Below are 57,671 nucleotides of genomic sequence, written 5' to 3'. Positions count from 1 at the left end.
GAGCATGGCTAGGGGATACCTGGTTGCAATTGGACCTATTGAATGAATATTTTGGAGAAGCCAAAACTCTAGAAGAACTAGTAGCTAATGGCCAGTGGCTTCAATGCGAGGGGTACAAAGCTATTTATGAAGAAGCCCGAAGGCAAAAGCCATACTGCTCTATGGCTATCAATTGGTGCTTTAATGAGCCATGGCCTACAGCTGCCAATAATAGCATCATAAGTTACCCCAATATTCCAAAACCTTCTTTTTATGCTGTAGCTAATTCATGTCGAACGGTCATGGCCAGTGCAAAAATTTCGAAATTTGGTTGGGTCGAAGGAGAAATATTCGAAGCAGAACTTTGGGTACTTAATGATTTTTATAAAGAAATTCCAGATGGACAGATTCAGGCAATTTTAGAAATAGGTTCTACTTATATTGAATTGTTGACATGGAACTATTCAGACATAAAAGTTAATCAAAATTTGAAAGGTCCAACGGCAAGAGTATTATTGCCAAAATCCAACGAAAACAAGCTTACATTTCATTTAAAAGTTGTCGATAAAGAGGAAATGAATTCCTCTTATACCTTAAAATATGATCAAAAACTCGAAAGGAAAAAGGATGACAATATACTAGCTTAAGTTTTATATCGATTTAGCTATACTTGTCATGTATTTTGATTCTTCTACTCAAAATTCGTCTATAGTAGTGTTTCGATCTAAGAAAGAAATGTAACGAATCCTTCGAAGGCTTGTGATAACATAGGATTTAGGATCCTAAAAACTATTTTGAACATCTTTCTATCATAGGTAGACAGGCAATTTTCTCTATGTTATCTCAGAGTCTAGAGCTCGTTACATCAAATTATACGAATTGATGCTTTTTTTATAGTTCCTTCGTAGGATATAAGGTGTTTGAAGTCTACACGAGGTGGTTTGAGAAAATAGCAATTTTGAATCTGTACAGGTATCTCTTATAATAACGAGTTAAAGCTTATAATATTTGGATTTGTTCTCCCGAGGCCAGGTGTATTTCATTCAAAAAGATAGCCGTTTTCATAGTAGGGTTTTTAACACTATCTGTCCATTTTAGTTTAATTTCTTTTCCTTTGTTATCAATTACTTTAGAACTAACTTCTTTGGGCAATAGGCTCGTAGGCAATGATATCGATTTGATGATAAGCTCTCCTTGGTTTGCTACAATTTTTATCGTATTACTTTTATTTTTGATAAAGCTCCCAGTACCAGTATTTGCACTAAAAAAATAAGAAAATTGTTGATCACTAGTTTTGGGAGCAAAGGTATAGTGATCCTTTACGATAGTAAAACCACTTAGAGCGTCAATGATAGACCATGCAGACATAGGTCGGTAATAATGACCGCCAAACTCCTGATGATCCCAGTATAATCCTGCCCTTCGATATCTTTTATCTACAGCTTCAATAATTTTTTCTCCTTCTGCAACCATGTCTTCACGAATCAAAAACGCTGCAAAAGCTAATTCAACCCCAGTCCATGGTGTGTTTGCCTGATCTATCCATAAGTTGGTGTCATGCATGGGGTAAAATAATGGATACTCTGGCCAGGTACAATTACGCAAATAAGTATTTTCAATAAAGGAGTAGTCTAAAATAGTAGAAAGTGCAGATTTAATCTTCTTTTGACTAAATAATCTTCCTAATCCAGCTTGGTGAGCGACCCACTGCCCAAAGAGTTGATCGGTTAAGCAACCCTTATCTTTTCCTTTGCTTCCTAAATAATCATTTGATAAAAGAAAATATGTTCCATTCCATAACTTTTTATCCATTAAAGAAATACCTTTATTTGCAATACGTTCATAGTTTTTAGATAGATCATCTTCATTCATGTCTTTGGCAGCAATACTTGCCATCTTAAGTCCGGCAATCCACTGTGATACTATATAAGACGATAAACCATACATGGGGAAATTGTCATAACTACACATAATACCATGCATGTCAGGCATTTCATCTCCATCTTTATCCAATTCTTTCAATATGTAATCTATTGCCAGTTTTACCGAAGGCCACATCTCTTTGAGATATTGTTTGTCATTTGTGAATAGATAATCTCTAAGGACAAGTTGTATATAATTAGGAGCCAAATCTACACGCTCATACACGCCAAAGGTTCCATTTTTGTTTTTGCCAAGGTCAAAACTCAAACCATGGTTAATTTCTCCTTTATCGGTTTGAAGTGTTTTATGAGCTTTCATCATTGATTTCTGCAATTCTGGAAACAACGACACTAGCATCACTGATCCATATAATGAAACATCGGTAGTTGCAAATGGACCCCAAGCCTGATTTGAAGTCATCCCTTCTTGAATGGCAAACCTGCCTGCCTTATCAAATTGACTCGATGTGATCAAGGTGTTGAATTGCGAGTTTACCTGATCTAGGATGCCCACGTTGATAGAACTGTTGTAAAAATCTGTTGCAAACTTTTCAGTTTGATGTACTAATTTTTTTCTGTTGTCGATAATGTAGGTATTAACCTCGTCGATCGTTTTAAAGTTATTTTCATAGTATTTCCCGACTTTTTCAGTCTTTTTCAAGAGGATTTCATAACCTTGTTCGTTAGTTAATAATGTATTATTTTTTTTATTTGCTTTTCTTTGTATTGCTCCATAAGCGTTTGGGAAATACCATGTCATAAAAAAGTTTGCTTTTACAGACTCTCCGGCAGGTATAGTCTTTGTTATTGCGACCGAACTTTTCAAAACCTGGTTATTGTCTTTACCCGTGTAGGCGATTAGCGACCCATCTGGAGCGGTTTTGTTTCGATTTTTGGTGTCATCAATATTTTCTAGTGTAGACGATACGAGAAGTTTTTCCATAAACGGGTGTCTATGTGCCCATCCCGAGTAATACGAAACATCTTGGTTACCAAGCGCTCCCAACCCCATTTGACCATAGGTGTCATGTGATTGATTCACTCCTCCTACATCGTGTTTGATAAACGTATAATCTGTATCTTTTTGTATTGCGGTTTTAAAAAATTTCTTTCCAAGATCAAAAGCAATTAGATTTCTTTGTGTTGCTATGATTTCAACCTCTATGGGAGTCTCTATTTTTGAATCGATTGTAAAATCAAAATAAATAGCGGGAATGCTAGAGTCGTCTGGGTTATGGGGTACAAAGGGTGAAAAAGCCTTTAAAGAAACAGTAAATGGCATTTCACTATCTGTAAATTTCATAGTGACAAAAGGGAATCTCGCGCTGTATTCAATTTTTTCAATAGCCGTTAACCATGGAAAATAATAGATCGGACTTTCGTCTTGTAATCCACCCTGATCAATCCCGTTGGTAAGCTGCAGCAGTTTAATTTTGGGTTGTTTTCCTTCTTCTTTGTATCTCACAAGGAAAAACAAAAACGCATTTTGGTCATTCGAGAAAGGCTTAACGGGTAAATCCAAAATAGAACCAGAACCAGAGGGATAATTATTAAAGATAGCCCAGTTGTAGAAGTTTCCATCCTTTCTCAATTCAATACTTCCGGTGCCTAATCCTCCTAGAGCAACTCCACTTCTAACTCTGTAGTCCCGCTTATAAACATCAGGTTTTAATACTAGATTTTCCTGTGCAAAGGATAAATTAAGAAAAGATAAAAAAAATAATAAAGTAAAAGCTTTCTGTTGTAGATGTAGATAATATTTCATATTCGGAATACTAAAAAGGAAACCGAAATGTACAGCTTCAGAAAGTTATTTGATGATATATTTTAATCAATATATGATACGATTTCGATATACCGGATCCCTTTATTGTAAATTTTCACCTCTGCCTAATTCTTTCATAAAAGGGGAAAAAAAATAGGGAACCCTTAGGTTTTACCTCTAGATAATTATGTAGATAATAGATAACACAAAATATGAAGATATTACCCATGTTTTTAAAAGTCAATCATTATCAGATTATGGTATTACCATAATTGACATGAGTTTATTGAAGATATTTAAATTTTATTCAAGAATCGTTGACAATTTTGTACATGTTAATGTAAAAATCCTACTTGTATGAATAACGAAATACTATCAATTTTGTAATTCATTAACCAAAATAACTACATTTATGAAACACACACAAATCATTACCCCGATAAAAAATGGGTGGAGTGCATTCATTATTTTAGTTGTTACTTTTTTAAGTTTCAATAAAAGTAAAGCACAGGATCTCATTGAAGTTTCACCAATAACAGATAAAATTTTATTACTGTATATTGAAGAAGGTCATATGGATACATATGGAGTCGGACAAAGGCCAGAGGATATAATCCCTTACGGGCAGCCTTTGAATGTTGCCAAAGCAATGAATCTTTCGAGCTATCAAATTAAAAGTACAGACGATTCGTTCTACAGTACAAGTCAATCACCTGTAAACATAGGTAGAAAGTCAAAAGGTATAGATTATAATAATGAAGATGCAAATGATAACGAAGAAGATATTTTTCTTGGTCATTGGATTTACATTGAGCTTCCTAAGTCAATGACACCTGGAGGTACCTATACGATTTCAAATAACGATGTTTTTGAAAATATAAAAGATTTTACATTTACCTTTAATGTTGATCAGATACGCTCAGAAACTATTCATGTAAATCAAATGGGTTTTCCTACGAATTCGCCGAAGTATGCGTATTTGTCTCAGTGGATGGGCGATTTTAATACGAATACACACAGTGAAGGAGGACTTGAGTTAGATGATTATGCCGGAACCGAGTTTCGAGTTGTAAATTTTTCTACAGGCAATACCATCTATACCGGAACAATCGAAAAAAGATTAGATAAGACTGTAAAAGAATCAACACATCCTGATTTTGGAAGTACTGGTAATTATACCAAAGCAGATGTATGGCAATGTGATTTTAGCTCGGTTACTGCCCCAGGAGAATATAAAATTGTAGTAGATAGAATGGGTAGGTCTTTTGCATTTAACATTGGCAATGAAAGTACTAAAGAACCTTTTTATTACACAATGAAGGGTTTGTTCTGGCAACGACAAGGTGTTTTTAAAGAACAGTATGATGGTAAGGTAATTCCTGCAGATTATCACGGAACTAATTGGAAATGGGATAATCTTTGGAATCCGGGAGATGGTCACGGTCTCAAAGAGGGGGATGATAAATTAATCTTTCCTTTTGATATCAATAGGACTGTAGATGTGAGCGGAATATATGGTTATTATTTTGATGCTGGTGATTTTGATGGTTATAATAACCATAGCAGAGTGCCCATGTTATTGTTTATGTTATACGATCTAGCACCTGATCAATTTAGAGATGGTGAGATAGGGAATCGGTATAAAAGATTCGAAAGTGATTCATGGATTGATGAAGGGAATAATGGTATTCCTGATCTCCTAGATGAAGCAAGTTGGTTGGTAAAATACGGTAAAAGATCAAGAGAAATCCTTAAATCTGCTGGAGGTAGCGGTGGAGTACCATTGTATGTTGGTCGTGACGGAGTAACCGATGGAAATGGAACCCCTGCCTGGGAGGACGACAGAACTTGGTATGTAGCTAGAGAGGATCCGAGAATGACATTTTATCACGCTGGAAATTCTGCCTATTACGCTGCATGTTTAAACGAGTTTTATCAATTAACAAATTCTGGTAATCATCCAGAGGCTGCGTCTTGGATTGTAGAGGCAAAGGACGCTTTTGAATGGTCTGAGAAGAATATAGGTTTGGTAACAGATACCTATAAAAGCGCAGTGAGAAGAATTCGAGCATTTGCAGCATCAGCTTTATATAAAGCCACTGGTGAAGCTAAATATCAAACAATTTTTAAAGAAGAATTTACATGGGATCCTGATAAAGGAGATGGTGAATGGGCAAATCCAAACGATATAGATGTTGCTGCCGGGATTTATGCTTTGTTACCTAATGGCCATCCTAATCTTGATTTGTCCTTTAAAAATACGATTAGAGATTACGTGATTAATTCAGTAGAAACGAATAAAGTTCGCGAAATACAGGATAACGCATTCAGACAACCAATAGAAGATCCTCAATTTATACAGTTGGGAGGGCCTAATACTTCTAGAATGACTTTAGTACCTATCGCTTATGAATTGACTAATGATAAGAAATATTTAGACTTAATGCATAACTCTTATAACTATATCTTGGGAGGAAATCAAATGAGTATGGTTTTTATATCTGGATTAGGAGAGAGATATGATGATTGGATATTTACACCTAATTCATACCTTACAAGTGATTATAATAGTATGGTCTATTCTTCAGAAAGTTTTATAGGACATACATCCTATTTCTCAGCAACTTTTAATACAGGATACTGGTTTTTTAATAGTATTTTTTCTGAATTCTATTCTCAAGCAGAATCATATCCAGATCTAAGAACAATAGGAGCTTGGCCAGGAACAGAAAGAAAAACCTACAATCGTTTTAGTATACAAGGTGGGGAGTTCACAGTACAACAACAAAATAACCATATGGCTTATACCACAGGGTTTGTTAAAGCAAAGGCTAAACCAAATGCAACAAGTTATAGATTAAACGAGAGACCAACGCTATCTTTAAATTTAACTAACGAACAAGAATTGCCTGAAGGAACAGCGACTTTAACTTCAAACGCTTCATCAGATACTCGTTATGTAGATTATTATTATGATTGGCATTTTATAGGAAGAAGTTCTGATAAAGGCAATAGTTTCAGACTAGAATGGGATCCACAAGTAAGTCCTCAAACAAGAGTTTTAATTACAGCGGTTGCATATGATGATAAAGGTAGAAGAAGTATACCAACTGCAGGTGCTGATAAAGAAGTGATCATTGGAGGAGAATTTATACCCGTAACCAGTGTTGAAGTCACACCATCGTCTTTGACTATGCCTATAGCAAGAACAAAACAATTAACGGCAATTGTAAAACCAGAAAATGCATCTAACGATAAAGTAAATTGGTCCTCTAACAATACCGCAGTAGCCACTGTTGATGAAAATGGAAAAGTTACTGCAGTTAGCATTGGTAGTGCACAGATAAAAGCTACTACCGAGGATAGAAACAAAACCTTTAATGTTAATGTAACCGTGGTGGATCTTACATGTTCTTCATTGTTAAGAAATCATAGCTTTGAGTCTGGTCTTTCCAATTGGACTACAAATTCTGGAAATCCAACGACCACTACCGACGCTATCGAAGGGAGCAATGCTCTACAATTAACAGGAGAATCAGGAATAGAACAAAAGTTTTCTCAACCTTTGTCGATCGGAACGAATGTTGTAGTTCGTTTTAGTGCCAAAGTAAACGCTACCGCGGGCTGGTCTGGTTCTGGATTTGATTTTAAAGATGCTGCCGGTGAAACGATTGCTTCAATAAATACGCGTATAGCAAGTACCGACTGGCAAGAGTATTACGTGCAATTAGATGCTCCTGCAGGAACAGCAAGTATAAATGTTTGGGCATATACTTCTTCAGACGTTTTATTGGTAGATAATTATTGTATAGATATAGAAGATTCTAGCTCTCCTGGCGAAGATACACAAGCACCTACGGTGCCTAATGGATTAGTGTCTTCTTCAATTACAGAAACCAGTTTTGTTCTAGATTGGAATGTATCGACAGATAATGTTGGTGTGGATCATTATAGCATCTATATCGATGGTGTTTATAATAAAAGATCGACCGATAATAATACTACCGTAAGCGGTTTGTCTTCAAATACTACATATGCAATTACAGTATCGGCCAGAGATGCCGCAGGTAACGAGTCTTCAAGAAGTTCTGCTTTGTCTGTGTCAACATCTGGTGATGGGGGCAGCCCAGGAGATGCTATTGATATAGAAGCCGAAGAGTTTACGACACAATCAGGAACTTCAACACAGTCTGTAGGTACGTGGTTTACAGGAACTGGCTATGTAGATTACGGTGGGAATAATTCTTATGCCGAATGGACAACAAATCTTTCAGGATCATCGGCAAACCTAGAATTTAGATACACAAACGGAAGTGGTCAAAACAGGATTTGTGATTTATTCATTAACGGAATTTTAGTGGGAACCTTAGATTTTCCTTCGTCTGATGGATGGGGTGCTCCTGCTACTACCTCGTTCACCGGAGCTGCAATTACTGAAGGCGCAAATACGATTCGCTTGGTTGCCAATAATACATTTAATGGAGGGCCTAACCTCGATAGATTACGTATTACTACTTCTGGTGGTGGTTCTGAGGCAGATTTTACGCAGGATGATAGCGGACTTGTTTCTATGGAAGCAGAAGAAGCTACTTCTCAATCCAATGGTACAGGATCATTTGCTTCGATGTCATGGCAACAACAAAATGATGCATCTGCTAGTAATAGCAATTTTATGATAGTGCCAGATAATGGTAATATCAATTCTGCAGGAACTTTAAATGGTCCAAGACTTGATTTTGTCATAGATTTTGTACAAACAGGAACACATTATATTTGGATACGACAAAAATCACCTAATGGTGCAGACAATTCAATAATACCAGCATTTGATGACGTCTTGATAGCCGATTGGAATATGCCAGATGCACTTACTGAATGGACATGGTCAAAGGCTGGATTTACATTTAATGTTACTAGCACAGGAATACATACTTTCAGTATTTATATGAGAGAAGATGGAACTCCTATAGATAAAATTGAATTGGCTACAAATCCTAGTTATACGCCATCAAATATCATAAATTCAAATAAGGAGTCAATACGTCTTAAATCTGTATCTATTCACCCCAATCCAGTAGAGGATGTATTGCATGTAAAATTTGATACAATGAATGAATCAATTAAAAAGGTTGACCTGTATTCGTTTAATGGAATTCTGGTACACTCTAAAAAGGCGAGTAAAGAGGAAAATGAAATTATAGTAGAGACCTATGATTTAACTTCTGGAATATACATTGTTAGATTAACAGAAGGAGACAAAATTTCAGAATATAAAATTATTAAAAAGTAATTATTTCAAATATTTTAATTATTCAAAAAGGCATTCGGCATTTGGTCGAATGCTTTTTTGATTGGGTAGTATCCAAGATTCGGTCTAAAAGCTATTCCTGGTATTTTGTTTTCAGGCCAGTGCGAGAAAACACTCTGAACTGATGCTTCTTTTGAAGTATTTTTGAATGCACCCTAGGATTATAACACTCTTTTAATCCCTGAAAAATCTCTCTTAAAATCTGATGGGGTAGAACCTTTACTTCTTTTAAATAAACGATTAAAATTAGCTATACTGTTAAATCCACACAAGTAAGCTACTTCAGAAACTCTTAAATCTTTTTCAATCAACCATCTCGATGCATAACCGAGACGAATATCGTTAACATATTCCACAAAAGTTTTACCTGTTCTCTTTTTTATAAAGCGGTTAAAAGAAACACTACTCATATTAACGAGGCTACAAATTTCCTGTAGTGTAATTTTATTCATGTAATTTTCGTGTATATAATCGTAAATAATTTTGATTTTATCGTTGTTGTCAAAATCTTTGCTAAACCCGGTGTGTGTAGAGAGTAATCGTTGATCTCTGGAGTTTGACATGTCATAAAGAATTGATAATAGTGATATGAAATAATCAATACCATCAAGTTTTGATATTTGTTCAATTTTAGTTGACAAATCCGACGCTATTTTATTTGAAAATAGTATACCATGCGCAGATCTTTCAAATAACCCTTTAATAGGCTTCATGATCCTTTTAGATAATAGTGAAGAGAAGAGCGCCTGATCAAACTGAATGGTTATTTCATGAATATCTTTACTACTACATTTATGCTGTTCCCAAGTGTGATATAAATTAGGACCGATCAACACCAACTCAATATCATCAATTTCTTCGATAGAATCACCTACTACTCTACGTACTCCTTTTGCATTTCTAATGTAATTGATCTCAAATTCTGGATGAAAGTGTAAAGGAAAATCAAATTCATCTTTTGTTCGGTCAAATACAACAAAACTATCTTGCTTAGATAATGGAGTTATCTCTCTGTGTATTTTATTATAAGTCTCCATTTGAGTTAATTAAAATTAATATTTAAGTAGTTGTGATAAAATAATATCAATACAATATAAATAAAAAATATGTAGTATGTTTTAGTGATTATGGCTTTGGTTTAAAATGCATACATGATTAAAGCACAGCAAAATCATCATAAATAATAGTAAAATCAAATTTTACAAGAAGTCTAAAGTACTATTAATCCTATAAAATTTAATGATTAGCCAAAATTAGAGTTACTAGGGGTTTCATGTAAATATCATCATTAATTTAAAAACTAAATTTTGTGATTTAAGTATAATAACCGTAAAAGTTTATTTGTTTTAGTACTTTCAGGGTGTATAGTTAAAAATAGTATAAATGAATGACAAAATAGTACTATAGTAAAAAGCGCAATCCTGTTAATTTAGTGTTAAGCTTACTTGAAACGTATTACACTTATAAATATTGTCAAAAATTATTGGAATTATCGTAAAAAACCTACTTGATTATTTAGAATATAATAATATGGTAATAAAAACGATTTATAACTTAACAATCAAATTATGAATACACAAATCGAAGATTATTCTTGTTTTTTGAAGCGCTTAATCTTCAAGACAAGAGTAATAAGGGGAAAATTATTTTTCGTTTTGTTGTTTTTTCAGTTCTTTTTCATTCAAACTGAAATTTACGCGATACATAAAACTCATGACGAGAGTTTTGATAAATTCTCAATTCAAACTTTAATTAGTGGAATTGTAACAGACAATAACGGGAGTCCGCTCCCTGGGGCTTCTGTTTTAGTCAAAGGGACATCAATAGGGGCATCAACAGATTTTGATGGAAACTATACAATACAGGCCAATGCTAACGATATTTTGATTTTTAGTTATATTGGTTTTGTACCTCAGGAAGTACCTGTTAATGCCAAAAGTACTATTAATGTAACGCTCAAAGAAAATGCGAGCGAATTAGATGAGATTATTGTTGTGGGATACGGAACCAGAGCCAAAAAAGATTTAACCGGGGCTGTCTCTTCATTATCGGCAGATGAATTATCTCCTCAAATTAATGCGAGCCCAGAGTTTGCCATTCAGGGTAGACTTCCCGGAGTATTCATTTCAAATCCTGGTTCTAATCCTAATAGTCGACCAGATGTTCGGATACGAGGGGTTTCTACACTAGGATTTAATGATCCATTATATGTTATAGATGGTGTTCCTGTTATAGAGGGTGGGGCGGCTTCAACTGATCCAGGAATTCAAGATGATAGAGGTTCAGTAAACGTACTTAACCTCATTAATCCTAGTGATATTAAATCTGTTACAGTGCTTAAAGATGCGTCTGCCACAGCTATTTATGGAGTTCGAGCTTCAAATGGGGTTATTCTAATAGAAACAAAGAGAGGGCGTAAGGGGAGAACTAATATTAGTTTCTCAAAACAATTTGGATTTCAGTATCTACCTGATCAATATGACGTTTTGAATACTCAAGAATATACCGAGATATCAAATAGAGCTTGGGCAAATAATCCTAATATTTCTAGAGATACAGACCCGTTTGGAGTACTATATAATCCAGATTCAAACGAATTTCTTGGCAATAGTCCTACTTATGATTGGGTAGACGATGCTTTACGCAATACATCAATAAGACAAGACTACAATCTTTCGGTTTCAGGAGGATCAGAAAAAAGTAATTTTGCTTTAGGTATGGGATATGCCAAACAAGAAGATTTGTTTTTTGACACCCAATTCGAAAGATATTCTTTCAGTATCAATTCAGATCATAAAGTTACTGATTGGTTAGAAGTGGGAGAATCATATCGTATAGCAATAACAAATACTCCAGATGAGCAAGTTTTTAATGGAAATTTATTACGACAATATACCTTTGCACCACCTTGGCAACCCATACGGGACGCAGCTAATGGGGTCAATGGATTTGCTACGACAGGTAGAGAAGTTAATGGTACGTTTAGTGGTAACGGATACGGTGCAGGAACGGTAACAAACTTTAGAGGTTATGGTACCCTCTGGGAGCAAAGGTCTCTCTTAATTCGTAATCTTGGATCAATATATGCAGAATTAAAACCTTTACCTGGTCTAAGAATAAGAGGTACACTAAGTATAGATTACTACACGAATAGAAGAGATCAATTCAAATTAGCAGATGCAGATCTTTTTAGATCTACCGAAGGTGTGCCTGACGAAGATGGAGCTCAATTTTCTAGACGATTAACAACAAATTATAATCTAACTACTGAATTTTTGATTGGCTATAGAAAAAATTTCGGTAAACATAACTTTGACCTCACTTTGAATGCAATGGATCAAAAAGTTGAATGGGATGTTTCCTTAATCGAGGGAAGAAATACGAATTTAATAAATTTCAATGATCGTTTTATCGACGAATCATTAATTACAGATAATAGGCCTGGTTTTTTAAATAGAACAAGATCTGGATTGTTAGGATATTTGGGAAGATTAAGTTATAATTTTGATAGTAAATATTATATAGATGGTACCATAAGAAGAGATGGTTCATCAAAATTCGCAGAAGACTACAAATGGGGAACCTTTCCCGCAGTAGGAGTCGCTTGGCGTTTATCTTCAGAATCATTTATGGAAAATTTAAATTGGCTAAACGATTTGAAATTAAGAGCGGGTTGGGGACAGACAGGTAATCAGGAAACTAGAGATTTTGCTTACTTATCCCTTGTTAATCAAAATCCGTCCTATCCAACATCTGGAGGATCGAATCCAGGAGCTTTTTCAGGAGATTTTCCTATAGTGGATACTACTTGGGAAACTGTTACCAGCACAAATATAGGTGTTGATGCCCAATTTTTGGACAACAGTTTCAATTTAACCTTCGAATACTATTTTAGAGAAACCGAAGATATTTTACAAGCGATAGATACACCGTTGGTTTTAGGGATTAATTCTGACCCTGTTGTTAATCTCGCTACGGTAGAAAATAAAGGGATTGAGATAAATTTAGGATATAATAAGCAATTTGGTAAGTTGGGATTTAGTGCAAATTTCAATTTCACTACTGTTGACAATGTGGTAACCAAAATGTATAATGATAGATTCCAAGGACCAAATACCGCAAGAATAGAAGTGGGTTACCCAATAGGTTATCTTTTTGGTTACCAGACAGATGGAATTTTGCAAAGTCAAGAGGAGGTTAATGAATACATTTCTCAATTTAATGATCCTAGTGTTTTTGCTGAAGTAGCTCCTGGTGATTTAAGGTTTAGGGATTTGTTTGGACCTCCGGATCCTAATTCAAATGAAGAGGGGTTTGTGTATAGAAGTAATGGTGCAGATGGTGAACTCAATACTCTAGACCAAACCTATTTGGGTAAAACCATTCCGGGATATTACTATGGTATAAATCTTAATCTAGACTATAAAGGTTTCGATCTCGCAGTTTTTTTTAGGGGTGTAGGTGATGTTCAAAAGTATAATGAAGAGAAAAGACTTGGAGAGGGCTTTACAACAGTGGGTAGAAATTACTTTAATTCATTATTCGATTCATGGACACCAGAAAATAGAAATACTTCAATCCCAAGATTGATTGTAGGTGATCCTGCCGGAAATACTCGATTTTCAGATAGATGGATCGAAGATGCAGATTTTCTTAGACTACAGAATGTACAATTAGGTTATACGTTTGGTCCAGATCTTTTAGATCAGATAAAAGCTACAAATTTGAGAATTTATACTAATTTGACTAATGTTTTTGTAATTACTCCATATTCTGGTATTGATCCAGAGGATGATACCACCCCATTCACGTTCTCTATGGGATTAAATGTTGGATTTTAAATAAAAAAAAATGAAAAAAATATCGTTATTTATTTTAATTGCAACACTAATTATAGTACCAAATGCTTGCAATGATGATACCATAGACTTGTTACCTGTGCAAATTGCAGAAGAGGAGTTTTATCAGAATGAAGATCAAATGACATCGGCTGTCTTTGGTATTTATGCTAAGCTCACTTTCTTTTATAAGTTTAATGTGGGTAATGGTTTGCAAAATGTAAGATTATTGCCATCAGATGATGTTCGTTTAGAAGATGATCGCGGAGACAGATTTGAAAATTTCATAGGAATTAATCCTTCGGATAATCTTTTATCATTACATTATGAATATAGTTATGAAATGATACAACGCGCAAATACTCTGCTTGAAAAAATAGAAGAAAATGGCAGCTTTGCATATGCATATGCAAATGCCCCCGAATTAGCTAATTTTCATAAAGGGGAAGCATTATTTTTGAGATCTTTAGCCAATTTTAACTTGTGGAATATATTTGGAACTGCACCATTAGTTACGAAACGAATTACTACTGAAGAAGATTTTTTTCCTCCCAATTCGTCTGGAACTGAATTGTTAAGTCAAGCAATTAGTGATCTTCGATTAGCTATAACGCTACTGCCAGAAAACTGGGATGATAATAATACAGGTAGGGCAGATAAAAATGCCGCTAGAGGATACCTATTAAAAAGCTTAGTTTTTAAAGGGACAGTTGATAAAACCGTAGAGGATTTTTTAGAAGCGATTACTGTTTTCAACACTATTACAGGAGCAGCTCTAACAGATAATTACATGGATAATTTTAGTGTTCAACACGAAAACAACATAGAGTCGCTTTTCGAACTTCAGGCAGATGAGAACGCAATTGCAATAAATGGTTGGATTGCATCTGGCACAGATGGAGAACCTGCACAAGGGGATACAGGCACATTTCATGAATTTTTTAGACAATCTGGATTTTTTGATACATATGTTGCTACACCTTCATTAATTAATAGTTTTGACGAAAATGACCCAAGACTTTTGCAAGCTTTTAACAAAGACGCACCTAATGAAAATATTCTCAAATACGTTAAAGATGATGAGTTTGCTACTGGTGCAAATCCTTCTTTTATTTCGATTAATAATCAACGATTATTAAGGTATGCAGATGCTATTCTTTTAGGGGCAGAAGCAATAGTTAGATCTGGAGGAGATCTCAACCAAGCTATAAGTCTTGTAAATCAAATTAGAGAAAGGGCTCGAAATTCTGCTGATTTTACATCTGCAGAACCAGCAGACCTTACATTACCAGCGAGTTCGGAAGAAGCGCTTGAATTGATTTTTAGAGAAAGAAGACTAGAGTTGGCGGCAGAAGATGCCCATCGTTGGTATGACCTCAGAAGAAGATATATTGCAGAAGAAATTGATTTAGAAGAGTTAAACTTTGACTCTAGTGACGCCAGATTTGATTTTCGAGATATAAATGTGAATTTTCCTTTACCTGATAGTGAAGTGATTTTAAGCCCCAATCTTAACCAAAACACAGGATATTAAGATTCGTTTTACCTCGTTTTAGCATTTAGTTATAAAAATGGACAACTAAAAGTTGTTCATTTTTGTGCTAAATCTAAAAAACACGAAGTAATAGCTAACATAAAAAATGTATGAGATTTTTTTTGCTGTCGTTTGTAATAGTCATGACTTCTTGTAGCGATAGCGATAAGGAAAATAAACTTTTTAAAATTATACCACCAGATCAATCAGGGATAATTTTCAATAATTCTATTCGCGAAACAGATTCTCTTAATATTCTGGACTACGATTACCTATACAATGGAGGTGGAGTTGGTATTGGCGATTTCAATCTCGATGGATTGCCTGATATTTTTTTCTCTGGGAATATGAAAAGTAGTGCTTTGTATATCAATAAAGGTGATTTCTTGTTTGAAGACGTAACTAATGAAGCCGGAGTAAAAACTAATCGATGGTGTACAGGAGTTTCAATTGTAGATATTAACAACGATCAAAAACCAGATATTCATGTTACAACAGGTCATAACCCAAATGGAGAAGGGTTTCCGAATTATTTTTTCATTAACGAAACAGAGCCTGGTGGGCCAGTAAAGTTTTCAGACAAAGCTCAGGAGATGGGACTAACTTCGAAAACCTATGCCATTCAGGCGGCTTGGTTTGATTATGATATAGACGGGGATTTAGATTTATTCCTTATTAACAATGCACTAGAGTCGTATCAAAAAAGTGTTCCCTATGGACCCAAAAAGAATAGTGAAGGGAAAAGTACAGATATATTATATAGAAATGATGGTCTAAAAAATAACTTACCAATTTTTACTGATGTTTCTCAAAAAGCCGGTATAACTTTAGAAGGCTGGTCTTTAGGTATAGTTATCTCAGATTTTAACAACGATAATTACCCTGATGTTTACATAGCAAATGACTTCTTATCAAATGATATCTTATACATTAATAATCAAAATGGTACGTTTACCGATAAGGTAAATCAATACACAAAACATCAGAGCCATAACAGCATGGGTGTTGATATTTCAGATATTAATAATGACGGCGCGTCAGATATTATTGCACTCGATATGCTTCCAGAAGATAATCTGCGTCATAAAACTATGTTTGGCGATATTATGTTTCATGGATACGAAGAGGCTCGAAGAAAGGGTTACAATCACCAGTATGTAAGAAATGTACTCCAGGTGAATAATCACGATGGTACATTTAGTGAAATTGGAAATTTTTCTGGCATCTCTGCCACCGATTGGAGCTGGGCTCCACTTATTGCCGATTTCGACAATGATGGCTTGAGAGATGTATATATTACTAATGGATATGTAAAAGAAATTACAGATTTAGATTTTATCGATAACTACAATCACTCTAATATGTTCGGGACGCCCGAAGCAAAAAGATCAAAACTTGTACAACAGTTAAACGGAATGAAAGGCGTCAAAAAATCAAACTTCTTCTTTAAAAACTTGGGTAATAATCAATTTGAGGATCAAACACAATCTTCAGGATTAAAAACTCCTTCTTTTTCTAATGGAGGTGCTTATGTTGATCTCGACCTTGATGGCGATCTTGATTTGGTAGTGAATAATATCAATGCTCCGGCACTAATCATTAAAAACCAGTTAATCGAAAATGAAAAGGTAGATAAGAACTTTTTTAAAATCAAATTCACCCAAGATAGACATGCCTATGGAGCTAAAATTTCTATCTTTTCAGAAAACAAGCAGTGGTATGCAGAAAATTATCCACAAAGAGGCTACTTATCTTCAGTAGATAATATATTACATTTTGGTTTGGGTGAAAAAAAACAAATAGATTCGGTTATTGTGAAATGGATAGATGGCAAAAAGTCCATATTCAAAAATGTTAAAATAAATACAGTAGTTGAAATAGGAAAGAATACATCTATTAATATTGATAGTTCTTCTCAAAATAGACAAACGAATCTATTCCATAAAGTATCTTCTTCAATTCTACCTTATGTTTCACAAGAGAACGATTTTGATGATTTTCGTAAATGGCCACTTCATTTTAGGTCATATAACAAATTGGGGCCTACAATGGCAGTAGGCGATGTAAACAATGATCAACTTGAGGATGTTTTTATAGGAGGATCGATTCACAAAACAGGTAGTTTTTATCTTCAAACCAAAGAAGGTAGTTTTCTTAAACATTCTGTTTTTGATTCGGTAGCAGCATCTTATGAAGATACAGGAAGTTTGTTGTTTGATGCCGATAATGATGGGGATTTAGATTTGTATTGCGTGAGTGGAGGTTCAGAATACTATGCGAGAACAGATAAATATCAGGATCGTTTATATCTTAATGATGGCAAAGCCAATTTTAAGTTAGCACCAGCAGCACTTCCTGAAATTAAAACATTTGGCAGCACTATTATTTCATTGGATTATGATAACGACGGGGATCAAGATCTTTTGGTAGGAGGTAGGGTGATAGCAGACCGATATCCTCAGGCTCCAAGAACATACTTATTGCGTAACGATCAGGGTGTTTTTAAAGATGTCACAAAAGATGAGTCCCCAGAGCTCTTACATCCCGGTATGATTACCGGTGCTGTAGCTACAGATTTAAACAATGATCAGTGGGTAGATTTAATTTTAGTGGGAGAATGGATGCCCGTTTCCATTTATTATAACAATAATGGAAAATTCATAAAAGATAAAACCACAAATGGTTTACAAAATTTGAATGGTTGGTGGAATTGTATAGAAAAAACTGATTTTGATAACGATGGTGATATAGATTTTGTTATAGGTAATTGGGGGTTAAATAACTCATTTAAAGCTTCTTTAGAACAACCATTATCACTATACGCCAAAGATTATGACAATAATGGAGCCATTGAGTCCATTTTTACTAAATACGTCCAAGGAGAAGAATATATAGTGCATCCAAGAAATACATTGACCAAACAATTACCCTTTTTAAGGAACGTGCTCAAAGATTATAAAACGTATGGCGAAACTCCATTTAAAAATATCTTTGGGTCAGAATTACTTCAGGATGCCTTAATTCTGAAAACATATGAATTAGCATCAATAGTTGTTGAGAATCATCATGATGGAACTTTTACATACAAAAAATTACCACCCGAATCTCAATGGTTCCCTGTTTTTGATTTTTTAATTGAAGATGTTGATCAAAATGGTCTTCAGGATATTATTGCAGTAGGTAATTATCATGGCACCGAAGTGCTTAATGGGAGATATGATGCAGGAAATGGAATTGTTTTATTAAATAAAGGAGACATTGCTTTTGAAACTAAGCTATCAAAGGATACGGGCTTTAAAGTGCCCGGAGAAGGAAGATGTATTGCAAAATTAAAACAAAGTAATGGTTTAGAGTTGATTGTAACAGGCGTTCAAAATGATAGTCTACAAATTTGGTCATTAAACAAAACGATAACCCCCAGTAAATAATATGTTTTTAAAACTTGGAATCTTACAAAAGTCGCTTATTCTTATATTTCTTTGTAGTTATTACTTGATTTGTGGTCAGGAAAAGCAAATATCCTTTAGTCTAAAAACAGTTCCCTTTAGCCAGCCAGGATCATTTTACACGATAAAAGAAGTACATAATGAACCCGGAACTCTTGAAATCACAACCGCTAAGCGAAGTGCTGTAACCTATCGTTGGGATCCTGATAAGGCCTGGTCAAATAATATATTCAAGTTACGTTTGATTCGAGATGGAGAATCGGTTTCATATCAAATTACTGTTTCACCTTGGGAACTTGTACTAAAACCTAAATCAGGAAAAGGTCAGGTGAAAATAACCTTAACCAATAAAGAAGATTTTTTATTTCAAATTCAAGATATTGAGGTGGTATTAGAGTCGTACCGTAGTTTAAAAGGAGTACACCAAAGATCGGAAAAAGAGGCAGGTTTTGTTCCTCATTTTTCAAAAACTACAGCCCAACTAAAAATCTTCGGACAAGGGGCGATAAGTATTCAAAACAAGAGTTTTGTTATGCAGGATAACGCCAAGGTTGCGGTTTTAAGATTGTCGGATTTTCCAAAACCATGGGAAGCAAAAGCTCCGAACTATCAAGAAACCATAGCGCAAATAAAAAAAGAATGGAGAAATTGGATGTCTAAAGCTCCAAAAGTTCCCGAAGAATTAGAAGAATCTCGAGATATTGCCTGGTACATTATGCGTAATATGATTGTTGGTCCCTATAATAATTATAGTCGTCAGGCTATATTGATGAGTAAAATGGGAATGAATCAGATATGGGCGTGGGATAATTGCATTAATGCCGTTTCGGTTGCCAAAGCCAATCCTAAATTGGCCTGGGATCAAATCCAGATATTTTTTGATAAACAAACAGAAACCGGTATGATCCCTGACCCAATCAATGATTATACCAACCAATACGGATTTACCAAACCACCCATCCAAGGTTGGGCTATTTTGAAAATGATTGAAATACAAGGAGAGCAGAAAGCTTTACCCTTTGTAAAAGAAGTATACGACCCTATGAGGCAATACATTAATTGGTGGTTCACTTTTAGAGATATTAACGGAAATAGTTTACTAGAATATTTTGATGGAGTAGATTCAGGTTGGGATAACGCTACTGTTTTTGATAAAGGCTGCCCTATCGAGGGCCCGGATTTAGCTGCTCATATGATTATCCAATTTCAAGCCATGGCTAAAATGGCAAAAATGCTCAAAAAGCCTGAAGAAGCAACGCAATGGAAAGAAAAACAAAAATCTCATCTTAAACTATTGCTTAATCGATTTTTAAATAAAAATAATCGATTTGAATACCCAAAAATTGAAGAATCTTTAGCACAAACTGAAAAAAATAAATCATTGATTCGCTATATACCTATAGAGCTGGGAAGTACATTACCTAAAGACATCATTGATGCTTTGGCAGAAGATCTTCTTCCCGGAGGAGATTATATGACGAACTATGGTTTAGCTTCAGAAAGCCCCAAGAGTGCTCATTATGAATCTGATGGCTATTGGAGAGGACCTATTTGGGCACCTTCGACGCTTCTTATTTTTGATGGGTTAGTGAAAGCAGGCAAGAAAGAACAAGCAAAAGAGATTGCGATTAGGTTTTGCAATATGGTAGCAAAAGATAATGGATTCTATGAAAATTATGATGCATTGACAGGAGAAGGCCTTCGGGATAAAGGATATACCTGGACAGCGGCTTCTTTTCTTATCATGGCAGAGTGGTTGGCCAAAAACCAGTGATACATCAAAATAACTTGTTCACTCATTTTTAATTATAGACGTAAATACAAATCAAGATATGGAGCTTCACTTTATTGATATTCTCATTATAATCATCTATTTGATCGGAACCATTTATATTGGGTTTTGGATATCAAAAAAGGCGTCTAGAAGCATAGATTCATATTTTTTGGGTGGCAATACAATACCCTGGTATGTACTTGGAGTTTCAAATGCATCAGGAATGTTTGATATCGCAGGAACCATGTGGTTGGTGTATGTTATGTTTGTCTACGGAATGAAAAGTGCTTGGATTCCTTGGTTATGGCCAGTTTTCAATCAAATTTTTCTAATGATATATCTCTCAATCTGGTTGCGCCGATCAAATGTGCTCACTGGCGCAGAATGGATTAAAACACGATTCGGAACAGGAAAAGGAAGCAACCTTTCTCACATTATTGTCGTTGTTTTCGCATTAGTAAGCGTTATAGGTTTTTTAGCCTATTCTTTTAAGGGTATCGGAAAGTTTGCAGAAGTTTTTCTACCATGGGATTTAACTCCAAACGAATACGCCCTGATATTTATGGGGATCACCACATTATATGTAGTAAAAGGAGGAATGTATAGTGTAGTTTTTACTGAGGTACTTCAGTTTGTCATCATGACTATAGCTTCTATAGCAGTTGGTATTATAGCTATGAATCTAGTAGCACCAGAAACTTTAGAGTCTATGGTTCCCGAAGGATGGAGTGACGTATTTTTTAGTTGGAAACTCAATATGGATTGGTCTGGGTTGTTAGAAGAAGCAAATAATAAAATTGCTAAAGATGGGTATGGGCTCTTTGGAGCTGTATTTATGATGATGCTATTCAAAGGTTTTTTTGTGAGTGCGGCAGGGCCAGCACCTAATTTTGATATGCAACGAATTTTAGCAGCAAAAACTCCTGTTGAAGCTTCGAAAATGAGTTTTATAGTTAATATAGTACTTAATTTTCCCAGATACATGCTAATTACAGGGCTTACAATCTTAGGAATCGTTTTTTTTACTGATGAGTTAAATGCCATGGGACCTGCTATTGATTTCGAACAATTGTTGCCAATGGCTATGCGTGAGTTCGTTCCTGTGGGGTTACTAGGGATACTCATTGCTGGATTATTGGCCGCCTTTATGTCAACTTTTGCAGCTACTGTAAATGCAGCTCCAGCATATATAGTAAACGATGTGTATAAACGATATATAAACCCCGAAGCAGGTTCAAAAAAGTTAGTGACATTAAGCTATATATCATCCTTTTTAGTGGTAGTTATTGGTATCTGTTTTGGTCTGGTCGTAGATTCTATAGATGAGGTTTTACAATGGCTCACTACCGGTTTGTGGGGAGGTTATACTGCTGCGAATGTTTTCAAATGGTATTGGTGGCGATTTAATGGATACGGTTATTTTTATGGAATGGCAGTTGGAATATTTTCAGCGATCACTTTTCCGCTATTGCTGCAATACACCGCATGGGTACCTCAAGGTTTGGGTGCATTCTCCGAATATTTAAACTTTTTGACAGATCCTAATACCCAGCCTATATTCCAGTTCCCACTGATTTTCATGTTTTCGATTATAGGTTGTCTTTTAGGTAGTCTATTAACTACCCCCGAGAATGAGGATGTTTTGAAAAAATTCTATAAAAATGTACGTCCCTGGGGATTTTGGAAACCTATCGATCAAAAAGTTAAAAGTGAAGATCAAAATTTCAAAAGTAACAAAAATTTTGGCCGCGATATGATCAATATTATAGTAGGAATCATTTGGCAAACATCTCTGGTGTTGATTGCGATGTTTCTGGTCACAAGAAATTTTACGTCATTAGGTTTAGCCGCCATAGTAGTTTGTATAACCTCAATTTTTTTGAAATTAAATTGGTGGGATAAAATGCACAAAGAGGAGAAATTAGAAATGGAAAATCTGAAATGAAAAAGTTACTTTATATAGTATTGTTATACTTGTATTTTTGTAACTTCAGTACAGGAATATCTCAAGAATTACCTCTTTTAAAGGTTTCAGAAAGTAAAAGATTCCTTGAAACGGAAGATGAAACTCCTTTTTTCTGGCTAGGCGATACTGCGTGGGAATTGTTTCATCGTTTAAGCTATGAAGAAGCCGAAAATTATATAAAAAATAGAGCGGATAAAGGATTCACGGTTATCCAGGCCGTTGTTTTAGCAGAATTGGATGGATTAACAACACCTAATTTCAATGGAGATTTACCACTTATTAATCAAGATCCTTCAAGACCTAACGAAGCTTATTTGGAACATATAGATAGAGTCATAGCGTTAGCGAACAAACATGGATTATATGTTGGACTACTTCCGACCTGGGGAGATAAATTCAATAAAAAATGGGGAGCAGGGCCTGAAATATTCACTCCAAAAAATGCAGCCGTTTTTGCAGGGATTTTGGCAAAGCGATATCAAGATAAAGGAGTGATCTGGATTCTCGGTGGAGACCGAAACCCCGAAGAAGATGAAGATATACAAATCACGAATGCTATGGCAATAGCTATTCGTAAAGTTGTTAAAGAAAAACAATTAATAACCTACCATCCTCAAGGGGGGTCGAGTTCAGCCGATTTTTTTGGAGATGCCGATTGGTTAGATTTTACACTTTATCAGTCTGGTCATAGTGACGCATACACACCAAACTATAAACAGACCAAGAAAGAATATAATAGAGAAAAGATTAGACCAGTAATTGATGGTGAACCCTGTTATGAAGATCATCCTATTTATTGGAAAGCCGAAAATGGATGGTTTAATGAATTTCATGCCAGGCGAGCTGGATATTGGTCAATGTTAGCAGGTGCTTGTGGACATACATACGGTAATCACAACATTTGGCAAATGTGGCAACCTGAACGGGATCCAATTTCTTCGGCAAGAACTCCTTGGCAGCAAGCGCTAGATTACCCCGGAGCCTTTCAAGCTGGATGGATGAAAAAAATTTTTGAATCTCGCCCATGGCATCAGCTAGTCCCCAATCAGAAAATGATTAAAAGTGGGCCTAATCACGGAGGTGGTGATGTGTTGGCCTCTATTGCTTCTGATCAAAGTTTTGCCATACTTTATATCCCTTATGGTAGCAATATTGAAATTGATTTAAGTCAAATATCTGGAACACAAAAAAGAGCATGGTGGTTCAATCCTAGAATGGGAAACTCAATGGATATAGGAATCATCAGAGAGGATAAAAACTATGTAGTAGATCCACCAGCCGATCCACAGGAAGGAAACGATTGGGTTTTAATTATTGATGATTATTCGAAACATAAAAAACTGCTTTCTAATGAATAAAATTAATTCTACACTTTATTTGTTGTTTTTCACAACAATCATGTTTTCTCAAGTATATGATATTAAAGATTTGGGAGCGAAAGGAGATGGTAAAACAGACGACACAAAAGTCATTCAAGATGCCATTAACAGAGCTTCAAGAGAAAAAGCTAAACTTATTTTTTCTGCAGGAATATATTCTACGGGTATGATTCATTTAAAGAGTAATGTAGAAATTGAAATTCTGCAAGGCGCCACCTGGAAGGCAATTCCGAACTTGTCTTTGTTTCCAGAAATTAAGTCTAATGCTGATTTAAGCCAAAAAGGGGGGTACACAATGAGTCGCCGTGCATTTATTTGGGGAGACGATGTCAAAAATGTAAGCATATATGGTCATGGCACGATTTATCCTAGTGGTGATCAACATGAAGCCTTTCCTATGAAAGAAGAAAACGGAGCAAAACGGCCATATGGAATCTATTTTAGGAACAGCAAAAATATTGTGATTAAAGACCTTCATTTGAGAAATTCTGCCTTTTGGATGTTGCGATTTTATTTGTGTACTGACATAAGAGTTCAGGGTGTTGATCTGTATAATCATGCTAATACAAACAACGATGGTATTGATATTGTAGACTGCCATCGTGTTGTAGTTTCAGACTGTGTGATTGATAGTTCTGATGATGCCCTATGTTTTAAGACCGAGGCTCCTTTTGGTACTGAAGATGTGGTAGTGACCAATTGTATCTTGAGTTCGACCGCTTCAGCGCTTAAATTGGGTACAGGGTCTTTTGGCACATTCAAAAGAATGGTAATGAGCAATATCGTAATTCGACCTACACGAGCAGAAAAAATAATTCACAACCTAAAAGTAGAAAAAGGAATTGATGGTATTGCAGTCATGAGTGTCGATGGAGCTGATATTGAGGATATTCGATTTTCCAATATTAGTATCAAAGGCGTCTTAGCCCCAATTTTTGTACGCTTAAATCAAAGACATAAGGTAACTCATTCCGAATATAAAAATGTCAAAATTACCCCGGGAACAATTGATGGGATCCATTTTTCGGATATCAGTGCAACAGATTGTGGGCCTATTGCTTCTAATATAGCAGGATATCCAAATCATCCTGTAGAAAATATTACATTTCGTAATATTAATATATCACTTTCAAAAACTGGCACATCTGCAGATATTAACAAAGAAGTACCCGAAAATGATCGGGGTTATCCTAATGCTATGATGTATGGAACAAATCTCCCTGTTTTTGGATTGTATTTTCGTCATGCCAAAAATATCATTCTAGACAATATAAATTTGATTCCTGCAATAGGAGAAACTCGAAAACCAATCTACTTTGAAGATGTAGAAACTGTTTTGATAGATAATTTATATCAAAACTTTAAACCCATTTCAGCTTCAGATATCATTCAAAATAAGGTAGTAGGATTTAAAATAACAGATTGATGAAATATTTAATAATTCTAGTTTTTTCGATATTCACCATGTTGTCCTGTAGTGAGGAAAAACATCGCAAAACAGAAAAAATTAGCAACCAGGTTGATCAACTTATTCAGAAGATGTCTCTAAAGGAAAAAGTGGGTCAGCTCAATATGCTAAAAGGATTGTATAGCACAGATATTTATGAGCAAGAAACTGATCTTGAAAAAGCAATTAAAGCAGGACAAGTGGGCGGAATTACTCCGTACACGGACATGGAACAACTGATAAAATGGCAAAAAACAGCTGTGGATAGTTCTCGATTGGGGATTCCTTTATTTTTTTCTTTTGATGTTGTACACGGATACCAAACGATGTTTCCTATTCCGTTAGCACAATCGTGTAGCTGGGATCTTAAAGCTATCGAAAATGCTGATCGGATAGCCGCGATTGAGGCATCTGCTTCAGGGATAAATTGGGTATTTGGACCAGTACTTGATCTTTGTCGGGATGCCAGATGGGGGCGTAATATGGAAACAGCTGGAGAAGATGCATATCTTGCCTCGCAGATTGCTAAAGCTCGAGTTCGCGGATATCAGGGTAAGAACCTAAAGGATAGTCTTACGGTAATGGCATGTGCTAAACATTTTGCAGGTTATGGAGCTGTAGAGGGTGGTCTAGATTATAATGCTGCCGAAATTTCAGAACGGCATATGCGAGAATATCATCTAAAACCTTTTAAAGCAGCGGTAGAAGAAGGTATAACCACGGTGATGAATGCTTTTAATACTGTAAACGGAATCCCAAGTACGCAAAATGACTTTTTACTCAAAACGATTTTACAAAACGAATGGAGTTTTGGAGGGTTTACAGTCTCTGATGCAAATTCAATTTACGAATTGATTCCACACGGTGTTGCTAAAGATCAAAGAGAAGCAGCTATAAAGTCCTTTAAATCAGGTTCTAACACAGATCTTTGGAGCGAAATTTATATGCAGGAACTTCCTAAGCTTATAGAAGAAGGAGTAATATCAGAACATCATATTAACGAAGCTGTTCGACGTGTTTTAGAATTAAAGCAAAAGCTAGGCCTTTTTGAAGATCCCTACCGTTATTTAAACCCACAACGACAGAAGAAATTTTTAGGAGCTGAAAACCATCGAAAAGCTAGTCGAGAATTGGCAACAAAATCATTTGTCTTATTAGAGAACAAAGATGCGATACTTCCGTTAGACTTAAAAAAATACAATTCAATAGCCTTAATTGGTCCTATGAATGACAGTCGAGAGTTTAGAGATCTTGTAGGTAATTGGGCAGCACGAGTCAAGGTAGAAGAAACCGTAACTATCGTAGACGCCTTCGAACAACGTATACGACCCGAAATCAACTATACGCAAACTGCAGGCTGCGGGCATTGGGGAAAATGTAAGGAAGATCAAATAAGAGAAGCAGTTACATCACTACAAAATTCAGATATTGGTATTGTAGTTTTGGGCGAAAATGGATATTCATCTGGCGAAGGTGGAAGCAAAACAGATGTTACTTTACCGGGTAACCAAGAAGAGCTTATAAAAAAACTGGCAGCTACTGGGAAACCTATTATTTTACTAGTAATGGCTGGTAGACCTTTAGTACTTACTGAAATTAATGAAGAGGTTGATGCTTTGATGCTTTGCTGGCAACCTGGCACCGAAGCCGGTAATGCCATAGTTGATATGCTCTTGGGAGAAGCGAATCCTTCAGGAAAATTAACGATGAGTTTTCCATACCATCAAGGTCAGGTTCCGATCTATTACAATCATTTGAATACAGGCCGACCTCCCAAGAATCCTGAAGATAAGCGCTGGGGAATCACAAAATATAGTGATGCACCACGAGAACCTTTGTATCCCTTTGGATATGGACTCAGTTACACAAGTTTCGAAATAAAACCACCAGAATTGAGCCATAGTCACATCAAAAAGTCAGATACTTTAAAAGTTTCAACCGTTCTAAAAAATACTGGGGATCGGTTGGGCGCAGAAGTAGTTCAGCTCTATATTAGAGATTTAGTGGCATCTGTTGCTCGTCCTATTAAAGAACTTAAAGCCTTTAAGCGTATTGTGCTGAAACCTGGGGAGGAGCAGGTAGTTACTTTTCAAATTACTGAAGAGGATCTAAAATTTTGGGATATTAATATGAATTTTATCGCAGAACCGGGTCAATTTGAAGTATACATAGGAAACTCATCTCATCATCTTAAAAAAGTAAGCTTTACTTTAAAACCCTAGCTCATGAAACAATTCGTTCGCTTGTTTTTTGTGCTTTTCAATATAGCTTGTCAAAAGCAAAATAAATTTTTAGTCCAAAGTTCTATAGTAGTCTGTATCATATTTGTTTTGCTATGTGGATGTAGATCCAAGGGAAAAGAAGCGTCTTTATCAAATTCTACAACCAAAAAAATCGATTACAGTTGGCTTGATAGTCTACCACATAAAGAAGGCTTATACTTTACAAAAAAAGAAAGACTGATTTACGAAAATGCAGACCCTGATCATTTGGTGCTGAAACGTATTTCTGTAGCAGACAGTACAATGGTAATTGCAGAGGCAGATGCTTTAGGTTACGGAGTAAGTTGTTTTATAAATGATGTGATTATCGTAGCACACTATGCCCGAGCTTGCCATTGGGGGTGTAGAGAGAAATATACCACCGGGACCTCAAGAGTGGTAGTAAGAAGGTCTTCAGATTATGGGAATACATGGTCGAATCCCTATCGATTAGACGTAGATATAGGTGGATTACCTGGTAAAGAATCTGCCATCGGCTGGGGGCTTGCTTTTTGTAAAGTAAAAGATACTGTGTATTTGGCTTCTGCAAGAGGTCTATTTTATTCTTATGATCAAGGAAAAAATTGGAAACTTCGAAAAAGTGGATTACGTAAAGGTCCAAAAGGGAATATAACAACGGGTATAGGAAATGGAAAGTTGCATATTGGTCCTAGAATGTTTTATTCAACCAAAGCAGGTTTTCTTCTTTTTGGCCAACCGGAGGCTATTCAGGAAGGAAAACTATTTGTTTGGAATTCGGTGGATTATGGTAAAAGTTGGAAACAAGAGATTATAAACACAGGAAATCCTGTAGTAACCCCTGTAGAGCCTACTGCGATTCAATTTGAAGACAATACATTGTTTTTTTTATCCAGGAATGGTAAAAACGGACAGGGTTCTAACCCGTCTCAATTTTTGTTTCATGTAAATGGTTCTGGAGATTACGAAATTCAATATCCAAAAATCAGTAATTGTAAGGTTACTGGGCATCAAGATACTCATGATGTTATCTATAACCCTAAAACAGATCAATTTGAAGCTACAATTAGTGATCGGTGTTATGATCACAGTGATTATAGTAAAATGGCTCTAACGCTTTGGACAATACCCAAAAAAGATGCACTTCTTGGTAAAAACGTATGGAAGTATATTGGAGACTATTTTCCTCCTATATCCTACGGAAGTGGTGCCGAGGGAACACATCCAGGGGGTAGTGTCATTGATGTAAAAAGGAATAAGCAATATTTACAGGTACATAGAGGGAAAGGTCATGCTATTTCTTCTTCTCTCTATCATCTGGAAAGAACATTAAATACTGATGTTTTAAAAGAAGTACTACACAAATCAGCCCAACAATAAATTTAGGATTAAAAATTCGGTATTATCAAGGGGGATGATTTCTTTTTTTTCGGAGTTTTTCAAATATTGATAATCTTGCAAGGATAAAAGATTTAATTATGATAGAATCAAACCCGAGTTACATATCCTTTGTGCTTCTGGGCTTTGTTTTGCTTCATCTTAGTTCAACTAAGTTCTTATGAGCATTTTATTTACATTTATCTGTGATTCAGTAGCCCTAGTCCGGATTGTTATTTTAACTAATAATATTATAAACAGGCACAAGCATCTGAATTGGATATAACTTTAGGATATTCGATAATTTGAAATATTTTAAATAAACGTTGTCACTTTCAGTTTATGATTAAAAAGACAAAAGCTTCGTAAATTAAATTATTACGAAGCTTTTTGCGGAGAAAGAGGGATTCGAACCCCCGGAGGTGTGACCCTCAACAGTTTTCAAGACTGCCGCATTCGACCACTCTGCCATTTCTCCTTTGCGGGGGCAAATATAAAACCTTTTTTACTTCTAAAAAGAATATTCTTAAAATAATTTTTACATTTCTAGTAGGAAGCCCAGTATTCCATTAATAATTTTATAGGAAATCAGTATCTTGTGCTTTCTTAATAAAACATTGATGAAACATATCGTATTACTATTTAGTTTGTTAATTCTTTCTTGCTGTAGAACCTCGCAAAGCACCAAAAACAGTGTGATAAATGAAAACAATCAAGCAACAACAACATCGAATATCACACAGTATGCAGAAAGCATTACTGCCAAAGAGTTAAAAGAGTACTTATATACTTTTGCCGGAGATGATTTTGAAGGCAGGGATACAGGAGAACCCGGACAGAAAAAGGCTGCTGACTATTTAAAAAAACAATATCAGCGTATGAGAATCCCCTCTCCTTTAGGGGGAGATGATTATTTTCAGGAAATACCAGAAAGCTATTTTAGAGGAGGCATTAAATCTTCAGAAAATGTTTTGGCCATAATTAAAGGTACTGAAAAACCAGACGAGATCATTGTCATTTCTGCACATTATGATCATGTTGGCATAGATAAAGACGGAAATATATATAACGGAGCCGACGATGACGGATCCGGAACGGTAACGCTACTAGAAATCGCCGAGGCATTTAACATGGCTAAGAAAGACGGCTTTGGGCCCAAAAGATCTATTTTGTTTCTTCATGTGACAGGAGAAGAAAAAGGCTTATATGGCTCTAGATTTTATACCGAAAACCCTGTTTTTCCTCTCGCCAATACTGTGGCCAACCTTAATATCGATATGATCGGTAGAATCGATAAAAAACATGAATCTAAAGATAAAAATAAGTATATCTATCTTATCGGGAGTGATCGATTAAGTACCGAATTACATGCTATCAGCGAAGAGGTTAATAATAAGTTTACAAAATTAGACTTAGATTATACGTATAATGCTAAAGATGACCCTAATCGATTTTATTTTAGGAGTGATCATTACAATTTTGCAAAGCATAATATTCCTATTATTTTTTATTTTAACGGTGTGCACGAAGATTATCATCAACCTACAGATACTGCCGATAAAATTGAATACGATTTGATGACAAAAAGAGCGCAACTAATTTTTTATACGGCCTGGGAACTAGCGAATAGATCTGAGCGCATCGTAGTAGATGGTATCGAAAGTGCTGGAGAGTAGAAAAATAAAAATGTAGTATTAAAATAAAGTGGTATATATGAATACAAAAAGCCCTTAATAAAGGGCTTTTTTAATAGGGTGGAAGATCGGTCTCGAACCGACGACCTCCTGAACCACAATCAGGCGCTCTAACCAACTGAGCTACAACCACCATTTAAATTTAGGCTGCAAAAATAAAGTATTTCTCTATTTCTACAAACATTTTTGGTATTAAATTAGATCAAAAATTGAATTGACAGCTGCATAGCGTTCTACAGTATAGCCTTCGGCATAATCTACGCCGATAATTCTTCCCAAATCAGCAGCTCTATAACGTATACTGTCTAAAAAGTTTTTACTTGATATCGGTGTTGTAGGTTCTTGGCTATTTGCATCATAGAATTGTGAAGCATAGGCTTGCACACTTTCGATTTTTTTCTCTATATATTGACTAACATCTACAACAAAATCGGGCTCAATAATTTTCCATTGGATATAGTGATACACTTGCTTAGGTCTCCAGGCTTCTTGTAATTCATTATTAAATAAGGTTTCTATTTTACTTAGTCCAGAGAGAAAACAAGAATCACTTACCAACCTACTTCCTCTACCATGATCTATATGCCGGTCATCTATTGCATTACATAACACAATTTCTGGCTTGTATTTTCGCAGTATTTTGATGATTTCTAATTGATGTGTTTTATCGTTTGTAAAAAAACCATCATTAAAACCAAGATTTTCGCGAACGCTTACGCCAAGAATTTGAGATGCTTTTTTGGATTCTTGGTCTCTTATTTCTGCAGTACCTCTTGTTCCCAATTCACCTCTGGTAAGATCTAGAATACCAACTTTTTTACCACGATCAACTTCTTTTGCTAATGTTGCCGCACAGCTTAACTCTACATCATCAGGATGTGCCCCAATAGCCAAAATATCTAATTTCATAGCTCGTGTTCTAATGCTGTAATTTTAATTTTGTCTATAGCTTGTTGTATATCTTGTATCAAATCTTCCTTTTCTTCAATACCTACACTAAATCTAAGGAGTCCGTTTCTAATTCCTTGCTCTTCTCTTTCTTGTTCAGACAATAATGCGTGCGAAGTTAGGGTAGGGGAGAGTATAGTGCTTTCTACTCCGGCAAGACTCATAGAACTTTTAATGAGTTGTAATTCTTTTTGAAATTTACCGGCATCTAAGTCTTTTTTCAACTCAAAAGAGAGCATACCGCCATAGCCACTCATTTGCTCTTTGGCAATGTTATGATCAGGATGCGACTTCAATCCCGGGTAATATACCGCTGCAACATCACTATGCTTATCAAGCCATTTGGCTAATTTCATAGCGTTCTTATTTTGTCTTTTTACTCTTATTCCTAAGGTTTTAATACTTCTTTCTAACATCCATACGGTAAAATCGCTAAGACTGCCTCCAAAATTTTTAGCGACCTGAAATATTTGATCTATATGTTTTTCTGAAGACACTACAGCTCCTGCCAAAATATCACTATGACCACCCAGGTACTTTGTAGCCGAGTGTAAAACAATATCAATGCCTAAAGTGATAGGGTTTTGATTTACAGGGGATGCAAAAGTATTATCAATCATCGTTATAATATGCTGTTTTTTGGCAAGGGCTGCTACAGCTTTGATATCGGTAATGCTCAATAAAGGGTTTGACGGAGTTTCAATGTAAATTACCTTGGTATTATTCTGTATTTTGTTTTGAAAATCTTCAATAGAAGATGAGTCAACATATGAAAACTCAATGCCATGTTTTTCGAACTCTTCATTGATAAGATTGGCTGTACCCCCATAGATTTGTCGTTGTAATACGATATGATCTCCTTTTTTAAGAAAGGCGAATAATGTGGTACTAATAGCTGCCATACCACTGCCAAAAATCAACGAGGCTTCTCCTTTTTCTAAAGCTGCAATTTTTTTACATAATGCTTCTTGATTTGGGGTATTAAAATACCGTGGGTATCTTTTTGCGTCTACATCTTCGAAAGCGTAAGATGTAGATAAGTAAATGGGCGAAACTGCCCCTTTAAATTGTTCATCTTTAATTTCACCAAGATGTGTACAAATGGTATTAAAACCTATTTCTTTTGAATGCATAACTTGAGAGATCATCTAGAATTTTTCAGCAACTAAATTAACATATTCCAAAGAAACCGAATAGCATTTAACAGGATTAAATTTGATTATAGCAGTTTATTGCTGTAACCAAGATGTAATTAATCGAATTTCCTAAAAATTTGGTATCGGGTATAACTTATAGATTTAGTGCTAGTAAGGTCATATCAAAGACAAATGTTTGTTACGCAAAATATAGCAGTATTACATAGTTAATACCCCCTAAACGCTAATTTAGGCTAGCACATTTATGCCATTTTGACTTTAGAAATATTTCTCATGATCGTCTGGAAGAACTGTTGTGTGTCGTAAGGTTTGATAATCACATCATTCATTCCTACAGATAGTGCTTGATTTCTAATTTCACCTTCTTCTACAGCGGTTAACGCTATTATCGGGATATGTGAATTAAACGTTCTAATGACTTTGGTAGCTTCGAGACCATTCATTTCGGGCATATTAATGTCCATGAGCACCAAATCGAATTTTTCTTTCTTAAGCATTTCAATCGCTGCCATTCCATTGCTGGCAATATTACAGGTATATCCTTTTTTCTTTAGGATGTTTTGAGTGACAATTTGATTAATTTTATTATCATCTACAATGAGTACATAAAAGTTACTTGTCCCAATACTTATATTTTCTCGGGATTGTAAAGAGATTTCTTCTTCTTTCACCGCTTTCTCGTAGGTAAGATCAAAATAGAATTCGGCACCTTTACCTTCCTGACTCTTTATCTTTATTTCACTTTTGTGTAACTGAATCAATTTTTTTACAATAGCAAGACCTAAGCCTGTACCTTCATACTCCTGATTTTCATTTTTTACCTGCGCAAAATTATCAAATATGGTCTGTTGTTTATTTTTAGGAATCCCGATACCATCATCCTTTACAATAAAACGAAGATCATAACTATCCTCATTTTTATCAAGACATTTTACAGAAACCCAAATATTACCGTTTTTTGTGAATTTTAACGCATTACCAATTAAATTGATAAGTATTTGTGATAGTCGAACAGAGTCTCCCAAAAGGGTAGTATTAATATTTTGATCAATATCTATGTGTACAGTGTTATCATTGCTTTTTTGTTTGGTATGTAAGGAGTTTACAATACCTTCTATCAAGGTTCGTATATCAAAAGAGACCTTTTCAAGTTTTACCTCATTAGTCTCTATTTTACTTAACTGTAGTACATCGTTAATGAGAGCAAGAAGATAATCTCCAGAAAATTTTAAAGATTCTAAATATTCGGTTTTTTTCTTTTTTTCAGGATCTTCCATCAGAAGTGAAGTTAAACCTATAACTCCGTAAAGCGGTGTTCTCAATTCATGACTTACGGTAGAAATAAATTGAGATTTTAAAGTTGAAACTTGTTCAGCAGTTTCTTTAGCACTTACCAATTCTTTATTCTTTTCGATGAGATCATTGTTAAGTTTCTTTTTCTGGATGTTATTATTATACGCACTAATCAAAAATGCCATTGAAATAAGAATTAAAATAATCCCCAGAATAATACTAATCTTCCATTTGGTCACCTCAGACTCTGTTTCTTTCTTTTCTGTTTCAGCCTGTTTAATCTTTTCTTCGTATTGATCAACTTCGTACTTGATATTTGCACGTTGCAATTCAATTAACTTTTTAAAGTCTTTTGCTCTTAAAATGCTCTGGAATTGTTTTTTCTGAAAATTATACGCCTTTTGATAATCTTGCTGTTTTTTATAAAGTGAAGACTTGGTTTCATAGGCAGACGCTAATTCTTCGTAATATGTTGAAATAAGTTCATCATTATTTTTTTTATTTTTTGTTTCCTCTAAAGAATATGAAATTGCTAGATTAATATATTCTTCTGCTGCTTCATATCTTCTGATATTTAAAAAATACCTTCCTAAGAGTCCATTTAATTTCGTTTTGTCCAGATTCGAAGATTCCTCATGAATTAGTTCTCGTGCCGGAGCCAAATATTCATAAGCACTATCAAAATCATTTCTTGAAATATAATACTGCCCCAAGTTGAGTAAAGGAGTAATCATTCTTACGGTATCATTTAACTCCTTAGCGAATTTATAGGACTTTTTATAATAACCAACACCTCTTGACCTAGTTAAATTGTGTTTAGTATACACTCGGGCAAGGTTATTGTATAAATCAGTTTCCAGGGTTTTACTATTTGAACTTCTGGCATGAGTCATCGCTCTATTATAATTACTCCTTGCCTTAGTGTCATTTTCACTAATTTCATAATTCTTGGCTATGATATTGTAAATATACCCCAAGCTTTTATCGTCATTATTATATATAGCGTTTTGCTTTGCAATTTTGGCAATCTCTAATGACTCTTCATATTTGTATTCTTCTTGTAGTTTTTCAGCTCTTTGAATATAACGCTGTATACTGTCTGAAACTAACATTTGTTGCGCTTCTAATGTTTGTGTTAAACTAATTAGAAATAAAAGAGTTATATGTAGAATACTGTTTTTCAAAAATAGGTTACTTAAGTAGTAAGTAATAAGCGAAAATACAAAAATAGATGAAAGGATATGTTATTCACCGTAAAAAAAGTACAATTTATCCGTAATTTTTGTAAGTAAAATGATTTATTTGTAGGAAATTGATAAGAATAGAGTAGGGGTATATGTTTAATTGGAAAAAACTATGTACATATAAATAATAAAAATTATGGAAGAAGTTTAATCACTTTACTACCTGTATCTTTGTGCTCATACTTTAAAAATTAACAAAACAAAAAACATTAAAATGGCATTTGTAGGTAAAAAATTCCCAGATCTAGACGTAGACGCGATGAATGATATGGGCGATACTTTTAAGCTTAACGTTTTGGAAGAAGCGAAGAATAAAAACAAAAAAGTCTTATTATTTTGGTATCCAAAGGACTTTACTTTTGTTTGTCCAACAGAGCTTCATGCTTTTCAAGAAGCAATAAAAGAATTTGAAAAGAGAAATACTATTGTAGTCGGAGCTTCTTGTGATACACCCGAAGTACATTTTGCCTGGTTAAATACCTCTAAAGATAATGGAGGGATTGAAGGGGTAACTTACCCAATTTTGGCTGATTCTAATCGTAATTTGTCAGGTACTCTGGGGATCTTGGATATCACCAACGAAGAATTTGACGAAGAAACAGGAGCTGTTATCGTAGAAGGAGATAATGTTACCTATAGAGCTACGTATTTAATCGATGAAGAAGGTACTGTTTTTCACGAAGGTATTAATCACATGCCTGTAGGTAGAAATGTTGCTGAGTTTTTAAGACTAATCGATGCATATACGCACGTACAAAAAAACGGTGAGGTTTGTCCGGCAAACTGGGAAGAAGGAAAAGAAGCTATGAATGCCAATAGAGATGGTGTTGCTTCTTACTTAGCGGCTAATTAAGATAAAATGATTTCAAAAATTTCTCTGGAAATTGCTTTTCCAGAGAAATTTTATACAAATACTAAAAAAACGTGGCAATGGTTCAAGAATTAAATGAAGATAATCTTTCACAACTTGTAGCTAGTAATGATGTAGTGGTAGTACAATATTCTGCGTCATGGTGTGGGAATTGTCGTATCATGAAACCCAAATTTAAAAAATTAGCGACTGAAAATGAAAAGGCGACCTTCGTCGTGGTAGATGCCGAAAAGTATCCCGAATCTAGAAAAATGGCGACTGTAGACAACCTTCCTACTTTTGCTGCTTTCAAAGATGGTACTTTTGTGAATCAGGTACAAACCAATAAATTTGATGTTCTTAAAGATTTAGTACATGAAGTTACCGATAATTAAACATCTTTCAGCATTCATAGAAGAAAATGATGAGGATTTTTTGGTGGAAACCATTGAAACATTAGAAACACTAACTGAAGTACCTTCACTCAAAGAAGAAGAATTAGACGTGATAGGAGAGCTTATCTCGAATATGTATGGTGCTTTAGAGGTTCATAAAATGGTACAACAAGGAACTCCTAAAAAAGAAGCGCTTAATAGCTTTATGCAAAGAGTTTTAGGGTCTATTGATACATAAAGAATATTAGTTACTAAATTATCTTAGGGCAAGCTTACTAAGCATTCGTTAAAAATAGCTCTTCAATTTTGAGGCACATTTCGGGGGTACTACATTCTTTGGCAGCGCTTATTAGAATTTCTGAAATTGAAGTGTCTACATTTTTTTAGACAGCTTTTTTTATTTTAGAAAACTTTATCATAGTTACCATTAATTCTTATTAATTTTAGGTACTAAATAAACAATCATTTCACATGGCTACAATAACACTAAAAGGAAACGAAATACAAACCAACGGACAATTACCAGAAGTAGGAAAAAAAGCTCCTGATTTTGAATTGGTCAAAGGTGATTTATCTACAGCTACCTTATCTAATTTTCAAGGTTCAAAAGTAATTTTAAATATTTTCCCATCCATAGATACCGGCATATGCGCAGCCTCGGCCCGAAAGTTCAACCAAGAGGCGAGTGGCCTTACTAATACGAAAGTGTTGTGTATTTCAAGAGATTTACCTTTTGCACAAGAACGTTTCTGTGCCTCAGAGGGTTTAGAAGATGTTATTAATCTTTCTGATTTTAGAACGGGTCAGTTTGGTAAGGATTACGGACTAGAAATAGTAAATGGTCCACTTCAGGGATTGCATTCAAGAGCCGTTGTCGTAATCGATGAAAAAGGAACTGTATTATATAATGAACAAATTCCTGAAATCACACAGGAACCCAACTATGCTCGTGCTTTGGAGTCACTTTCCTAGATTTGATACATGAGTAAAATTGCTAAATTTGTTGCTGGTAGGTTACGTGGTTGTGGTTATGCCTTTAAAGGTGCCCTATTATTAATAAAGACCGAGCCAAGTATACAAGTACAAACCGGTATTGCGATTATCATGACCGTATTAGGTTTCTACTACAATATTACTCCTGGTGAATGGATGCTACAAATATTTGCTATTGGTTTGGTTATGAGTATGGAAGGTGTAAACACGGCAATAGAAGCTATTGCAGATTTTATTCACCCGGATTTTCACAACAAAATAGGTTTTATTAAGGATGTAGCTGCAGGTGCGGTATTCATTGCTGCTGTTACTGCAATGATTATAGGTATCATTATTTATATACCCTATATTTTCTAATTAAAGACTTTTATAAGAAGGCTATCGTTAAGACTTTCAGAACGATGGAGAGATAATTTGGTTTCTTTATTTTTGAGGCGAAGCAATCTTAATTCTAATATTTTTGTGACTCCGCCTCTAAGACTCATTAGCTTCAAGATTTTTTTATTGGCACCGCCAAAGGATATAATACCCATAGGCTCGCCTCGAGGTAGTTTACTTTGCGAACTCTGGTCAAGAAAACTAAAATCTATAACCAAGAACTGGTTTGCGCTTTTTTCGCTTACGTCAAAGAAAGTGTAAACCAGTTCTAGTTTTAATAATTTATGGTGATGTATTCGGTTTTGCATTGTTGCGCACTAATGCTTCCTCTTCCCAGCACGACATAATTTGTTTGACCGTTGGCAGCATTTTTAATTTTTACAAAAAATGGATATTCACCCAGTTTAATACTTCTAAAATACCCTTTTGTGTTAGAGTTTACTTCTATTTCTTTGTAATCACCGTAGTATCCATCTTTCTGTTTTTTTTGAAGTGTTACCAAAACTTTTTTATTGGCGTTATTAATAAAACAAAAATCACCAAATCCTTCCATACAGTTAATTTTCGGAGAAGTAGTTACTTTTCCTAACGTATTTACATCTGTAAAAATATCAGGATTAGCTATAGTGTTAGTTCTTGTAGGAATTGGTGCAGCTGCAACCATGCCTAATTGATTTGTTGATCGTAACGGAGTTGAATGTGCATAATTTTGTTGTCTTTCTCTACTATTTTGATCATAAGGTAGCTGTTGATTACCAGTCAAGGTACCCGAATAATTAGGTGAGGTTTGCTGAGTTGGGCTATAGTTGTAAGTATTCTGTTGTGGAACTCCGGTTCTGGTATTTAGAGCGTTTTGAGTATTTTGATAAGGATTCGCTGCATGCTGAGGTACGGTATTATCTTTAGAATAGTAATTACTGGTAATATTTGGTTGAGTCGACGAATACCTTTGTTGAAATTGATTTGTAGACGACGAAGGATATCTATTTTGAGGAATATTTGATGATTGAGCATTCGCCAAATGAGAAAGTTGATTATACCCTTGGGTAGATTTATAATTTGACCCACTATACGTTTGATTCGTGAGCGCATTATTTTGATAATTTGCGTTATTTTCTGGCATCACCATTTTAAATCGTTCGTCTTGAGATAGTTTTCTCGCATTTTGTTCTTTGGTAATGCTTTTAACATCTTGGGTTCTAAACATAAACCCGTATCCATCATCGGTCTGAACGGTTAGATTTTCATTAAAATTAAATTCTGTTATTTTGCCAACGATAACACTTCCGTTTTGTAGTGTTATGACGTCTTGAGAGTCTTGTGCTATAGTAGTAAAACTAATGGTGCAAAGGATGAGTAATGCGAGTAACTTTTTCATGATTTTCTTTAATTTATTTTGATACATTTAATTTGTGTTTGAAGCTTATCAGTAACAGTTAATACCCTTTAATATAAATAGTTAGGAGAACTGAAATTCTTAATATTTGTATGTTGTTAGTATTAAAAAAAAGATGCTATCTCTATCTTACAAATTAATGATTATCAATATATTGTGTAGTTAAGTCTTTATTAAATAATATGCTAAAGTTTTATAAAAATTTGAATAAAAGCTATCTCGATTTTAATTTGTGTAATGAGCATTACTTTTAGCTTTGAATTACGTTATGATACTTTAAAGAAGGTAAATTTGGCGTGAGAGAATTCAGGTGAATCTGATAAAGTTCAAAGCTTTCGTATCTTCTTGCAATGAAAAACGCAATAAAAAGCAGGGTTTTTTAGCGTATACTATGGGTTTGCTAGATAATTTGAGTTGAACCCGCTTTATGCATTAGAAAATCTATTATGGCTTTAAACCGCTGCAAAACCAAGCACTACGTTGTATTTTTAAGTTTCACCGTAGTGGTGCTATGTTGAAACTTATAAAACACTCTTCCAATGCTACGTCTCGCCCAAAGCAATGCTTTGTAGTACATTTTCAACCCTCATAACGAAATTCTAATACATAAATCGGGTTGAAATTTTTGACGAGAAAATTTTTGAATCATTTTTACGTTCCAATAGAGATATTTGTATTTTTGCGATAAGACAACCATAAAATGGCTAAAAAAAAGGTAAGTACAAAAAGTAAAACAACAAGAAAAACCAGAACTCCACTTAAAGAAAAATTAGCATTATCTAGACAACAAAAGGTTGTTTTAGGAAGCTTTCTATTCTTTTTGGGGATAGGATTGTTTTTTGCTTTTATTTCATTTTTTTTTAATTGGAAGATAGACCAAAGCGAAGTTTCTCAGTTTTATAATAGAGCATCTTCTCCAAAAAATTGGCTTAGTAAGTTTGGAGCAACAGTAAGTCACTTTTTCATATTTCGAGGTTTTGGTGTATCCTCTTTAATTGTACCTGTGCTTACTTCTTTAACCGGAATTTATCTTTTCTTTGATTTAAACAAAAAAAAATTAGCAGGATTTTGGTTTTGGGGTACATTAGTCATGATATGGATTGCAATTATTCTTGGTTTTGTTAAAAAAGAAAGCGGTTTATTAGCTGGAGTAATTGGCTACGAAACCAATGATTTTCTACAAGACTACGTAGGTTTTATAGGTACTGTTCTCGTTCTGGCATTTTTTGCTATTGTTTATATTGTCGTAAGGTTGCGATATACTCCAGAAAAATTGACGGCTTCTTTAAAAAATACACAACAATCAATATCCAAAGACTTTGAGTCTGCTACCGTAGCTTCAGCAACAACTAATAATGATTCATATACACCACCGACTACGACTGATTCGGGATCAAGTATTAAAGAAAAAATAGATGCTATCATTGCCAGATCTAAAGAAATTGGCAAAAAGGAAGAAGAAAAAAAGAATATTCCTAAGAGAAAAGAAACCAAACCAGAACCCTCTACTAATGAAATTACATTAAGTCCTTCAATTAATGATTTTTATGGTAATCCCGATAATAGGGACAATGAAATTCCGGAGAAAATTATAATAAAATCTGAAGATAACCCCGAAGATATTGCTATGGAGGTCGAAACAGTAGAAGAGGAAGAGGTAGTAAAAAGTGTTAGTGCCAAGTTAGTCAAAGATTTTGGAGAGTTTGATCCAAAGTTGGAGTTAGGAAATTATAAGTTTCCGGCAATTAATCTTTTAAAGGATTATACTACAAAAGCCGGAGGTATTACTATTGATCAAGGTGAGCTCGAAGAAAATAAAAACCGAATCGTAGAGACCTTAAAAAATTACAAAATAGAAATTGCGCAGATTAAAGCTACGGTAGGTCCTACTGTTACACTTTATGAGATCGTACCCGAAGCTGGGATACGTATCTCTAAAATTAAGAATCTTGAAGATGATATCGCCTTGTCATTGGCAGCCTTGGGTATTCGTATTATCGCTCCAATACCAGGAAAAGGCACAATAGGTATTGAAGTTCCGAATAAGAAATCTACAATCGTCTCGATGCGTTCTGCCATTGCATCATCAAAATTTCAGAATGCCGAAATGGAATTACCGCTATCATTAGGTAAAACTATATCCAATGAAACATTTGTAGTAGATCTTGCTAAAATGCCGCATTTGCTTATGGCTGGTGCCACAGGTCAAGGTAAATCGGTTGGGCTTAATGCGATATTAACCTCTTTACTGTATAAAAAACATCCGGCAGAGGTGAAATTTGTATTAGTTGATCCTAAAAAAGTAGAACTCACGCTTTTTAATAAAATTGAACGGCATTATTTAGCAAAATTGCCTGATACCGATGAGGCCATTATTACAGATAACACTAAAGTAATCAATACGCTTAATTCGTTATGTATCGAGATGGATGCACGATACGATTTGCTTAAAAACGCAATGGTGCGTAATATTAAAGAATACAATACAAAATTTAAAGCCAGAAAGTTAAATCCTGAAAACGGACATAGGTTTCTGCCTTACATCGTGTTAGTGGTAGACGAGTTTGCAGACCTTATTATGACTGCAGGAAAAGAAGTTGAAACCCCCATCGCCAGACTAGCGCAATTAGCAAGGGCTATCGGTATACATTTAATTATTGCTACGCAACGACCATCGGTTAATGTTATTACAGGTATGATTAAGGCTAACTTTCCCGCTCGAATCGCGTTTAGAGTGACTTCTAAGATTGATTCTAGAACTATTTTAGATACAGGTGGTGCAGATCAATTGATTGGTAGGGGAGATATGTTATTTACCCAAGGTAATGACGTCATTAGAATACAATGTGCTTTTGTTGACACTCCCGAGGTTGAACGTATAACAGAATATATTGGCAGTCAAAAAGCGTACCCAGATGCACATTTGTTACCAGAATATGTAGGGGAAGAAAGTGGCACAGGTCTTGATATAGATAAAAGCGATAGAGATAAACTTTTTAATGAAGCTGCAGAGGTTATTGTAACAGCACAACAAGGATCGGCGTCTTTATTACAAAGAAAATTAAAATTAGGATACAATCGTGCAGGAAGACTTATAGATCAGCTTGAAGCTGCCGGAGTTGTAGGACCTTTTGAAGGCAGCAAGGCGAGGCAAGTTCTGGTTACTGATCTTGTATCGCTTCAACAACTTTTAGAAAATGAAAAATAATTAGATCTTTATCAACACTTGGATCCAAAATATAGATCAGTTTATTACGATATAAAGAATACAATACTAAGATGATAAAACAAATACTACTTTTACTAGTTACTTTCGGAGCTATTACAGTACATGCTCAAAATGCCAAAGAATTGCTTAATGAGGTGTCTAATAAGGTAAAAAACTACGATAATATAGTTATAGGTTTTAAATATAGCCTTAACAATCCTGCAGAAAACGTATCTCAAGAAACCAGAGGAGATGTTACCTTAAAAGGAAATAAATATGTGCTCAATTTGATGGGTACAAAGCAAATGTACGATGGTAAGAAACTACATGTAATTATTCCTGAAGATGAAGAGATTAATATTTCAACTCAAAACGAAGAAGACGCTGATAGTGTAACCCCTTCAAAAATGCTTACGTTTTATGAAGAAGGATACTCCTATGCTATGGATATTGTACAAAATGTAAATGGAAGGAAAATTCAGTACGTAAAATTAACCCCAATCGATTCAAAAAGTGATCTTAAAGAAATATTGCTTGGTATAGATAAGCAAACTTTGCATATCTATAAAATGATACAGAAACAACACAATGGAACCAACGTAACTATTACAGTGAATAGTTTTAAAACAGATCAACCTATATCTAAAACATTATTTGTATTCGACGAATCAAAATATGCGAATTACTATATTAATCGATTAGATTAAAATATCGAGTTGGTAAATAAGGCAATGGTATTACCAATTTAAAGAACGCATATAGAGTAAGAGATGTATATTCTTGAACAAATAATAGTCTCGGGATATTAACATTAATTTTTTTCTGTGTTTATGTATCTAATAGTATTTCTGTAAGAATTTTATAAAATACCTAAACTGAAAAGCGATTTAGAAAAACAACAACGTGAAGATTCTGGATAAATATATACTAACCACTTTTTTAAAAACATTTTTTCCGCTTTTTATTATTATAATGTTCATTCTATTACTGCAAACTATCTGGTTATTTATATCAGAGTTAGCAGGAAAAGACTTGGATTTTTCAGTGATTCTAAAATTCTTGACTTTTGCGACACCTAGGTTAATTCCTATGGTACTTCCACTTACAATACTGCTTACTTCGATTATGATTTTTGGTAATTTTGCTGAAAACTACGAGTTTGCGGCTATGAAATCTTCCGGGATATCGTTGCAGAGAGCCATGCGTACACTATCGGTATTTATCTTTTTTGTTGGGATTGGTGCTTTTCTATTTTCAAATACCGTCATACCTGCTTCAGAAAAAAGATTTATCAATCTTCGTAAAAATATCGTAAAAGTGAAACCTGCTATGGTTATTACGCCCAACCAGTTTAATGATTTAGGAGATATCAATATAAAAGTAGCCGAAAAATTTGGAGATAATGATCAGTTTTTAAGAGATGTAATTATTCACAAAAAAGCTGCCAGACCCGGAAATTTTACAGTAATCAAAGCAACTGATGGTGAATTGCAAGGCAATGTTAACTCTGATTTGATTACCCTTATATTAAATGATGGTAATTATTATGATGAAATACAGCAGCAATCCAGGAAACGCCGAAATAAGATGCCTTTTGCCAAAACACACTTCGAAAAGTATGTGCTTAATATAGATTTATCGTCTCTGGGTAGTGTAGATATGGATGCTCAGCAATATCAAAAAGGGTACAACATGCTTAATGTTAATGAACTTGATCATGAAATTGATACCTTATCCACACAAGTCAACAAAGATATTACGAGACTAAAAACAGAGATCAACAGGCGAATTGGATATAATGGATTAAACAAAAATTTGAAAATCGATAGTACGCATCTTACAACCAAAGACACGATAGCGTTAATGGATCATTTCGATGCTACTCAAAAAATTCAAATTTACCTAAGTGCTATTTCAAATACCGACGGAGTTATCAGAAAACTGAAATCCCAAAATGATAGAATGGTAAGAACCAGAAGAGCCATAAATAAGTACGAAATGTCACTACACGATAAATACGCTTTGGGTATTGCCTGTATCATTCTATTTTTTGTAGGAGCACCTCTAGGAGCTATCATTAGAAAAGGGGGTATGGGATTACCTATTGTTATTGGTGTTGCTTTGTATTTGACATATCATTTTATCGGGATTTTCGCTAAAAATAGTGCTGAAGAAGGCGGAATTCCGCCTTTTATTGGATCTTGGCTTTCTACATTTATTATTTTTCCGCTTAGTATTTATTTAACATTGAGAGCTACCGCAGATCGTGGAGTCTTTAGTTTTGATAATTTCGTTCAGCCGATTCGGAATTTCTTTGCGAAACGATTCTCGAAATCTGACAAATAGATTTCTTTTTAGATATCTTTGCACAAACAAATTAAGAGTAAGTAGTATGTCGCAGGTAACCGAAGCCAAAAAAAAATTTGAGTTAAATACTATAGCAGAAGCCATAGCAGATATTCGACAGGGAAAAGTAATTATTGTCGTCGATGATGAAGATCGCGAAAATGAAGGTGATTTTATTGCTGCTGCAGAAAAAGTAACTCCCGAAATGATCAACTTTATGGCCAAACACGGGAGAGGACTTATTTGTGCACCACTTACTGAAGATCGCTGTAACGAGCTTAGTTTGGACATGATGGTTCAAAATAATACGGTATTACACGAAACACAATTCACAGTTTCTGTAGATTTAATCGGTAATGGTTGTACCACAGGAATTTCGGTACACGATCGAGCCAAAACCATTAAAGCTTTGGTAGATGAAAACACAAAACCTCATATTTTGGGCAGACCCGGACATATTTTTCCGTTGAAAGCAAAAAATGGAGGTGTTTTACGACGTACCGGTCATACCGAAGCTGCTGTAGATTTAGCAAGACTAGCGGGGTTGCAACCTGCAGGAATTTTAGTAGAAATCCTAAATGAAGACGGGACAATGGCTCGCTTGCCACAATTGGTAGAGGTTGCCAAAAAGTTTGATCTTAAACTTATTTCGATAGAGGATTTGGTAGCATACCGTATGCAGCACGATTCTCTTATAGAAAAGAAAGAGGATTTTGATATAGCTACACGTTTTGGTAATTATCGACTACGAGCTTACAAACAAACTACAAATAATCAAATTCATATTGCACTTACGTTAGGTTCTTGGACTCAAGATGAACCTGTATTAACCAGAATTAATTCTACTTTATTTAACAACGATATTTTAGGAACATTAACCAATAACGCCGATAAGCGGCTTGATGCAATGTTTCAACGTATTAATACAGAGGGTAAAGGAGCTATTGTTTTTATCAATCAGGAAAGTACGTCATTTAATCTGCTTAACCGTATCAAATCGCTGCGAGAAATACAAAATGGAGATGATGTGGTTAAGGCTCCAAAAATCGTTATGGATAGTAAAGATTTTGGTATTGGAGCCCAAATATTACATGATATCAATGTGCGCAAACTTCGGTTGGTGTCAAATTCGGAACAACAAAAACGTGTAGGGATGATTGGATACGGGTTAGAGATTGTCGATTATGTAGCCTATTAATTTTATAATATACTTTGTATCGCTTGTACCATTTTTGAACCTCTTTGGTGTACTTCTTCTTCCGTCCAGTTTAGTTTGATTAAACAGGAAACGGTTCTTCCCATCCATGCATCACTTGCTGCAAAAGATTTGTTGTTCTTTTTTAACCTGGTTTGAATCTCTTCAGATAGGGGGTGTATAGATTTTTGTTCGAGCAAATGCTCCCATTTTTTATAGTAATGCCAATTGTTGTCAAACCAATAAAAGCAAGCGTCAACGTTGTGATTACCCAGTGCTTTGTGAGCGTTTCGTGCTAAATTTTCATTCGGTAAAAATATATTTAGAAAAGCATAGCTTTCAACCCCATTTTCAGGAACTCTTCTAAAAGTTACTTCAGGAATTGCAGATAAAGCATCTCGAAGAATGGTATAATTTTTTTTCTGAATGGCTAGCGTATGATCTAGTTTTCTCAATTGCGCTATACCCACTGCAGCATTTAATTCTGATAATCTAAAATTGTATCCTAAAAACGGATGTGTTTCAGCACCGCGATCATTACCCATATGATCATGACCATGATCCTGGTACTTGTGTGCTCTTTCTGCAATTTTTTCAGAATTAGTGATTATTCCACCTCCTTCTCCGCAAGTAACTGTTTTTACATAATCAAAAGAAAAACATCCTAAATCTCCATAACTTCCCAAAGGCTTTCCTTCATAAGTACCTCCAATCGCCTGACATGCATCTTCTAATAGAATAAGATTATGTTTGCCACAAATGGTTTTAAGCGCTTTTAAATCGGCCATCGATCCACACATATGCACTGGCATTACAGCTTTTGTTTTAGAAGTAATTGCTTTTTCAACTGCTTCAGGATGTAGCGTCAAGGTATCATCAATATCGCATAATACAGGGATAGCTCCTACAGATAATATGGCTTCAAAACTAGCAACAAACGTAAAGGTAGGCATTATGACTTCATCACCCGAGCCTACTCCTGCACAAGCCAAAGCTACAGTAAGGGCAGCTGTACCGCTAGATACTACTTGTGCATATTGAGTTTCCATTCGTTGAGCAAGATTTTTTTCTAGTTCCAGCGCTTTATGATGGCCATTTCTCATGGCGTCAAACCCGTAGCGCATTAAAACTCCGTTATCTAATACATCCTGAACTTCTTTCTTCTCTTCTTCCCCAAATAGCTCAAATCCTGGCATAACACTTTTCTATTAAATTTAATTCAATTGCAAATGTATCGAAAAGAGTTTTGATTTTAACTGATAATGCATTTTTTAAGCTGGGTTCAATTATTATTTTGTTGAATAGTATCCATTACACTTTTGCCTGTCTGGTCAAATTCAGTCGAGACTTGATTTTAAGCTTGTTGGATTTACTAACCTCTCGACTGCGCTCGAGGAGATAGTGCGATAGGATTGATTGTGGATATTCATTAATTTCCTTAAATTTATATTGAATGATAGTTCGATCAGGTACGTTGCTAAAACAGTATAAGCTAATCTTATTTTTCATGCTACAAATAAGGTTAAATGCCGCTTTATTTTTCTTTTTTTTGAGTGTATCGGGACAGAACGAAAAAGCTCAGGTCATTACCGGGCAGGTTTTTTATGAAGATGTTCCACTTAGCAGCGTGGCTATAGGTCTTAAAAACGCTAAGAAAAGTACAAGTACAAACAATAAAGGGTTTTTTACTATTACCGTGAAAAATAAAGATACTTTGGTGTTGTCTCATATAGGATTTCGTACCAAAGAATACGTCATTAAAAATTTGAATACAGCCTTGACTATTAAAATGTATCCTCTCTTAGCCGAATTAGACGAAGTCGACATTTCTTTTAAAAAGCATTCTTTAGTACATAATAGCCAGTCAAGAAAGCCGAAAGAAATTAACTCGGTTTTCGGAAACGAAATACTACGAAAAAAAGGACAGCATATCGATTATGTAAGCGGGAGTACTTTAAATCTGGCTGCACCAGAAACTGTAGGTAGGCCAGCTATCGTAAATGCGCTTCAAGGAAGAGTGGCCAATTATCGGATAGCACCCGATGGGAATGGAGTAATTTTAAGATCTAATAACTCTATTAATCTTACTAATAATGCGCTATGGGATGTAAATGGTACTTTGTATGAAGGTTTTCCACCCCCCATAGACCTCACTACTATCGAAGATGTATTTGTAATAAAGGGTCTTGCAGGGGCATTACGATACGGAACTCTGGGATCAGGAGGTGTTATCGTAATTAAAACCACTACTAATTTGGCTCCTTCAAAAAGCAGTCGTACAACTAAAATTAACACTAACACGTCGTATTACAAAAATGATGCATTACCCATTACAGAACTTACAAAGCAACAGCTTGGCATACTACCTGTCGAGAAGAAGCAGTTTGCTAATTATGCGAATAGTTTAGGTCATGATATAGCGTCTCTTAAAAGCTTAGCATATCAATATCAAAAAATTGGATACGATTCATTAGCATTGCCTATTTACAGAAAGATTATTGCGCTATTACCAACAAATGACCAGGCTTATCGAGATTTGGCTCAAGCTTATCTAGATAATAATAAACCTTTTGATTCATGGAAAACATATATGTCACTTTTGGAAATGAATGAAGAGAATTTTCCCGAAGGTATAGGGAATCTAGTGTTTCATGAAATGGAGAGGTTGTACGTAACAGAAAATTTTCAGAATAAAGTACACACTAAGTTTACTCCTGAAAATAAGTTCGGAAACTCAGAAAACGCGTCAACAAGAATTGTATTCGAATGGTCTGATCGAAACAAGAATATTTGTATAGAAATTGTTAACCCTCACAATCAAGTATATAATCAATGTTTTGGTCCTAAATACTCTGGTTGTAAACAAGCTGCTGTAGCCTACTATTTAGACCACACCCTCACTGGCGAATGGCAATTTAATTGTCAACCTCATATGCTTTCGCGGGAAGAGCAGTATCTTAAAATAACAGTTTTTCCAAATTGGAATTCCCTTCAAAAAATAGATAAACAAATTAAAGTGTATCGTTTTGAAGATATGCACACGCAAAAGTATCAGGTGTTACGATTAAAAAACTGAACAGGTTTTTAAATTGCTCGATCTATCCTTTTATCTAATTATATAGTTATTTGAATATCCGCTATAAATCATAAAATTAACTTTAATGTCTGGTTGAGCGCAGTCGAGATCTGATTTAGAGCTCGTTGGATTTACTAACCTCTCGACTGCGCTCGAGGAAACAGTGCGATATGATTGATTACGAATATTCATTTATAGTTATTACCGTTTCCGACATAGAACGCCGTACTTTTTTGAACTGCGAAAACATATCATCTTCTGCTCTATACCCAACGGGTAACACAAGAACCGACGATAAACCTAGTGCCGTTAATCCCAACTGCTCATCATATTTTTGGGGTAAAAATCCTTCCATAGGGCAGGCATCGATTTTTTCAATTGCACAGACTGTTACTATATTTCCCATAGCCAAATAAGCCTGTTTGGTAGCCCAAGCGGCTATTTCTTCTGAAGGCTTATTTTTAAATGAATCAACCAGATGCTTCTTATAAGGATTCAATATTTCGTCAGGAGTGTTTCTGGTGGTTTTTACTGTATTAAAATATTGAGTAATGTACTGCTCTCCAATTTCATTTTCTATACAGAAAACTAAAACGTGAGAAGCATCGGCAACCTGTTGTTGATTCCAAGAAAATTCAGTTAATTTTTTTTGAAGTGTCTTATCACTAATAATAACTAATCTTAGAGGCTGAAGGCCATACGACGTCGCTGTTAAATTGAAGGCTCTAGTAAGTACATCAATTTTAGGCTGCGGAAGAATTTTTGTACGATCAAACTTTTTGGTGGCATATCGCCAACGTAAACTTTCTAAAATATCCATTCAAAGTTTTTTGATATGTTGCTAAGATACTATGATAAGATTTACCTTTGATGTAAAATTTGATAAGAAAAAACTATAGACGAATTCAAATTAAAAATGCTCAATCTACTACAATAAACTCCTGTAACTTTCTTCAATTTGGTAAAATAATATTGTTTGGCACTTATATTTAATAATTTTTGACTTTCGTAGTGTTGCTATGTAAGAACTCATCTTGACTTTTTATAATTTGCTACAAAATGGTCTTTTTTACTTACTTTTTATCATTTTTGAGTTCCTAAGTATAACATCTTCATTTTTAGCCCAAATCAAAAAAGTTTATATCAATTCAATAGTAAAAATTAACTGAATATCGATTAAGACTCATTATTAAAAGATCACCCTGAACTTGTTTCAGGGTCTCAATTCACAAAATTCTAAAAACCAAAATTTTACGTGATGCTTAAACGAGCCTGTGCTGGATTCGTTTCAGTATTCAGCATAACACAAAGAAAAAATTAGAACTAATTTTGGATATTTGATAAACAATTAATGGTCCGTTATTATACCTAAAATTTAACTGAGAAGTCATCCTGAATTCATTTCAGGATCTCATTAAGTTTATTTTCAATAAATTAAGATGAGAAGCTGAAACGAGTTCAGCTTGACGCAAACCGTTTAGGTTAAATTACGGATATTTGATGAAAAAATATATGAATACTATTGACAAATTGATTCAAAAGTCTGAAACCAGAATTTTTAAAGCGGTATTTCCAAATACTACAAATCACTATGAAACGCTATTTGGCGGAACTGCCCTACAATTGATGGACGAAGTTTCGTTCATTTGCGCTACCCGATTTAGTAGAAAAAAAGTGGTGACTATTTCGACAGATAAAATTGATTTTGAAAAACCCATACCCGAGGGGACTATCATAGAACTTGTAGCCAAAGTAAGTGAAGTTGGCAGAACAAGTTGTTTGGTAAAAGTAGATATTTACAAAGAAGATATGTATAGCTATGATAGAGAGTTGGCGGTTTCAGGACATTTTAAGTTTGTAGCTATCGATAATCACAAAAATCCGATACCTATTATCGATCACAAGGATTAAGAAAAGTCGATAGGTTTCGTAATTTTGATCGCTTTGCTTTGTAATGGTTTATGAATTTGTCAATTCTTTAATTTTTATTCTGAAAGCAGCAAAAAATAAGGTCATAAAAGGGCTAAGCCAATTAAAAATTGCATAGAAGAAATAATCTGCAACTGGAACCCCAAGTACACCACTTTGGTAAGCTCCACAAGTGTTCCAAGGAATCAAAACTGAAGTAACCGTGCCTGAATCTTCAAGAGTTCTACTCAGATTTTCTGGAGCGAGTCCTTTATCTTTAAATGCTTTGGCGTACATTCTACCGGGTACTACAATAGCCAAATATTGATCTGAGGCTGTCACATTTAAAGCCAAACAACTTACTACGGTACTGGCAAACAAGCCAAAAACCGAATCAAAAAGGCTTAGCAGCGCTGCACTAATTTTAGACAGTGCCCCAATAGCATCCATAACACCACCAAATACCATGGCGCAAATAATAAGCCAAATAGTACCTAGCATTCCAGACATCCCGCCAGCAGCGAATAAGTCGTTAAGTTGTACATTGGTCGTCTCTACCGAGGTATCTACAGTCATTGCTTTCATCACACCTACATACGCCGAATTAAAAGTAAGTTGATCGCTCCCCGCTATTTTTATTACAATATCGGGTTGCGCAATAATGGCTGCTATCGCTCCGAGTAAAGTTCCGGCAAGTAGTGCAACAAGTGGTGGTGTTTTTTTTATAATCAGAGCGATTACGATGATAGGAACAATAAAAAGCCATGGAGAAATTGTGAACGCTCCTTTAATGGCTTGTAATTGTTCTGTAATCTGTGGAGTTCCAGAGGTATCAATAGCAAAACCTATACCTATAAAAACAAGTAAGGTGATCACAATAGTAGGAACAGTAGTGTATGTCATGTATTTGATATGAGAAAATAGCTCACCACCGGCCATTGCTGGTGCTAAGTTTGTTGTGTCTGATAGTGGAGATAATTTATCTCCAAAATAAGCTCCAGAAATTACAGCCCCGGCAGTCATCCCGAGAGAAATACCTAGTGTGTCTCCTATACCTATAAGTGCAATACCCACAGTAGCCGAAGTGGTCCAAGAGCTACCTGTCGCTATAGATATGATAGCACAAATGATAACACATGCTGCAAGGAAGATGGTAGGATTAAGAATTTGTAATCCATAATAAATCATAGTAGGTATTATTCCACTAATTAACCAGGTGCCAGCCAGCGATCCAACCATTAACAAAATAAGTAATGCTCCGGTAGTTGATTTTACATTTCTAGCGACCTCTTCCATCATTCGAGTGTATGGGACTTTGTTAAAAAAACCAACTATAGCGGCAACTGCAGCACCCAATAATAAAATAAACTGATTGCTACCACTTAAAGCATCATCACCAAATTGATAAACATTGTAAAATAACATGCCAACCAAAATAACTACCGGCACTGCAGCTTCACCGATACTCAGTTCAGGATTTTCTACTGGATTTTCATTTCCAGAATCTATAGAAGAGGTATGCTTACTTTTCATAAACTATATTCAAAATTTTGTAGTTGTAATGTTACGATATTAATGAAATGTATGCAATGTATACTAAGAGTTTAATTTTGATTTTAGTATGCATTTAAAAAGGTAATAAAGTAAAAATTAAATAATTTTTAAAATATTTATGTTTTTTATCGATTTTAATTGCTTTTTATCGATAAATGTTCTATTATTGTCTTGTCATTTATTATAAGTGATTAAGAGATAACCTACTTTTGAACTAGATCTCAAAAAAAGTAAGAGAAAATTGGAATTGATCGAAGTAAACTTTTTTTGCCCTTAAAAAATAATTCTCCCCCGAATTATTTTATCCCAAAACTTACATAAGCCTCTTCCCCCAAGAGGCTTTTTTTAGTAAACATTAGGATGATTTCATTTTTTTGAAGAAATTACAGTACATTATCATAAAATTTACAGTAGTAAGAAAAAATGAAAACTACCATTTATAAAAGTGTAGAGTTATTCCTCCTCTTTGTGCTATTGCCTTTAAGCTTTCTATTTCAATATGCTTTATATATCAAAGGTATTCTCACAGCAATCGGTTTTATCTACATATTGATCTACTTAAAAAAAAATCATGTGTTGAAGTTGAGATTTCCGAATCATGCGTGTTGGAAATCATTTTGGAAAAGCACTTTAATAAAACTAGTAGTTATTATGATGATTACCGGATCATATGTTTTTCTCTTAGCACCAGAAACATTATTTTCGGTATTGTTAAAAAGACCTGAGCTATGGTTTATTATCCTCTTTGTGTATACATTTTTATCGGTTTGGCCACAAGAAATAATTTATCGTACTTTCTTTTATGAACGTTATCGTGAATTGGTTCAAAATAAGTGGTTATTTATTTTGATTAATGCTGTTCTTTTTTCGTTGGCACACCTGTTTTTAAGAAGTTTTATGGTTCAGCTATTTACATTTGTCGGGGGATTGCTGTTTGCTTATACTTACCAGAAAACAAAATCAACTACTTTGGTATCTATAGAACATGCGCTCTATGGTAATTGGCTATTTACTGTTGGAATGGGAGAGATGCTTGCTTTTCCGGGAGTAGATTAGTGGTTCAAAAAATCTATGAATTGACGAATTGCCTTTCCTCGATGACTAATTTTATTTTTTTCATCTAGACGTAACTCTGCAAATGTTTGCGTATATCCTTCAGGACAAAAAACCGGATCATAACCAAAACCGCCATTGCCTTTTTTGGTATAGGTAATAGTGCCTTTACAAACACCGGTAAATACAATCAAGTTATTGTTCAGTTCTAAAGCAATGACCGTTTTAAATTGTGCTGTTCGATCATTTTTTCCTTCCATTTCGGTTAAAAGCTTGTCCATATTGGCATGTGAATCTTTGGCAGCACCCGCATATCTTGCTGAATATACTCCAGGAGCGCCATCAAGTGCATCAACTACCAGCCCTGTATCATCGGCAAAACTATCATAACCATATGTTTCTTTAATGAATGTAACTTTTTGTTTGGCATTACCTTCAATGCTGTTCGAGGTTTCAGGGATATCTTCATGACATTCGATATCAGCGAGACTCAATATTTTAATTTCTGGCGGAAGCAATATCTGTACTTCTTTTATTTTATTTGGATTGTGAGTAGCAAATACCAGTTTCATATTTTAGTAACAAAAATCTTTATATTTAAATTTACGAATATCCGTAATTTAACCTCAACGGTTTGCGTCAAGCTGAATACTCAAACGAATTCAGCACAGGCTTGTTCAACTTCTCATCTCAATGTACTGAAAATAAACTTTAATGAGATCCTGAAATGAATTCAGGATGACTTCTCAGCTAAATTTTAGGTATAATAACGGACAATCAATTTTAAATTTCTATAATTCGAATCATTAACCATATCAAGCTTCAGCATCAAAATTTTTGATCCATTTGCCTTGTACCTTTAGCACTTGTTCTATAACATCGCGTACACACCCTTTTCCACCTTTTTTGAAAGACACATACTTAGATATTTCTTTAATTTCGGCAACGGCATCTTGCGGACAAGTAGGCAGCCCTACCATCTTCATCACCGGTAAATCAGGAATATCATCACCCATATATAAAACATTCTCAGGTTTTATAGCATAAATATCCAAATATTCATCCAATGGTTCCATTTTATGATGTGCACCAAGATAGATATCTGTAATTCCTAATCCTTTTAGCCGTTGGCGAACACCTTCATTTTTTCCGCCAGAGATAATACATACATTAAACCCTTGTTGCAAAGCTGCTTTTAATGCATACCCATCTTTGACATTCATAGTTCGAAGTAATTCACCAGCAGTATCTATTATGACTGTGCCATCGGTAAGTACGCCGTCTACATCAAAGATAAAAGTAGTAATGTGTTGTAGGTATTCTTTATAACTTTTTTCCATATTTAGTTTGAATTGCTTTAGTTAGCATTTGATATATTTCTATATGTTCAGGATTTGATAACGTTTGTAAGTGTCGCGCTATCGTTTTGGTATCTTTTCGCACAGCAGGCCCTGTTTGTGCCTGAGTTGGATTCATTTTTGTGATTTTTTGAGCAGTTTCTGTAATTAATGGATGCAACATCTCAAAAGGGAGATCATTAAGGGCACAAATTTCATGACCTATAGAAAACAAATAATTCGTAAAATTGTTAACAAATACAGCAGAAACATGTAAAAAATTTCGTTGTTCAGAAGTAACTTCGTATACATTTTTGGTTAAAGAAGTAGCAAGATCGCGAAGACGGGTAAGGTCATGATGATTTTCAGCTTCTATACAAATGGGTAGTTTGGCAAAGTCAATGGGTGTTGTTGCGCTAAATGTTTGTAAGGGGTAAAAAACCCCTTTTTTATGAATGGCTGCGATAGCTTGTATGGGAACGCTCCCAGAGGTGTGAACGACTAATTTATTTTTTATACGAAGTTGAGCAGATAGTTCAGCAATAGCATCATCGCTAACCGCTAAAATGTAAATATCGGCATCCTTAATTGAATGAATAATGTTAGTTACCTCATCTTTATTCTGAGTGGTACTGAGCGTCTTTTTTTTACGGTTGTAACATTGTACCACAGTTATGTGTTTTTGGTTCAATAATGCAGTATATAAATGCTGGGCTACGTTTCCGGCACCAAGTAGTACAACTCGTATCATTTGGCTAAAATAAACAAGTTCTGTTAAAAAATTAAACAATCGTAACACTTCTGTTAAAACCTTCAAATCAAAGGGGAATGATACTACTTTATCCCTTTAAAAGCGTTAAATTTGCCGATCAAAAAATAAGGGTAATTATGCAGGATAAATTAGCGAGCATTTTGTTTTCTACTCGATTAATGGCAATTTTATTTATCGTTTTTGCTGTATCGATGGGGGTTGGTACTTTTCTAGAAGATGCATATGGAACTACGGCGGCAAGGATCTGGGTATATAACACCTGGTGGTTTGAGGCTATTATGGTGTTTTTTGCTATTAACTTCTGCGGAAATATAGTACGATTTAAGCTCTACAAAAAGGAAAAATGGGCTACACTATTATTACACTTATCTTTTATTCTGATTATCGTAGGAGCATTTATCACCAGGTACATTAGTTATGAGGGGGTGATGCCCATACGAGAAGGAGAAACTACTTCTACTTTTCTTTCAGAAAAAACATATCTTACTATTTTTCTTGATGGCGAAATTGACGGAGAACCCAGAAGAAGAATTATTTCACAAGATTTTGAGTTAGCCGAAGCTGCAGATAATAGTTTTGTTATAGAAACAGATTATAATGCTCAACCTGTAACGATTCGTTATGAAGATTTTATTCAAGGGGCAGAGATGGGGCTTGTCGAGTCAGAGGATGGTGAACGATATTTAAAAATAGTAGAGGCAGGTGATGGTGATCGCCATGATCATTTCTTAAAAGAAGGAGAAGTTTCAAATATTCATAATGTATTGATTGCTTTTAACAAGCCTACAGATGGAGCCATAAATATTACTTATGAAAATGATGAATATTTTATAAAATCCCCTTTTGAAGGTTCTTATATGCGAATGGCAGATCAAAAGCAGGGATTGGTCATCAAAGATAGTATTCAACCTTTAATGCTTCGATCATTATATCAAACCGCAGGGATGCAATTTGTGATTCCTGATCCTGTAATTAGCGGCTCTTATGATGTAGTCCCTATCGAGGTTAAGGATAAAGGGCAGCAGGATGCCTTGATTGTTAACGTCACAAGTAATGGTGAGACAAAAAATGTAAAGCTTTTGGGAGGAAAAGGATTTTATAACGATATGACCAAAATCACCTTAGGCGGTTTGGATATGTATTTTTCTTATGGTTCGAAACAAATGGAGCTACCCTTTGCTTTAAAGTTGAATGATTTTATTGCCGAAAAGTATCCCGGTACAGAAAATGTCTATAAATCTTTTAAAAGTAAGGTAGACATTGTTGAAGAGAATGACTCGCGACCCTATGATATTTATATGAATCATGTACTAGACCATAAAGGATACCGCTTTTTTCAAGCTTCTTTTGATCCTGATGAAAAAGGTACGATCTTATCTGTAAACCATGATCGATGGGGAACTATAGTAACGTATATTGGTTATATGTTACTATATCTGGGGATGATGTTAATTTTGTTTACTAGAGGATCACGCTTTAAAGATCTTGAAAAAATGTTGAATAAAGTAAAATCAAAGAAAGAGCAATTGGTGGTAGTAATGGCATTACTGGTTTCAGTATTTTCGAATGCACAGCAGCTTCCTAATCATACCGATCATTTACAAACATTGCCTTCTAAATCACAGCTAGATTCTGTTATAAAATCTAATGCCGTAAGTAAAGAACATGCTGCTAATTTTGGCAGTATAGTGATTCAAGATGAACGCGGAAGAATGAAACCTGTAAATACATTTTCTTCAGAATTACTTCGTAAACTTAGTAAAAAAGATACCTATGAAGGTTTGAGTGCCGATCAAGTATTTGTCTCAATGGTTGAAAATCCGTTTGTATGGTATAGCGTACCTATTATTGAAATTGATTGGAAAAATGATAGTATTCGTAGAATTATTGGCGTTCCAA

The 57,671-nt window shown here is 34.9% G+C and carries 38 protein-coding genes and 2 tRNA genes (2 of these 40 cut by a window edge); 25 read left to right on the top strand and 15 right to left on the bottom strand.

Annotated features, from left to right (window positions below; translation table 11 throughout):
* Positions 1–626: the final stretch of a glycoside hydrolase family 2 protein gene (locus J8281_RS11885; RefSeq protein WP_210197850.1), read on the top strand. It extends 1,648 nt beyond the left edge of the window; 626 of the gene's 2,274 nt are visible here — the last part of the coding sequence; its start codon lies off the left edge, out of view; the stop codon is at positions 624–626.
* A gap of 352 nt (positions 627–978) precedes the next feature.
* Here the strand turns inward: J8281_RS11885 and J8281_RS11880 are convergent, their stop codons facing one another.
* Positions 979–3,666 carry a GH116 family glycosyl hydrolase gene (locus J8281_RS11880; RefSeq protein WP_210197849.1) on the bottom strand — a complete coding sequence of 896 codons (2,688 nt, stop codon included), beginning with the start codon at positions 3,664–3,666 and terminating at the stop codon, positions 979–981.
* A 412-nt stretch (positions 3,667–4,078) separates the two neighbouring features.
* On the opposite strand from J8281_RS11880, the gene J8281_RS11875 reads away from it, so the two are divergent.
* Positions 4,079–8,956 (top strand): Ig-like domain-containing protein, encoded by a 4,878-nt coding sequence (locus tag J8281_RS11875; RefSeq protein ID WP_210197848.1) that lies wholly within the window; start codon positions 4,079–4,081, stop codon positions 8,954–8,956.
* A 179-nt stretch (positions 8,957–9,135) separates the two neighbouring features.
* On the opposite strand, the gene J8281_RS11870 is transcribed toward J8281_RS11875, so the two are convergent.
* Positions 9,136–10,011, bottom strand: coding sequence for an AraC family transcriptional regulator (locus tag J8281_RS11870; protein WP_210197847.1), 876 nt, complete (start codon positions 10,009–10,011; stop codon positions 9,136–9,138).
* Positions 10,012–10,542: 531 nt separating this feature from the next.
* Here J8281_RS11870 and J8281_RS11865 point away from each other — a divergent pair.
* From J8281_RS11865 to J8281_RS11825, 9 genes are all read left to right on the top strand, one after another.
* The gene (locus J8281_RS11865) at positions 10,543–13,815 is read left to right on the top strand and encodes a TonB-dependent receptor (RefSeq protein WP_210197846.1); all 3,273 of its coding nucleotides are present in this window, start codon (positions 10,543–10,545) and stop codon (positions 13,813–13,815) included.
* A 10-nt stretch (positions 13,816–13,825) separates the two neighbouring features.
* Positions 13,826–15,346, top strand: a complete 1,521-nt coding sequence (locus J8281_RS11860; RefSeq protein ID WP_210197845.1) for a RagB/SusD family nutrient uptake outer membrane protein — start codon at positions 13,826–13,828, stop codon at positions 15,344–15,346.
* A 110-nt stretch (positions 15,347–15,456) separates the two neighbouring features.
* Positions 15,457–18,774 carry a VCBS repeat-containing protein gene (locus tag J8281_RS11855; protein ID WP_210197844.1) on the top strand — a complete coding sequence of 1,106 codons (3,318 nt, stop codon included), beginning with the start codon at positions 15,457–15,459 and terminating at the stop codon, positions 18,772–18,774.
* 1 nt (position 18,775) lies between these two features.
* On the top strand, positions 18,776–20,566 hold the full coding sequence (locus J8281_RS11850) for an amylo-alpha-1,6-glucosidase (RefSeq protein WP_210197843.1): 1,791 nt from the start codon (positions 18,776–18,778) through the stop codon (positions 20,564–20,566).
* A gap of 58 nt (positions 20,567–20,624) precedes the next feature.
* The gene (locus J8281_RS11845; RefSeq protein ID WP_210197842.1) at positions 20,625–22,511 is read left to right on the top strand and encodes a sodium:solute symporter family protein; all 1,887 of its coding nucleotides are present in this window, start codon (positions 20,625–20,627) and stop codon (positions 22,509–22,511) included.
* Positions 22,508–23,890 (top strand): glycoside hydrolase family 140 protein, encoded by a 1,383-nt coding sequence (locus J8281_RS11840; protein WP_210197841.1) that lies wholly within the window; start codon positions 22,508–22,510, stop codon positions 23,888–23,890. Before J8281_RS11845 ends, J8281_RS11840 begins: the two co-directional genes overlap by 4 nt.
* Complete coding sequence (locus tag J8281_RS11835) at positions 23,883–25,337, top strand: glycoside hydrolase family 28 protein (RefSeq protein WP_210197840.1); 1,455 nt, start codon at positions 23,883–23,885, stop codon at positions 25,335–25,337. The genes J8281_RS11840 and J8281_RS11835 overlap by 8 nt, the downstream gene beginning before the upstream one ends.
* Positions 25,337–27,580, top strand: a complete 2,244-nt coding sequence (locus tag J8281_RS11830) for a glycoside hydrolase family 3 N-terminal domain-containing protein (RefSeq protein WP_210197839.1) — start codon at positions 25,337–25,339, stop codon at positions 27,578–27,580. Before J8281_RS11835 ends, J8281_RS11830 begins: the two co-directional genes overlap by 1 nt.
* Positions 27,581–27,583: 3 nt before the next feature.
* Positions 27,584–28,978: a sialidase family protein gene (locus J8281_RS11825; protein ID WP_210197838.1), complete on the top strand. Its 1,395-nt coding sequence runs from the start codon at positions 27,584–27,586 to the stop codon at positions 28,976–28,978.
* A gap of 390 nt (positions 28,979–29,368) precedes the next feature.
* Here the strand turns inward: J8281_RS11825 and J8281_RS11820 are convergent.
* Positions 29,369–29,453 (bottom strand) — tRNA-Ser (locus J8281_RS11820).
* A gap of 142 nt (positions 29,454–29,595) precedes the next feature.
* On the opposite strand from J8281_RS11820, the gene J8281_RS11815 reads away from it, so the two are divergent.
* Positions 29,596–30,651 (top strand): M28 family metallopeptidase, encoded by a 1,056-nt coding sequence (locus tag J8281_RS11815; RefSeq protein WP_210197837.1) that lies wholly within the window; start codon positions 29,596–29,598, stop codon positions 30,649–30,651.
* Positions 30,652–30,727: 76 nt separating this feature from the next.
* Here J8281_RS11815 and J8281_RS11810 read toward each other — a convergent pair.
* From J8281_RS11810 to J8281_RS11795, 4 genes are all read right to left on the bottom strand, one after another.
* A tRNA-His gene (locus J8281_RS11810) sits at positions 30,728–30,803 on the bottom strand.
* A gap of 58 nt (positions 30,804–30,861) precedes the next feature.
* Positions 30,862–31,578, bottom strand: a complete 717-nt coding sequence (bshB1, locus tag J8281_RS11805; RefSeq protein ID WP_210197836.1) for a bacillithiol biosynthesis deacetylase BshB1 — start codon at positions 31,576–31,578, stop codon at positions 30,862–30,864.
* The gene (locus J8281_RS11800) at positions 31,575–32,750 is read right to left on the bottom strand and encodes a PLP-dependent aspartate aminotransferase family protein (protein WP_210197835.1); all 1,176 of its coding nucleotides are present in this window, start codon (positions 32,748–32,750) and stop codon (positions 31,575–31,577) included. Before J8281_RS11800 ends, bshB1 begins: the two co-directional genes overlap by 4 nt.
* Before the next feature lie 266 nt (positions 32,751–33,016).
* Complete coding sequence (locus tag J8281_RS11795; protein WP_210197834.1) at positions 33,017–35,251, bottom strand: response regulator; 2,235 nt, start codon at positions 35,249–35,251, stop codon at positions 33,017–33,019.
* A 274-nt stretch (positions 35,252–35,525) separates the two neighbouring features.
* On the opposite strand from J8281_RS11795, the gene J8281_RS11790 reads away from it, so the two are divergent.
* From J8281_RS11790 to J8281_RS11770, 5 genes are all read left to right on the top strand, one after another.
* On the top strand, positions 35,526–36,164 hold the full coding sequence (locus J8281_RS11790) for a peroxiredoxin (RefSeq protein WP_210197833.1): 639 nt from the start codon (positions 35,526–35,528) through the stop codon (positions 36,162–36,164).
* A 77-nt stretch (positions 36,165–36,241) separates the two neighbouring features.
* A complete protein-coding gene (locus tag J8281_RS11785) occupies positions 36,242–36,556 on the top strand; it encodes a co-chaperone YbbN (protein WP_210197832.1) in 315 nt (104 codons plus the stop codon).
* A complete protein-coding gene (locus J8281_RS11780; protein WP_210197831.1) occupies positions 36,537–36,794 on the top strand; it encodes a hypothetical protein in 258 nt (85 codons plus the stop codon). Before J8281_RS11785 ends, J8281_RS11780 begins: the two co-directional genes overlap by 20 nt.
* A gap of 233 nt (positions 36,795–37,027) precedes the next feature.
* Complete coding sequence (tpx, locus tag J8281_RS11775) at positions 37,028–37,528, top strand: thiol peroxidase (protein WP_210197830.1); 501 nt, start codon at positions 37,028–37,030, stop codon at positions 37,526–37,528.
* A 9-nt stretch (positions 37,529–37,537) separates the two neighbouring features.
* Positions 37,538–37,906 carry a diacylglycerol kinase gene (locus J8281_RS11770; protein ID WP_210197829.1) on the top strand — a complete coding sequence of 123 codons (369 nt, stop codon included), beginning with the start codon at positions 37,538–37,540 and terminating at the stop codon, positions 37,904–37,906.
* Here the strand turns inward: J8281_RS11770 and J8281_RS11765 are convergent.
* Together J8281_RS11765 and J8281_RS11760 are read right to left on the bottom strand one after the other, a co-directional pair.
* Complete coding sequence (locus J8281_RS11765; protein ID WP_210197828.1) at positions 37,903–38,235, bottom strand: hypothetical protein; 333 nt, start codon at positions 38,233–38,235, stop codon at positions 37,903–37,905. The two genes, J8281_RS11770 and J8281_RS11765, sit on opposite strands and share 4 nt — an antisense overlap.
* Positions 38,202–39,305 carry a hypothetical protein gene (locus tag J8281_RS11760; protein WP_210197827.1) on the bottom strand — a complete coding sequence of 368 codons (1,104 nt, stop codon included), beginning with the start codon at positions 39,303–39,305 and terminating at the stop codon, positions 38,202–38,204. Before J8281_RS11760 ends, J8281_RS11765 begins: the two co-directional genes overlap by 34 nt.
* Positions 39,306–40,023: 718 nt before the next feature.
* On the opposite strand from J8281_RS11760, the gene J8281_RS11755 reads away from it, so the two are divergent.
* The 4 genes from J8281_RS11755 to ribB all read left to right on the top strand — a co-directional run bounded on the left by J8281_RS11755 (position 40,024) and on the right by ribB (position 46,075).
* A complete protein-coding gene (locus J8281_RS11755; protein WP_210197826.1) occupies positions 40,024–42,531 on the top strand; it encodes a DNA translocase FtsK in 2,508 nt (835 codons plus the stop codon).
* Between the two features lie 71 nt (positions 42,532–42,602).
* Positions 42,603–43,238: an outer membrane lipoprotein carrier protein LolA gene (locus J8281_RS11750; protein WP_210197825.1), complete on the top strand. Its 636-nt coding sequence runs from the start codon at positions 42,603–42,605 to the stop codon at positions 43,236–43,238.
* Between the two features lie 196 nt (positions 43,239–43,434).
* Entirely contained in the window at positions 43,435–44,877 is a 1,443-nt protein-coding gene (locus J8281_RS11745; protein ID WP_210197824.1) for an LptF/LptG family permease, read from the top strand.
* Positions 44,878–44,923: 46 nt separating this feature from the next.
* Positions 44,924–46,075: a 3,4-dihydroxy-2-butanone-4-phosphate synthase gene (ribB, locus tag J8281_RS11740; RefSeq protein WP_210197823.1), complete on the top strand. Its 1,152-nt coding sequence runs from the start codon at positions 44,924–44,926 to the stop codon at positions 46,073–46,075.
* Between the two features lie 2 nt (positions 46,076–46,077).
* Here the strand turns inward: ribB and J8281_RS11735 are convergent, their stop codons facing one another.
* The gene (locus J8281_RS11735; RefSeq protein ID WP_210197822.1) at positions 46,078–47,268 is read right to left on the bottom strand and encodes a DegT/DnrJ/EryC1/StrS aminotransferase family protein; all 1,191 of its coding nucleotides are present in this window, start codon (positions 47,266–47,268) and stop codon (positions 46,078–46,080) included.
* A gap of 311 nt (positions 47,269–47,579) precedes the next feature.
* On the opposite strand from J8281_RS11735, the gene J8281_RS11730 reads away from it, so the two are divergent.
* Positions 47,580–49,148, top strand: a complete 1,569-nt coding sequence (locus tag J8281_RS11730) for a carboxypeptidase-like regulatory domain-containing protein (RefSeq protein WP_210197821.1) — start codon at positions 47,580–47,582, stop codon at positions 49,146–49,148.
* Positions 49,149–49,326: 178 nt separating this feature from the next.
* Here J8281_RS11730 and J8281_RS11725 read toward each other — a convergent pair whose 3' ends face one another.
* The gene (locus J8281_RS11725; protein ID WP_210197820.1) at positions 49,327–49,968 is read right to left on the bottom strand and encodes an NAD(P)H-dependent oxidoreductase; all 642 of its coding nucleotides are present in this window, start codon (positions 49,966–49,968) and stop codon (positions 49,327–49,329) included.
* A 680-nt stretch (positions 49,969–50,648) separates the two neighbouring features.
* Here J8281_RS11725 and J8281_RS11720 point away from each other — a divergent pair.
* Entirely contained in the window at positions 50,649–51,059 is a 411-nt protein-coding gene (locus tag J8281_RS11720; protein WP_371812609.1) for an acyl-CoA thioesterase, read from the top strand.
* Positions 51,060–51,107: 48 nt separating this feature from the next.
* Here J8281_RS11720 and nhaC read toward each other — a convergent pair whose 3' ends face one another.
* Positions 51,108–52,589 (bottom strand): Na+/H+ antiporter NhaC, encoded by a 1,482-nt coding sequence (gene nhaC, locus J8281_RS11715; protein WP_210197819.1) that lies wholly within the window; start codon positions 52,587–52,589, stop codon positions 51,108–51,110.
* A 672-nt stretch (positions 52,590–53,261) separates the two neighbouring features.
* Here nhaC and J8281_RS19690 point away from each other — a divergent pair.
* Positions 53,262–53,666, top strand: a complete 405-nt coding sequence (locus J8281_RS19690) for a CPBP family intramembrane glutamic endopeptidase (RefSeq protein ID WP_246849101.1) — start codon at positions 53,262–53,264, stop codon at positions 53,664–53,666.
* On the opposite strand, the gene J8281_RS11705 is transcribed toward J8281_RS19690, so the two are convergent.
* The 3 genes from J8281_RS11705 to J8281_RS11695 all read right to left on the bottom strand — a co-directional run bounded on the left by J8281_RS11705 (position 53,663) and on the right by J8281_RS11695 (position 55,751).
* Positions 53,663–54,235, bottom strand: a complete 573-nt coding sequence (locus tag J8281_RS11705) for a non-canonical purine NTP diphosphatase (protein ID WP_210197817.1) — start codon at positions 54,233–54,235, stop codon at positions 53,663–53,665. The two genes, J8281_RS19690 and J8281_RS11705, sit on opposite strands and share 4 nt — an antisense overlap.
* A 243-nt stretch (positions 54,236–54,478) precedes the next feature.
* A complete protein-coding gene (locus J8281_RS11700) occupies positions 54,479–55,003 on the bottom strand; it encodes an HAD family hydrolase (RefSeq protein WP_210197816.1) in 525 nt (174 codons plus the stop codon).
* Positions 54,987–55,751 carry a Rossmann-like and DUF2520 domain-containing protein gene (locus tag J8281_RS11695; protein ID WP_210197815.1) on the bottom strand — a complete coding sequence of 255 codons (765 nt, stop codon included), beginning with the start codon at positions 55,749–55,751 and terminating at the stop codon, positions 54,987–54,989. The genes J8281_RS11700 and J8281_RS11695 overlap by 17 nt, the downstream gene beginning before the upstream one ends.
* A gap of 137 nt (positions 55,752–55,888) precedes the next feature.
* Here J8281_RS11695 and ccsA point away from each other — a divergent pair, with 137 nt between their 5' ends.
* Positions 55,889–57,671 carry the 5' portion of a cytochrome c biogenesis protein gene (ccsA, locus tag J8281_RS11690; RefSeq protein WP_210197814.1) on the top strand. It continues 1,373 nt past the right edge of the window, so 1,783 of the gene's 3,156 nt are visible here — the first part of the coding sequence; the start codon lies at positions 55,889–55,891; its stop codon lies off the right edge, out of view.

Origin of the sequence: Aquimarina sp. U1-2, assembly GCF_017897595.1 — a bacterium.
Taxonomy (GTDB): domain Bacteria; phylum Bacteroidota; class Bacteroidia; order Flavobacteriales; family Flavobacteriaceae; genus Aquimarina.
The sequence above is the reverse complement of the archived record's forward strand: the minus strand, read 5'-3'. Positions and strand labels throughout refer to the sequence as shown.

What these genes read in the sequence shown, in the direction of transcription:
- J8281_RS11880 (WP_210197849.1), bottom strand. Translation starts at nt 3,666, where the DNA reads ATGAAATATTATCTACATCTACAACAGAAAGCTTTTACTTTATTATTT.
- J8281_RS11875 (WP_210197848.1), top strand. Translation starts at nt 4,079, where the DNA reads ATGAAACACACACAAATCATTACCCCGATAAAAAATGGGTGGAGTGCA.
- J8281_RS11870 (WP_210197847.1), bottom strand. Translation starts at nt 10,011, where the DNA reads ATGGAGACTTATAATAAAATACACAGAGAGATAACTCCATTATCTAAG.
- J8281_RS11865 (WP_210197846.1), top strand. Translation starts at nt 10,543, where the DNA reads ATGAATACACAAATCGAAGATTATTCTTGTTTTTTGAAGCGCTTAATC.
- J8281_RS11860 (WP_210197845.1), top strand. Translation starts at nt 13,826, where the DNA reads ATGAAAAAAATATCGTTATTTATTTTAATTGCAACACTAATTATAGTA.
- J8281_RS11855 (WP_210197844.1), top strand. Translation starts at nt 15,457, where the DNA reads ATGAGATTTTTTTTGCTGTCGTTTGTAATAGTCATGACTTCTTGTAGC.
- J8281_RS11850 (WP_210197843.1), top strand. Translation starts at nt 18,776, where the DNA reads ATGTTTTTAAAACTTGGAATCTTACAAAAGTCGCTTATTCTTATATTT.
- J8281_RS11845 (WP_210197842.1), top strand. Translation starts at nt 20,625, where the DNA reads ATGGAGCTTCACTTTATTGATATTCTCATTATAATCATCTATTTGATC.
- J8281_RS11840 (WP_210197841.1), top strand. Translation starts at nt 22,508, where the DNA reads ATGAAAAAGTTACTTTATATAGTATTGTTATACTTGTATTTTTGTAAC.
- J8281_RS11835 (WP_210197840.1), top strand. Translation starts at nt 23,883, where the DNA reads ATGAATAAAATTAATTCTACACTTTATTTGTTGTTTTTCACAACAATC.
- J8281_RS11830 (WP_210197839.1), top strand. Translation starts at nt 25,337, where the DNA reads ATGAAATATTTAATAATTCTAGTTTTTTCGATATTCACCATGTTGTCC.
- J8281_RS11825 (WP_210197838.1), top strand. Translation starts at nt 27,584, where the DNA reads ATGAAACAATTCGTTCGCTTGTTTTTTGTGCTTTTCAATATAGCTTGT.
- J8281_RS11815 (WP_210197837.1), top strand. Translation starts at nt 29,596, where the DNA reads ATGAAACATATCGTATTACTATTTAGTTTGTTAATTCTTTCTTGCTGT.
- bshB1 (WP_210197836.1), bottom strand. Translation starts at nt 31,578, where the DNA reads ATGAAATTAGATATTTTGGCTATTGGGGCACATCCTGATGATGTAGAG.
- J8281_RS11800 (WP_210197835.1), bottom strand. Translation starts at nt 32,750, where the DNA reads ATGCATTCAAAAGAAATAGGTTTTAATACCATTTGTACACATCTTGGT.
- J8281_RS11790 (WP_210197833.1), top strand. Translation starts at nt 35,526, where the DNA reads ATGGCATTTGTAGGTAAAAAATTCCCAGATCTAGACGTAGACGCGATG.
- J8281_RS11785 (WP_210197832.1), top strand. Translation starts at nt 36,242, where the DNA reads ATGGTTCAAGAATTAAATGAAGATAATCTTTCACAACTTGTAGCTAGT.
- J8281_RS11780 (WP_210197831.1), top strand. Translation starts at nt 36,537, where the DNA reads ATGAAGTTACCGATAATTAAACATCTTTCAGCATTCATAGAAGAAAAT.
- tpx (WP_210197830.1), top strand. Translation starts at nt 37,028, where the DNA reads ATGGCTACAATAACACTAAAAGGAAACGAAATACAAACCAACGGACAA.
- J8281_RS11770 (WP_210197829.1), top strand. Translation starts at nt 37,538, where the DNA reads ATGAGTAAAATTGCTAAATTTGTTGCTGGTAGGTTACGTGGTTGTGGT.
- J8281_RS11765 (WP_210197828.1), bottom strand. Translation starts at nt 38,235, where the DNA reads ATGCAAAACCGAATACATCACCATAAATTATTAAAACTAGAACTGGTT.
- J8281_RS11760 (WP_210197827.1), bottom strand. Translation starts at nt 39,305, where the DNA reads ATGAAAAAGTTACTCGCATTACTCATCCTTTGCACCATTAGTTTTACT.
- J8281_RS11755 (WP_210197826.1), top strand. Translation starts at nt 40,024, where the DNA reads ATGGCTAAAAAAAAGGTAAGTACAAAAAGTAAAACAACAAGAAAAACC.
- J8281_RS11750 (WP_210197825.1), top strand. Translation starts at nt 42,603, where the DNA reads ATGATAAAACAAATACTACTTTTACTAGTTACTTTCGGAGCTATTACA.
- ribB (WP_210197823.1), top strand. Translation starts at nt 44,924, where the DNA reads ATGTCGCAGGTAACCGAAGCCAAAAAAAAATTTGAGTTAAATACTATA.
- J8281_RS11735 (WP_210197822.1), bottom strand. Translation starts at nt 47,268, where the DNA reads ATGCCAGGATTTGAGCTATTTGGGGAAGAAGAGAAGAAAGAAGTTCAG.
- J8281_RS11730 (WP_210197821.1), top strand. Translation starts at nt 47,580, where the DNA reads ATGCTACAAATAAGGTTAAATGCCGCTTTATTTTTCTTTTTTTTGAGT.
- J8281_RS11725 (WP_210197820.1), bottom strand. Translation starts at nt 49,968, where the DNA reads ATGGATATTTTAGAAAGTTTACGTTGGCGATATGCCACCAAAAAGTTT.
- J8281_RS11720 (WP_371812609.1), top strand. Translation starts at nt 50,649, where the DNA reads ATGAAAAAATATATGAATACTATTGACAAATTGATTCAAAAGTCTGAA.
- nhaC (WP_210197819.1), bottom strand. Translation starts at nt 52,589, where the DNA reads ATGAAAAGTAAGCATACCTCTTCTATAGATTCTGGAAATGAAAATCCA.
- J8281_RS19690 (WP_246849101.1), top strand. Translation starts at nt 53,262, where the DNA reads ATGATGATTACCGGATCATATGTTTTTCTCTTAGCACCAGAAACATTA.
- J8281_RS11705 (WP_210197817.1), bottom strand. Translation starts at nt 54,235, where the DNA reads ATGAAACTGGTATTTGCTACTCACAATCCAAATAAAATAAAAGAAGTA.
- J8281_RS11700 (WP_210197816.1), bottom strand. Translation starts at nt 55,003, where the DNA reads ATGGAAAAAAGTTATAAAGAATACCTACAACACATTACTACTTTTATC.
- J8281_RS11695 (WP_210197815.1), bottom strand. Translation starts at nt 55,751, where the DNA reads ATGATACGAGTTGTACTACTTGGTGCCGGAAACGTAGCCCAGCATTTA.